The organism is Streptomyces sp. NPDC059743 (genome assembly GCF_042732975.1).
Classification (GTDB): domain Bacteria; phylum Actinomycetota; class Actinomycetes; order Streptomycetales; family Streptomycetaceae; genus Streptomyces.
Genome location: NZ_JBHWGS010000017.1, coordinates 170,689 through 215,207, shown reverse-complemented (window position 1 = coordinate 215,207; position 44,519 = coordinate 170,689). Strand labels below are relative to the sequence as shown.

Annotated in this window: 37 protein-coding genes and 8 pseudogenes (1 of these 45 running past the window's edge); 20 read left to right on the top strand and 25 right to left on the bottom strand. The window is 68.5% G+C overall.

What is annotated here, in order from left to right; translation table 11 throughout:
- Positions 1-92: 92 nt before the first annotated feature.
- Positions 93-917 carry an IS21-like element helper ATPase IstB gene (gene istB, locus ACFV6H_RS28775; protein WP_385547708.1) on the bottom strand — a complete coding sequence of 275 codons (825 nt, stop codon included), beginning with the start codon at positions 915-917 and terminating at the stop codon, positions 93-95.
- A pseudogene (istA, locus tag ACFV6H_RS28770) lies at positions 914-2,531 on the bottom strand (IS21 family transposase). Before istA ends, istB begins: the two are co-directional and overlap by 4 nt.
- Positions 2,532-2,571: 40 nt before the next feature.
- Between istA and ACFV6H_RS28765 the strand changes: the two are divergent.
- Both ACFV6H_RS28765 and ACFV6H_RS28760 read left to right on the top strand, forming a co-directional pair.
- Positions 2,572-2,724, top strand: coding sequence for a hypothetical protein (locus ACFV6H_RS28765; protein WP_385547744.1), 153 nt, complete (start codon positions 2,572-2,574; stop codon positions 2,722-2,724).
- A gap of 425 nt (positions 2,725-3,149) precedes the next feature.
- Positions 3,150-3,407, top strand: a pseudogene (locus tag ACFV6H_RS28760) (PIG-L family deacetylase); the annotation flags it as partial.
- A 99-nt stretch (positions 3,408-3,506) separates the two neighbouring features.
- On the opposite strand, the gene ACFV6H_RS28755 reads toward ACFV6H_RS28760, so the two are convergent.
- Positions 3,507-4,724, bottom strand: coding sequence for an MFS transporter (locus tag ACFV6H_RS28755; protein WP_385547705.1), 1,218 nt, complete (start codon positions 4,722-4,724; stop codon positions 3,507-3,509).
- 225 nt (positions 4,725-4,949) lie between these two features.
- A complete protein-coding gene (locus tag ACFV6H_RS28750) occupies positions 4,950-5,546 on the bottom strand; it encodes a TetR/AcrR family transcriptional regulator (RefSeq protein WP_385547702.1) in 597 nt (198 codons plus the stop codon).
- A 325-nt stretch (positions 5,547-5,871) separates the two neighbouring features.
- Between ACFV6H_RS28750 and ACFV6H_RS28745 the strand changes: the two genes are divergently transcribed.
- Complete coding sequence (locus tag ACFV6H_RS28745) at positions 5,872-6,807, top strand: hypothetical protein (protein ID WP_385547699.1); 936 nt, start codon at positions 5,872-5,874, stop codon at positions 6,805-6,807.
- Between the two features lie 126 nt (positions 6,808-6,933).
- A pseudogene (locus tag ACFV6H_RS28740) lies at positions 6,934-7,211 on the top strand (transposase); the annotation flags it as partial.
- Between the two features lie 562 nt (positions 7,212-7,773).
- Here ACFV6H_RS28740 and ACFV6H_RS28735 read toward each other — a convergent pair.
- From ACFV6H_RS28735 to ACFV6H_RS28710, 6 genes are all read right to left on the bottom strand, one after another.
- Positions 7,774-8,073: a hypothetical protein gene (locus tag ACFV6H_RS28735; protein WP_385547697.1), complete on the bottom strand. Its 300-nt coding sequence runs from the start codon at positions 8,071-8,073 to the stop codon at positions 7,774-7,776.
- Positions 8,070-8,261, bottom strand: a complete 192-nt coding sequence (locus ACFV6H_RS28730) for a toxin-antitoxin system HicB family antitoxin (RefSeq protein ID WP_093593190.1) — start codon at positions 8,259-8,261, stop codon at positions 8,070-8,072. Before ACFV6H_RS28730 ends, ACFV6H_RS28735 begins: the two co-directional genes overlap by 4 nt.
- 239 nt (positions 8,262-8,500) lie before the next feature.
- Positions 8,501-8,629 carry a hypothetical protein gene (locus tag ACFV6H_RS28725; protein ID WP_385547693.1) on the bottom strand — a complete coding sequence of 43 codons (129 nt, stop codon included), beginning with the start codon at positions 8,627-8,629 and terminating at the stop codon, positions 8,501-8,503.
- 195 nt (positions 8,630-8,824) lie between these two features.
- A complete protein-coding gene (locus ACFV6H_RS28720) occupies positions 8,825-9,502 on the bottom strand; it encodes a restriction endonuclease (protein WP_385547690.1) in 678 nt (225 codons plus the stop codon).
- 47 nt (positions 9,503-9,549) lie between these two features.
- On the bottom strand, positions 9,550-9,759 hold the full coding sequence (locus ACFV6H_RS28715; RefSeq protein ID WP_385547687.1) for a hypothetical protein: 210 nt from the start codon (positions 9,757-9,759) through the stop codon (positions 9,550-9,552).
- 355 nt (positions 9,760-10,114) lie between these two features.
- A complete protein-coding gene (locus tag ACFV6H_RS28710) occupies positions 10,115-10,639 on the bottom strand; it encodes a hypothetical protein (protein WP_385547684.1) in 525 nt (174 codons plus the stop codon).
- A 1,062-nt stretch (positions 10,640-11,701) separates the two neighbouring features.
- On the opposite strand from ACFV6H_RS28710, the pseudogene ACFV6H_RS28705 reads away from it, so the two are divergent.
- Positions 11,702-12,837, top strand: a pseudogene (locus tag ACFV6H_RS28705) (IS630 family transposase).
- Between the two features lie 23 nt (positions 12,838-12,860).
- Here the strand turns inward: ACFV6H_RS28705 and ACFV6H_RS28700 are convergent.
- A complete protein-coding gene (locus ACFV6H_RS28700; RefSeq protein ID WP_385547681.1) occupies positions 12,861-13,400 on the bottom strand; it encodes a GNAT family N-acetyltransferase in 540 nt (179 codons plus the stop codon).
- A 184-nt stretch (positions 13,401-13,584) separates the two neighbouring features.
- Between ACFV6H_RS28700 and ACFV6H_RS28695 the strand changes: the two genes are divergently transcribed.
- The 3 genes from ACFV6H_RS28695 to ACFV6H_RS28685 all read left to right on the top strand — a co-directional run bounded on the left by ACFV6H_RS28695 (position 13,585) and on the right by ACFV6H_RS28685 (position 15,002).
- Complete coding sequence (locus ACFV6H_RS28695; RefSeq protein ID WP_385547678.1) at positions 13,585-14,364, top strand: hypothetical protein; 780 nt, start codon at positions 13,585-13,587, stop codon at positions 14,362-14,364.
- Positions 14,365-14,514: 150 nt separating this feature from the next.
- Positions 14,515-14,709 (top strand): hypothetical protein, encoded by a 195-nt coding sequence (locus ACFV6H_RS28690; protein WP_385547675.1) that lies wholly within the window; start codon positions 14,515-14,517, stop codon positions 14,707-14,709.
- Positions 14,706-15,002 (top strand): hypothetical protein, encoded by a 297-nt coding sequence (locus tag ACFV6H_RS28685; protein ID WP_385547672.1) that lies wholly within the window; start codon positions 14,706-14,708, stop codon positions 15,000-15,002. Before ACFV6H_RS28690 ends, ACFV6H_RS28685 begins: the two co-directional genes overlap by 4 nt.
- Positions 15,003-15,097: 95 nt before the next feature.
- Here ACFV6H_RS28685 and ACFV6H_RS28680 read toward each other — a convergent pair whose 3' ends face one another.
- The gene (locus tag ACFV6H_RS28680; protein WP_385547669.1) at positions 15,098-15,628 is read right to left on the bottom strand and encodes a hypothetical protein; all 531 of its coding nucleotides are present in this window, start codon (positions 15,626-15,628) and stop codon (positions 15,098-15,100) included.
- A 379-nt stretch (positions 15,629-16,007) separates the two neighbouring features.
- Positions 16,008-16,637: a sigma-70 family RNA polymerase sigma factor gene (locus ACFV6H_RS28675; RefSeq protein WP_385547666.1), complete on the bottom strand. Its 630-nt coding sequence runs from the start codon at positions 16,635-16,637 to the stop codon at positions 16,008-16,010.
- Here ACFV6H_RS28675 and ACFV6H_RS28670 point away from each other — a divergent pair.
- A pseudogene (locus ACFV6H_RS28670) lies at positions 16,528-17,241 on the top strand (alpha/beta fold hydrolase); the annotation flags it as partial. The gene ACFV6H_RS28675 and the pseudogene ACFV6H_RS28670 overlap by 110 nt on opposite strands.
- Before the next feature lie 61 nt (positions 17,242-17,302).
- Positions 17,303-17,509 (top strand): annotated as a pseudogene (locus tag ACFV6H_RS28665) (alpha/beta fold hydrolase); the annotation flags it as partial.
- 216 nt (positions 17,510-17,725) lie between these two features.
- On the opposite strand, the gene ACFV6H_RS28660 reads toward ACFV6H_RS28665, so the two are convergent.
- Both ACFV6H_RS28660 and ACFV6H_RS28655 read right to left on the bottom strand, forming a co-directional pair.
- Positions 17,726-18,631 carry a universal stress protein gene (locus ACFV6H_RS28660; RefSeq protein WP_385547664.1) on the bottom strand — a complete coding sequence of 302 codons (906 nt, stop codon included), beginning with the start codon at positions 18,629-18,631 and terminating at the stop codon, positions 17,726-17,728.
- Positions 18,632-19,497: 866 nt separating this feature from the next.
- Positions 19,498-20,181 (bottom strand): haloacid dehalogenase type II, encoded by a 684-nt coding sequence (locus tag ACFV6H_RS28655; protein ID WP_385547661.1) that lies wholly within the window; start codon positions 20,179-20,181, stop codon positions 19,498-19,500.
- A 400-nt stretch (positions 20,182-20,581) separates the two neighbouring features.
- Between ACFV6H_RS28655 and ACFV6H_RS28650 the strand changes: the two genes are divergently transcribed.
- On the top strand, positions 20,582-21,343 hold the full coding sequence (locus tag ACFV6H_RS28650; protein WP_385547658.1) for a PIG-L family deacetylase: 762 nt from the start codon (positions 20,582-20,584) through the stop codon (positions 21,341-21,343).
- A 582-nt stretch (positions 21,344-21,925) separates the two neighbouring features.
- Here the strand turns inward: ACFV6H_RS28650 and ACFV6H_RS28645 are convergent.
- A complete protein-coding gene (locus ACFV6H_RS28645; RefSeq protein WP_385547655.1) occupies positions 21,926-22,855 on the bottom strand; it encodes a hypothetical protein in 930 nt (309 codons plus the stop codon).
- 233 nt (positions 22,856-23,088) lie between these two features.
- On the opposite strand from ACFV6H_RS28645, the pseudogene ACFV6H_RS28640 reads away from it, so the two are divergent.
- From ACFV6H_RS28640 to ACFV6H_RS28625, 4 genes and pseudogenes are all read left to right on the top strand, one after another.
- Positions 23,089-24,242: pseudogene (locus ACFV6H_RS28640) on the top strand (winged helix DNA-binding domain-containing protein).
- Between the two features lie 254 nt (positions 24,243-24,496).
- Positions 24,497-25,084 (top strand): GNAT family N-acetyltransferase, encoded by a 588-nt coding sequence (locus ACFV6H_RS28635; RefSeq protein WP_385547652.1) that lies wholly within the window; start codon positions 24,497-24,499, stop codon positions 25,082-25,084.
- 171 nt (positions 25,085-25,255) lie between these two features.
- Positions 25,256-25,904: pseudogene (locus tag ACFV6H_RS28630) on the top strand (transposase); the annotation flags it as partial.
- 114 nt (positions 25,905-26,018) lie between these two features.
- A complete protein-coding gene (locus ACFV6H_RS28625; RefSeq protein ID WP_385547741.1) occupies positions 26,019-26,828 on the top strand; it encodes an IS5 family transposase in 810 nt (269 codons plus the stop codon).
- Between the two features lie 75 nt (positions 26,829-26,903).
- Here the strand turns inward: ACFV6H_RS28625 and ACFV6H_RS28620 are convergent, their stop codons facing one another.
- Positions 26,904-27,650: a phosphotransferase family protein gene (locus ACFV6H_RS28620; protein ID WP_385547649.1), complete on the bottom strand. Its 747-nt coding sequence runs from the start codon at positions 27,648-27,650 to the stop codon at positions 26,904-26,906.
- 306 nt (positions 27,651-27,956) lie between these two features.
- Between ACFV6H_RS28620 and ACFV6H_RS28615 the strand changes: the two genes are divergently transcribed.
- Together ACFV6H_RS28615 and ACFV6H_RS28610 are read left to right on the top strand one after the other, a co-directional pair.
- Positions 27,957-28,244, top strand: a complete 288-nt coding sequence (locus ACFV6H_RS28615; RefSeq protein WP_385547647.1) for a hypothetical protein — start codon at positions 27,957-27,959, stop codon at positions 28,242-28,244.
- Between the two features lie 166 nt (positions 28,245-28,410).
- Entirely contained in the window at positions 28,411-28,587 is a 177-nt protein-coding gene (locus tag ACFV6H_RS28610) for a hypothetical protein (protein WP_385547644.1), read from the top strand.
- 420 nt (positions 28,588-29,007) lie between these two features.
- Here ACFV6H_RS28610 and ACFV6H_RS28605 read toward each other — a convergent pair whose 3' ends face one another.
- The 5 genes from ACFV6H_RS28605 to ACFV6H_RS28585 form a co-directional block, all read right to left on the bottom strand.
- Entirely contained in the window at positions 29,008-29,583 is a 576-nt protein-coding gene (locus ACFV6H_RS28605) for a hypothetical protein (RefSeq protein WP_385547641.1), read from the bottom strand.
- Between the two features lie 83 nt (positions 29,584-29,666).
- A complete protein-coding gene (locus ACFV6H_RS28600) occupies positions 29,667-31,373 on the bottom strand; it encodes a discoidin domain-containing protein (protein WP_385547638.1) in 1,707 nt (568 codons plus the stop codon).
- 297 nt (positions 31,374-31,670) lie between these two features.
- A complete protein-coding gene (locus tag ACFV6H_RS28595) occupies positions 31,671-35,765 on the bottom strand; it encodes a discoidin domain-containing protein (protein WP_385547635.1) in 4,095 nt (1,364 codons plus the stop codon).
- Positions 35,766-35,955: 190 nt separating this feature from the next.
- Positions 35,956-36,591, bottom strand: a complete 636-nt coding sequence (locus ACFV6H_RS28590; protein WP_385547632.1) for a uracil-DNA glycosylase — start codon at positions 36,589-36,591, stop codon at positions 35,956-35,958.
- 70 nt (positions 36,592-36,661) lie between these two features.
- On the bottom strand, positions 36,662-36,859 hold the full coding sequence (locus tag ACFV6H_RS28585; RefSeq protein ID WP_385547629.1) for a hypothetical protein: 198 nt from the start codon (positions 36,857-36,859) through the stop codon (positions 36,662-36,664).
- Positions 36,860-37,583: 724 nt separating this feature from the next.
- Here ACFV6H_RS28585 and ACFV6H_RS28580 point away from each other — a divergent pair.
- Entirely contained in the window at positions 37,584-39,830 is a 2,247-nt protein-coding gene (locus ACFV6H_RS28580) for a pyridoxal-phosphate dependent enzyme (protein WP_385547626.1), read from the top strand.
- Positions 39,831-39,960: 130 nt separating this feature from the next.
- Here the strand turns inward: ACFV6H_RS28580 and ACFV6H_RS28575 are convergent, their stop codons facing one another.
- Positions 39,961-40,704 (bottom strand): class I SAM-dependent DNA methyltransferase, encoded by a 744-nt coding sequence (locus tag ACFV6H_RS28575; RefSeq protein ID WP_385547623.1) that lies wholly within the window; start codon positions 40,702-40,704, stop codon positions 39,961-39,963.
- A 197-nt stretch (positions 40,705-40,901) separates the two neighbouring features.
- Here ACFV6H_RS28575 and ACFV6H_RS28570 point away from each other — a divergent pair, with 197 nt between their 5' ends.
- Positions 40,902-42,299 (top strand): geranylgeranyl reductase family protein, encoded by a 1,398-nt coding sequence (locus ACFV6H_RS28570; RefSeq protein WP_385547620.1) that lies wholly within the window; start codon positions 40,902-40,904, stop codon positions 42,297-42,299.
- A gap of 158 nt (positions 42,300-42,457) precedes the next feature.
- On the top strand, positions 42,458-43,432 hold the full coding sequence (locus ACFV6H_RS28565) for a superoxide dismutase (RefSeq protein WP_385547617.1): 975 nt from the start codon (positions 42,458-42,460) through the stop codon (positions 43,430-43,432).
- A gap of 102 nt (positions 43,433-43,534) precedes the next feature.
- Here ACFV6H_RS28565 and ACFV6H_RS28560 read toward each other — a convergent pair whose 3' ends face one another.
- Positions 43,535-44,326 (bottom strand): ABC transporter permease, encoded by a 792-nt coding sequence (locus ACFV6H_RS28560; RefSeq protein ID WP_385547614.1) that lies wholly within the window; start codon positions 44,324-44,326, stop codon positions 43,535-43,537.
- Positions 44,323-44,519, bottom strand: partial view of an ATP-binding cassette domain-containing protein gene (locus ACFV6H_RS28555; RefSeq protein WP_385547611.1) — the end only. It continues 802 nt past the right edge of the window; only the last 197 of its 999 coding nucleotides appear in the window; its start codon lies off the right edge, out of view — the gene reads right to left on this strand; it ends in the stop codon at positions 44,323-44,325. Before ACFV6H_RS28555 ends, ACFV6H_RS28560 begins: the two co-directional genes overlap by 4 nt.

Below are 44,519 nucleotides of genomic sequence, written 5' to 3'. Positions count from 1 at the left end.
GGGGGGCCGGCGTCGAGGCGCTCCATGAACACCGCGTCGTTCCGCTCCTTGATCGCCTCCTCCTCGGACGTGTACTGTGAGGGCCGTGGGGGTCAGGACTTGCGGTGCTTCTCCTGGGTCTTCTTGAAGCGGAAGCTGTCGGTACCGGTCTCGATGATGTGCGCGTTGAAGGTGACCCGGTCCACGATCGCGGCGCAGAGCCGGGGGTCGGTGAACGTCTGCTTCCACTCCGAGAACGGGGCGTTCGAGGCGATCGCGATCGCGCGTCGTTCCTCGCGTTCGGTGAACACCTGGAACAGCAGCTTCGCGCCGGGCTTGTCGAGATCGAGATGACCGAACTCGTCCAGACACAGCAGGTCAACGCGTCCGTAGCGGGCGAGGGTGCGGCCAAGTTTCTTTTCGTCGGCTGCCTCGGCCAGCTCGTTCACCAGGTTCGCCGTGGTCGTGTAGCGAACCTTCATGCCCGCCTCGGCGATTGCCGTTCCGATCCCGATCAGCAGGTGCGACTTGCCGGTGCCGGAGTCACCGATCAGACACAGCGGCAGGCCCGCCTTCACCCAGGCCGGGTCGGCCAGGGTGCTGACCTGCTCTGGGGTGACGTTCGGGTTCTTCTCGAACTCGAAGTCCTCCAGCCGCTTAGGGCGGGGGAAGTTCGCCTCCCTGACCAGCCGGGTCTTCTTCCGCTCCTCGCGCTGGTGGCACTCGGCCTCCAGCAGATCGGCCAGGAAGTCCTTGTAGCTGGACCGCTCCTTCAGCGCGGTGGCCGCGATATCCTCGAAGCGGGAGCGGATCGTGGGCAAGTGCAGGGTCCGGCAGGCTTCGTCGATCACCGTTTCGACGGCGCCCTGGGCGGAGGAGTCCTCGCGTTGCCCCGGAACCCGCTGACCGACGTCGAAGAGGGCGGTGTTGTCGTTCATGCGGAACCTTTCGGAAGGCGGGTCAGCAGCTGGTCATAGACGTCCACCGACGGCGGGGGACGGTTGTCCTGGGGCAGTGCGGCCAGGCGGGCGGGAAGCGACAGCAACTGTCCGCCGCAAATGTCCCCCCAGGGCGGAGGATCGTTCTCGTCGTCCTCCGGCTCGGGAATCAGGGTGGTGGACTCGGCCTTGCGGGCCTCGATGGCCACCACGTCCGGGCTGATCGACCCCGCCTTGATCCCGGCCAGGACCGCATCGGCGGGCATCCGCCGGTGCAGCAGCAGAACCTCGATCAGAACCCGGGTGCCGGCCGCGTCCCCATGCGTTTTGAGGGCGGAAGCCCAGAACGCCTCATGGACGGCCGTGAAGGTGCCCTCGGCCCGCGCGGCGGCCAGCGCGGTCGACCCGGCCATGGCGCCGGGCTTGACCAGCAGGATCTCCAGGTAGTGATCCAGCACGTCGCGATATCCATAGCGTTTGGTCAGCCGCGGATGACGGGCGACGACGTTCCGCCGCTCGAAGACCAACAGTTCGTTGCCCCGCAGAAGAACGCGTACCCGTTCTCCGATGAAGCGGGCCGGCACCGAGTAGTGGCACTGGCGGACACTGATCCGGCTGGTCCGGTCGACCTTCGGCGTCAGCGTCAGCCCGCACTCGAAGTCCTCGGACGGCAGCGGAGCCAACTCCTCCGACTCAATACGGAAGTTGAAGCCGATCAAGGTCAGTTTCCCGCGCAGGATCCGTTCGTCCTCCGCCTCGTCGATGATGGCGAGCCGGCCGTTCAGCTCCTCCAGCGAGGGAACGTCGGGAACCGGGACCAGGTGGGCCCGGCGGAAACGACCGCCCTCCTGCTCGACCCCGCCCTTCTCGTGGGCGCCTTCCTAGCCGGGAATGCAGTAAAACGCGTCGAACCCGTAGTGCGAGCGGAAAGTGGTCCACCGCTCGGACTCGACCCGGTTGCGGCCGGTGCAAACCTGCCGGACGGCGGGCTTGAGGTTGTCGTAACGGATATGCCTGGTCGGGACACCGCCCAGCGCCCGGAAAGCCTCGACACGGCCCTCCATGAACGACTCCTGGGCCTGCGAGGCGAACACCCGGTGGACGGCCTTGCCCGAGTGCGACAGCCGCAGCGTGAACAGGTGACATTTGACCGCCTCGCCGGCTACCCGCACCCACACGTCCGCGAAATCGACCTCGGCCTCCTCGCCGGGCAGGTGGTCCTGGGGCACCATTCCCTCCAAATGCTGGCGGCCCTCACGGTCCTCCGCCACGATCTCGGGCCGCCGCTTGCGGACGTAGTTGCGCAGCGTCGAGTACGACGCCGCGTCGAAGTCGTGATCGTCGGCCAGGCGCTTGTGGATCCGCTCAACTGTGTTTCTGCTTCCGCGGCGCCTTCAGGTCGGCCCGCAGCATCGCGTCGATCCAGTGAATGGCCGGGTCCAGGATGCGGAACTGCCGCTGGCCGGACTTGCGCGGCGGCGGGATCGCCGATGCCATCGCCTGCCGCACGGTCCGGCGGTGGACGCCGTACGTCGTCGCCAACGTCCTCAGCAAGATCTGCGGATCGAGACGCACATCCCGACGGATGTTTTCGAACAACTCGACACGCGACAGAACCTTCCGCTGCCTGTACGGGACGGGGTAGATCCGCGACGTGGACGGACTGCGCCGGGCGCTGGATGCGGACCTGGGGCTGAGCCATCTGCGCGGGCGGGGACTGGGCGCCGACGGCCTGGAGCGGATCCATGACTCCATGCGCAGGCTGGAGCGGGTACGGCCCGAGCCCGGCTGGCGCTCCGCACGCTGATCTCGGGCGGCGCCTTCGGGATGCGGTGGGCCACGTCGTGCCTGGTGTCGATGTCGCGGGCCTCGGCTTCGGTGATCGCGCCGGACTCGACCTGCCTCTCGATAGCGCCCCGTCGAGACAGCCGGAGCGGACGACACCCTTCGCGAGGCCCCCTGCGCATGCCGTGTGCAACCTGCGGCCTGACCGGAGAGTTGAACAAGCATGATACGTCATACGAATCGCAGACAGGGCGGGAAGCCGTCCGACGCGCGCACGTCGTCGGTAGCGTGGCTGTACACCGAAGAGGGAGGCACCACCATGGGCGCGGATGCTGAGGAGGAGGCGGTCGTTCAGCGGATCAAGGCCCAGAACGACGCCTTCGCGGAGCTGGACCGCCAGCCCCGTACGTACGCGGTGCACGGGCCCGTCCGTGTCGAGGTGCACCCATGCCCGCGCCGAGCCTGCTCGCGATTTTCGCCCACCCGGACGACGAGTCCCTCTCGGCGGGAGGCGCGCTCGCCCGCCATGCGGCCGCAGGAGCTCGAACCGCGGTCATCACGACGACCTGGGCCAAGGACAGCCACCGCGCCGAGGAGCTGGCCGACGCACTCCGCATCCTCGGCGCCGGCAAGCCACGCATGCTCGGCTACGCCGATGCCCACGCACCGCAGTCAGCCCCAGGCAGCGTGCGGCTCTGCGACGCGCGGCCGGGGCCGCGCCGTGGCCGTGGCGTGACCGGCACCGATCCCCCGGTTGCCTCCGGTGATCAGGGCGGTCTTGCCTTCGAAGGTTGACATGAGCGGTCAGACCTCTTCCCTCTGCTTGTCGGTTACCGGCTGAGCGGCCGCAGCCGTCTGCGCGTGCACCTCCGGCGCGTCGGCCGGCGCGGAACGGCGGATCAGGTCGGGCAGGAGACTGGCGAGGCCGAGTACGGCCATGGCGGCTCCCAGCCAAAGCGGTGCGCGCAGGCCGTAGTTGTCGATGGCCAGCCCGCCGACCGAGGAGCCGATGATGATGCCCAGAGTGATGAAGGAGGAGTGGACGGTGTTCGCCAACGGCCCGGCGTTGCCGGCGCGCTGGACACGGGTGACCATCGCCGGGTTCATGGTGACGCCGACCAAGCCGATTCCCATCATGCAGACCAGCGCCGGGGCGGGCACATCGGCCAGCAGCGCGAAGCCGGTGAGGAAGACGACGTTGAGCAGCAGACCACTGAGGAGCACATGGAGGGTGTGGCGGTCCGCCAGCCGGCCGACGATGTTGTTGCCGACCACGGTGGCGGCACCGTAGGCGATGAGGAGCAGCGGGACGGTGCCGGTGCTGAAGCCGGTGACCTCGGTCAGGATCGGGTTGAAGTAGCTGAACGCGGAGAAGGTCGCCCCGATGATCAGGGTGCTGGTGGAAAGTACGAGCCAGAGCCTGGCATTCCTGAACACCGTCACTTCCTGCCGGAACCCGCCGCCGCCGTCGGCCCGCTCCAGCCGGGGCACACCGATGGCGGTACACACCGCCGCGATCACCGTCAGAACGGCGATCGCCCAGAAAGCCGCGCGCCAGCCCAGACGCTCCCCGATCAGGGTGGACAGCGGCAGGCCCAGCAGGGTGCCGAGCATGAGCCCGTTCATGACCACCGCGACGGCCCGGCCACGTACTTCCGGGCGGGTCAGCCGGACACACATCGAGATGGCGACACCGAAGAACGCCTGCGCCGCGATGCCCGTAATGATGCGCGCCGCCATCATGATGCCGTAGGAGGAAGCGGCGGCGGCCAGCATGTTGCCGACGAGGAAAATGGCGAACAGCACCATCAGGACCTGCTTCTGAGGGATCCTCAGCACAACCACCGTGAGTAACGGCCCACCGGCGGCCATGGCCACCGCGAAGGCGGTGATGAGATAGCCGATCTGGGGGATGGTGACATCCAGCCCGTCGGCCATCTGCGGCATCAGTCCGGCGACCACGAACTCGCTCGTCACCATGGCGAAGATGCCGACAGCCAGGAGATACACGGCACGAGGCATGCTCACTGCTCCTTCTTCCACGGCCGGCACAGGTGGCGGGCCGGTAACGCGGGTGGCCGGCGCAAGCCTCCTGCACTGGGTGCCCGAGCAATGGTGTGCGGTGCGTTCAAGGGCATACCGTGTTCCTTCGGACTCGATTTTGAATCATTCAGTACAAAATTCAGGCAGCCGTACGCCTGCTGAGCCTGCCGCGCAGGCCCGGCGAGGATGAGTGATATCGACGGGTCAGCAGGTCAACGCGTCCATCGCCGTCTCCGCGATGGCCTCCAGGGTGGCCCGGCCGGCGCCCCCTTGAGCAGACACCCGCATCCCGCCGATCACCGCGTTCAGATACCGGGAGAGCGCCTCCGGAGTCCGGTTCGACGAAATGCCGCCCGTACGCTGGCCGGCCTCCAGGGTGGCCCGCAGGACGGTCATCCGGCGGTCCGTGTCGCGCTCCAGCAGCCGGGCAATGTCGCCGTCGCGCCCCGAGAGTTCGACAGTGGTGTTGACGCCGAGACAGCCGATGCTCCGGCCGTTCAGCCGGTTCTCCACCTCTCCCTCGATGATCCTGTCCAGCAGAACGCGGATCCGCTCCACGGCGGGCAGGCCCGGATCCTCAAGGATCGCCAACTGGGCAGTGGTGGTCATGTCGATATAGCGGGCCAGCGCCCGTCTGAACAGGTCGGGCTTGCTCTTGAAGGTGTTGTAGATACTGCTGCGGCCCAGCCCCGTCGCCTCGCACAGATCCTGGGTCGAAGTGGCCTCATAACCGTTCGCCCAGAATGCACGCATCGCCGCGTCCAGGGCTCCCGCCTCGTCGAACGTCCTGGGCCGAGCCATGCGAGTACCGTAGCCGTTTTGGACCGACCAATGCAATACGAGCACGCCACCAACCCCGCATGCCTCCCCCGGCAAGCACACCGCTGGCGCGACGGACGGGCATCAGCGCGTGAAGGGCTCCTCGTACGTCTCGCATGCGCCCCGGCCTCCACCTGTAGCGTCTACAACTCCGCTGTACCGCAGGCGTTTGCCTGGCGCCGCGCGGCTGCCTCATCGGGTCCTCTTGCCGGAGCGCGCGGCCCGCTGCGCCAACCGCTGGTGAGCGCGGGCGTCCTACTGTACGAGGGGCACCGTCCTGTATCCGACCGGCAAGGAGCACCAGGCTGTGAACGTCGAGATTCCCTCACACGTACGCGATACCGCCTCCCAGTTAGGGGCTGGTGTCCCTTACGCCTTGAAGGTTCTGGCTGGCCAGCTGGCCGACGATCCGGACATGGGCCGGCCTTCGGGGTTGCCCGGCGTTCTCACCGTGATGGTCGACGGCGACGTGTTCGAGGACTGCCCCGCCCTGGCCATCGGCTACATCCGCGAGCCGGACCGGATCGAGGTCCGGTACGTGAACCCGGTTCCCTCCGCCGAGCCCGTCGCGGACGCCCGGGACCAGGACCAGGACCAGCTTGCCGGCCCTGCCGCCGACGCGGTCACCGAACGGGAGATCGCCGATGCCTGGCAGCGCATCATCCGCTGGCTCCAGCACAACGCCCCCGATTCCCACGCTGCGCTCCGCGCCGGCGTGAGCCCCGCCGCCATCACCGCCCTGGAACACGACCTCGGTATCCAGATACCCGCCGGCCTGCGCGCCCTGTGGTTCCTGACCGCAGGCGACGACGGGGTCAACGGCGCCGGATGCATGCCCGGCAACCAGGCCCTGATGACTCTGGACGCCGTAGCGGCCTTCCACCGGCAGCAGATGGACTCCCAGGCCCACGAGGACACCCTCAACGCCCGCCGCCCCGAATACGACCGGTTCACCGTGTGGAAGGCAGCCTGGATTCCGGTTGTCTCCTACGGCGCGGCTGACCGCACCTCGGGCCTGTACGTGGACGCCGCGACCGGCTACCTGGGCCGCTGGTCCCGCTACAACGAAGGCCCCGGCGACGAGCTCGACACCCTGGTCACCTACCTGGAAGAGGCCGCCGACATGCTCGAAGCCCCGGCCCTGGCCACGCGGGACAAACCCGGCCTGGTCGGTGGGGCGCTGGTGTGGGGCAGCAGGCTCGACCCCGCGCAGGAAGAACGGTGGCAGCCCCTGACCGGCTGACCACCCGAAAAGGGGGCCAACCCCGTGGACACTGTTGGTAAATGGTGTGGTCCCTGTGCGTGACGTCGGTCTTCACCACCTGGTTGTGGGTGGTGAAAACCGACGGTGCGTTTGGGGAGGGTGTCAGTGTCGCTGCGGGAGTTCGGGTTGGGTGAGATTCCGGCGGAGACGGAGCGGGTGGCTCGGGCGGTATGTCCGGACGGCACGCTGGCGATGCGGCTGCGCGATGAGTTCGCGGACGTCTTCTCCGGTGAGGCGTTCGTCTCCTATTTCCGCGCCGGGGCCGTCCTGCGGTGCCTCCGGGCGCGTTGGCGCTGGTCACGGTGTTGCAGTTCGCTGAAGGACCATCCGATCGGCAAGCTGCTACCGCGGTCCGGATGAGGCTCGACTGGAAGTACGCGCTCGTGCGCCACGAGGCGCCACCACTCCGAGCGGGGTGAAAGGACCGCGCCGCGGGCCTGTCGCAGCAGGTCAGTGCAGCTGAGGGCAGCCTGAACGCGGAGACGCGTGGGAGGGCGGCAAGCAGCCCCGACAAAGCCGGGGCGTGCCGACACTGCCAGACAGTACGGGTCCGGCAAGCGAGACGAGAAGCCGTACGAGAGGAACCAGTGCTTGCGCGTTGCGCTCGCCGTGCCGTCCCCTCCACGTCGGATCCGGACGCCCGTCGGGCAGTTCGCCCCGCAGCCCGACATGCTGGTGGCGTGGGTTCGGGTGCGGGGCAACAAGGGAGCCCGCACGGCCCGCCGGCCGCGGGCTGCCCGCGCTGCCGCTGGAGATGGCGCACCTGCGTCCGGACGTGCCTGTGGTCGACGGCACCGTCCAGCCCCCGAACGTGACGTTCATCGGGTGACGCCCGCCCGAATCCCCACTACTGCGCGCCTGGCCGCCGGCATCAACAGCCACGTGCTGAAACCATGGCGCGCGTCCTCGTCGCCGCAGCTCTGGCCCGGCCGCAGCTCTGGCCCGTCAGTACAGGTCGAGAACCGCGCGGAGCGCCTGGCTGACACGGTCCATGACGTCCGTGGCCACAGCGCCCCGGAGTTTCGCGCCATCGAAACGGGCCGTCCTCATCTGCTGAAGGTTGACGGCCACGGCTGTGCACGGCAGAGGGTCGGTGATCACGACAGACATCGCCGTGTCCGGATAGACCCCGGGGCGGTGCAGCACGATGGCCAGGACCGCGCCGTATGCCTCTTCCATGCCGTCAAGGGACACGACCAGGACGCTGCGCCCGTCGCCGAGGGTCCAGATTTCCCCACGGTTCACAGAGTGTCGCCCGCGCAGTCGAGGTCGTCGCCGAGGCCCAGCGCGGCGAGCCGCCGTGCGGAGTCGAGAGTGGCCTGTCGTGATGCCGCGCGGACGATGTAGGCGTTGAGGGAAAGACCGGCGGCTTCGGCGCCAGCCCTAATCGACGCGTCAGCCGCGTCGGGAATCCGAAGAGTCATCTGCGTCATGACACCAAAATAGCAACCACAAAGCAGTGGCACTACACCGTCCGCAGCATGGACCTTCGCACTTCGAGGGTTCCGAACGGCAGACCGACGGTTCCGGTGGCCGGCCGGAACGGAAGCACCTCCCGCCACGCTCCCGAACAGCGCAAGGTCCGCCCTTCTCGGGTGACGGCTCCGTCCGCAGGCAGTTGCAATGCCGGGGACGGAGTCTTCGCTTCGCGGGTGGCCGGCAGAGCCGGGTGTCAGCCCTCCGGTTCGTACCAGCGGTGGTGGCCGCCACGGGCGGCGGTGAAGCCTGAGCCGGCGGGGGCCTGGCCGTCGTGGTTGTCGGCCGGAGGGCCGTGCTGCGCCGTGCCGGGGATGCCGTACACGGCGACGGCGCCGATGTGTGACGTATAGTGTTCTGAGTCACGGACGGCCTCCAGTTCGACCCTCGACCGGGAGGGCAGCTGCCGCCTCCGCGGAGCCCCGCCGCTGACGATGTCACCGGCGGGGCTCACGAAGTGCCACACCCGTCTCCACTGCGGCGAGCGCCACCACAACGGCGCCGGCCGAGCACGCTCGCTCTAGGACGGGGCGGTCGGTCCGCGAGGCGGCGGGACGGCCCGGAGCAGCTCCCACAAGGGGCGTGAGCCGGACGCCCACGCCCCGAGGATGCCGCGGTCGACCACATGCAGCCGTTGCTGCTCGGCGAAAGCCACGGCCGGTGCGGTCACCCGGGCGTTCGTTACGATCACCGCGATGTCGGCGCCGTGGACCTGGCGGGCGGTGCCGTTGAGGACCTGGAGGTCCGGCGTGCCCACCGCGGCGCCGGCCAGGCCGTTACGGCGATGTTTGCACTGGATCACCCAGCGCCGCCCGTAGGGATCGGTGGCCTTCACGTCGGCCCCGAGGTCACCGCCGCCCCCGACACGGACCGCGTTGCGGCAGCCGTCACGGTTCATCAGCTCTCGAACCGCGTCCTCGAAGCGGGAATGGTGCAGGGCGTCCAGCTGGGACAGCCCGTAACGCAGCCCCTGCGCGCGCACCGCCTCCCACCGCGCGCTCCGCCGTTTCCGGCAGAGCCAGCCGCCGCCCGCAAGCACCGCGAGCGCACCGACGGCGACCAGGACCCACCAGTAGGCCAGCAGCCAGTTGACGACGGCCACCGCCAGGACAGCGGCCAGTGCTCCGGCCACGAGGAGAGCGGTCAGCCGGTCATCCGTGCGCTGCCGCCCGCCGCGCCGACGGGAGCGCCGTCGCACCGGCGCACGCTTGGCCGTCGCCGTCCGGCGCCTGCGCGTGCAGGGACTCACCGGCTGGCCTGCGTGACACTGCCCGCGACCTGCCCCAGGACGTCCGTTATTCCCTCACCGACCGGTGTCGGGGCGAGCAGGACACCCAGGGCCAGCACAATCACCACGGTCATCCGCTCGTCACGCCTGCTCCTGGACTCCGTCCTGCGGCGCAGCCGCAGGACCACGATGACAGCGAGCAGTACGGCCACGTTGACCGTCAGCACGTGCCCGGACCTCCAGTCGGCACCAGCCGTCCCCGCCCGACCGCGAAGACGGATATCCCAGCACCCCTGTGTAGCCCGAACGCCTCAGCCGCACCCCCTCAGTCATCGATGGTTGACGCAAAGTGATCTCCTGGCCGGATCCAGGCACGGAGCCAGCGTGTGTGCACGGCGCACCTCCCCGGCGAAGAAGACGGCCGAGCTGCCGGTGGGCAGGAACTGCGGCGCCCCGGCTTTCCCTTTTCCCTTGCCTTCCATTTCTTCCGTTTCTTCGGTTCTCCCCTTGATGAACGGCGTGGCCGGCTGCGGTCGATTCCTGAGCCGGGCAAACGCACACCGGGTCTCCGCAAACAATTACTCAGACGCGCTCCGCAGCAATGGCCAACGGGCCGTCGTGATTGCCGAACACCAGGGTCAGCTTCTTGCCGTCCCAGGTAATGGGGACCTGGCTCCGGTCCGTTTCGTCGTAGCTCCACTGAAGGGTCACCGACTCCGAGTCCGACACCTGCGAGGGCACCGGTGTCCCGACACCGCGTTTGGCTCCGGAGTTGTTCTCACGCTCCTGTGCCAAGATCTCCAGGACACCGCCGGTCAAAGCGTAGGTTCCGTACAGTTCCCGCGTGAGCGGCCCATGCTTTTCGCCCGGCGGTGGTGTTGCTTCCGACAAGTCCCACTTGCCATCGGACACGGTGAGAGTGCACTCGCTCCCCCGCGCGGCAAGCTTCCATTTGCCCTTGGCGAAGGCTTCTACCGTGTTCTCGGCGACACCTGAACCGCCCTCGTCGCCCCCACATGCGCTGAGCACTGTGGCGAGCAAACCTACGTACTTGACGGCCGATCGGCGTCCCACTACGGACGCCAACTGCCGCACTTCTCGGATCACGACCGACTCCCTGTGATGTCTGGCAGAGGAGACGCAGAGGCCCAACAGCGTGGCACGCCGGCAAGCCGTCACGCTACGGCGAAGCACCCATCGGCTACCGCCCCGGTCGGCAGTAGCCCTGACACATGTCCGGGATGACGTGTCCGGGATGACGTGTCCGGGATGACGTGTCCGGGATGACGTGTCCGGGATGACGTGTCCGGATCAGGAACAGGCCCCTACCGCTTGCATGGCATCAGGCCTCCCGGGTGACGGGCCGACCGCAGCGGCCGACCCGCCGGGCCGGCAAGCTCTCTGCCGACTTCGACGCTGACGAGCCGCCGGTGTTCCCGCGCTCACTCGGAGACCGCCTTCCGTCCTCCGAAAGGGCACTCGTGACGGACGCGATCCGAACGCCGTGACCGCACGTGCTCGAACGTGGTGCAGCCGGCCCGCTTGCTCCCGTTACCCAGTTGAGTGCCGACCGGGCAGTCCGGTCAGTGGCCGATCGTGGGGACCGATGGGCCTGAGACGGCGCTGCTGCGCGAAAAGGGACGCTTCCTCTCCATGAGGAAGGGTCCCTTTTCGTGTCGAGCGCCCGGCAGGCCTTGCACCTACATTTCCCGCCGGCAGGCGGACGTCTTTCCTTGGACCACAGACGCGTGACTCCGCGCGGTGAACCGGAGCTACACCATGATCATACCGGGTTCTCGGGGCTCGAACGCACACCCGCCCGGGCACAGTCCAGCCGAGACGGCGAAGCCGACGGAAGTGCCGTTGCCCAAAGGGCCGGTGTCCCAGACACCGAGACGCGGCGCGGCAGCGGCCCTGCGAGGGCCCGGGACCATCTCCGGGCGCGGCAAGCGATCTTGCACCACCCTTAAATGTTGAAGGGTGGTAGGACCCCGCATACGGAAGACGGGGCCTTCGGGGCACCACCCCCGAAGGTCTCCCGTCCGATGCTGTCCGGACCTTCCAAAGCCGAGGCAGCTACGTCCAGTGCTCTGACCGGGAAGGTTCGCCGGGTCGGTGGTTCCAGCGGCGGGATGTCCGGAGACGTCCTATCCGACCGTTGGAGGTGTGGTGGCTGAGCCAGTCCCTGTACGCAGGTTGACCGGCCAAGAGGGTCAGAAGCTGCAGCAGATCGTGCGTCGTGGCAGCACCGGTTCTGTGCGGTACCGGCGCGCGATGATGACGCTGGCCTCAGCCGGCGGGAATCGGGTCCCGGTGATCGCGAAGCTGATCCAGGCCGACGAGAACACCGTTCACGACGTGATCCACCGGTTCAACGAGATCGGTCTGGCCTGCTTGGACCCTCGGCGGGCGGGAGGCCGTCCCCGCCTGCTCAGTCCTGACGACGAGGACTTCGTCGTCCAGAGGGCCACCACCCGCCCGGCCAGGCTCAGCCGGCCCTTCACCCGCTGGTCCATCCGTAAACTCGCCGCCTACCCGCGGAAAGTGCACGGCCGTGTGATCCGGATCGGCGTGATCCGGATCGGCCGCGAGGCATTACGGTGCCCGCTCGCCCGTCGCGGCATCACCTTCCAACGCGCCAAGACGTGGAAGGAGTCGCCCGACCCCGAGCGCGACGCCAAGCTGGACCGCATCGAGGAGGTGCTGGAACGCTTCTCGGACCGCGTGTTCACATTCGACGAGTTCGGGCCGCTCGGCATCCGCCCCACCGCCGGAGCCGGCTGTACTCCCGCCGGTCACCCCGAGCGCCATCCCGCGACCTACCACCGCACTCACGGGGCGCGGTACTTCCACAGCTGCTACTCCGTCGGCGACGACCGGCTGTGAGGCGTCAACCGCCGCAAGAAAGGTGCTGTGAACACCCTGACCGCGCCGAGGTCGGCCCGGGCCGCGCGCCCGGACGGCGCCCCGATCTACGTCATCCCGGACAATCTGTCCGCCCACAAGGGCGACAAGACCCGTCGCTGGGCGAAGAAGAACCGCGTCGAGCTGTACTTCACCCCGACCTACGCCTCCTGGGCCAACCCGATCGAAGCCCATCTTGGGCCACTGCGGCTGTTCACGATCGCCAACTCCCACCACCGCAACCACAGCGCGCAGACCCGGGCCCTGCACGCCTACCTGCGCCGGCGCAACGCCAACGCCCGCCCCCCGACGTCCTCCCGGCGCAGCGTCGCGAACGCGCCCGCATCCGCAGCGAGAAGGGCATCCGCTGGGGCGGACGCCCGCTCCCCGCCGCGGCCTGACCAAGCCGACCGAGCCGAGAGCGTCAGCCCCTCACATCACGCGCGATCCGGTACAGCACGTTCGGACGCAGTGGCCCTTCGGGCGCGGTGGCGTCGTCGAAATCGTCAGCCGGGTCCCGGGTCATGCCGATCCGGCGCATCACAGCTTGGGAACGGAGGTTGGTGGCAGTCGTCACTGCAAGGATCTCGGCGAGTTCAAGCGTTTCGAAGCCGAAGGCCACGCCAGCCAAGGCGGCCTCGGTGGCGTAACCCTGGCCCCAGGCCGAACGAGCGAGCCTCCAACCGATCTCCACCCCCGTGAACGGCATGCCATCATCCACCTGGTCCAAGCCCGCAAAGCCGATGAACTCACCCGTGGCCTGCAATTGAACTGCCCACCATCCATAGCCTCGCCGATCGAACTCGGCCTGGAACTGCGCCACGGAGGCATCACTCTGTTCACGGGTGAGCAGATCACCCAAGTACTCCCGGACCTCGGGATCAGCATTCATCGCCGCCCACGGTTCAAGGTCGGAATCCTGCCATCGGCGGAGCACGAGGCGATCGGTATGCAGTTCAGCCATGCTGCCCAGCCAACGTGAGCACCGTCCCCAAGGCAATCCATTTTCTTCGGGACTGCTACCGCCACTCAAAAGGAGAATGCACGGCTGGCTCCAAGACTGACGAAGCTGCCCCGGCGCCTATGCGGTCACAGCACTAGCGGGAGGTCTGATCGGCAGCGTCCTCGGGTCCGCGTTCGGGCTTGGCATGCGCTCCGTGCTCGGGATCGGCAGCCCGGCGGGGTATCTCGTCAGCGGGCTCGCGCTGGGCCTGGTGCCCGGGTTCCTCGGCGGTTTCCGGGCCGGGCCGGCGGGCGGTGTCGCGGCGTCTTTCGTCGGGGCGTTCGTCGGCGAGCCCGAGATGGGAGACTCGGCGCCGCTGGTCAACAGCGTCGGTTTCGCCGTCGCCGCTGCCTGTGTGGTCACCCTGGGCCACAGCCGCCTTCCGGCGCCAGGACTCCGCTGGTCACCGCTCGGCATCCTCACCGGCCCGGGCGGCGGCCTCGCCCTCGGAATCGCGGTCACCGCGCAGGACGGCCTGCTCAGCGGACTGCTGTCGGGAGTGGTCGCTGCCGTCGGCGGTTCCTTCGGCGCAGGACTGGAGGCCAAGCCGGCCGAGGCGACGGTCGCGGCGGACCCGAGACCGTACCGGACCAGGACCGTGTCACGTTCTGGACCACCACCCTGGCGGGCGGCCTCGCCGTCAACCTCGCCGCCTCCCTTGTCATCGGATCGGCCCTGGGGCCGTGGCGGGGCCCTGACCGTGGTGGCCGACGGGCCGGCGACCGGCCCGGCCTGGGGCTTCCTCCAGGCCAGGTACGGATCGTTCACGCTCGCCCGATGGTGGCTCGCCCCGCGCGGCCAGGTGCGACGGCAGTTGATGCCATTCCTCGCGGACGCACATCGACGGGGAGTGCTGCGGCAGGCCGGCGCCACGTACCAGCTCCGCCACACCGAACTGCAGCGTCGCCTCGCTGGGAGGGCGTGAGCCGATCACCGCCGGCGCCGGTTCATCCCCCTCACGGGCCAACCGTCTTACGGGCCAACCATGCCGGAAGGCATCGCGCCATCTGTGCCAGGGCGCGTCACTCCATGCGTGTCCGCGGGCGTCGCACGGGGCTCGGCCGAAACGTGCGCCGTGATGGTGAGACCGGAGATCAAGAACAAGTCCGCCGGATCGAAGGTCTTCGGGGCTGCCCTGAGCAACAACATGCGGGCCGGCCTGCGCCGGTGGGTCGACAGCAACTTCCTTGTTCACACCTCCCCTGCCCGCACCACGAACCGAGGCATGATGGTCGAACCCACCACGACGGGACCGTCACCGTCAACGTGAGCCTCTCCCACGGTCTGGGACCGGGCGAGGGCGGCGGCACTCCCGTCGACACCGAGATGCTGCACACCGTGGTGATGGAAGCCGTCGTCCTGGCCGACACGTTCCGCCGCAGCCTCACCCCCGACAGCCCGCTCAACACCACGGCCACCGCCGCCAAGTCGCACCCGACCGACACCTGGTGCCTCACAGCGGAGACTCCGGGGCCTTCGCACCGACCTCCAACGCCCGGCACCCCAAACGGCTCCTGCCTGCCTCCACCAAACTGGCCCCCAACGCCAACAACCAAGCACTGACCCGCCGCCCGGGTGATCAATCCACCGCGGGCCGGTCCAGTGGCAGCCGGGATCAGACGTAAACGACGCGGACGAGGGTGGACACACATCGCATATCAGTCTGCCCTGGAGAGGGCTTCGGTGATCATGCGGGTGGCGAAGTCGGGATCGTCGGTGATGCGGTTGATGTGCTCCGCGAGGAGGAAGGCGGTGACTTCCAGGGGGGTCATCTCGTCCTGGGTCCAGGATCCGTACTGCTTGCGCCACAGGCTGGGGCTCAGGCCGGTGCCCGCGGCGATGACCATGCCGGCCATGGTGGGGATGACCTCGGGGCGGACGCTCCTGGGCATCATGCGCATCGTGGCCACGAGGCTGGGCACCACGTACTCGATGACGTCCCTGTCGTGGTCCTCGTAGGCCATCCGCAGCCACTTCGTGAACATGAAGATGAGCGTGCACGCGCCGTCCAGCACGTCATTGGCTCCTTTGGGGCCCAGTGACGCGGTGAACTGGTCGATCAGCGCCTTCTGTTCGGGATCGGTCTCGGTCCCGCCGGCGTGCACGGTTTTGAGCCGGGAGTCGATCATCATGAGCGCCGCGCCCACATCGCCGGCAGGAGCGTACTTGGGGTCGCAGGGCGATGACACAGAATTCCTCCTCAGCTGACCGCGGTGAGCAACGCGGCGTATCCGTACAGTAAACGGCCGGCGAGACAGATAGCCGACGACTCCATGTAACGGAGCCCTCTGTTGGGAACACCGCGCCATCAAACAGACCGCCGACTGCGGGAAGCCGCTCGGGTGCGGGCCGGACGGGTATGGCCCAAACCCGAGCGAGCGAGGGAGTACTGCGGGCTCACTGGCGCGCCTGTACGCCTTCTGACGGCAGGCGTTCGAGCAGTACCGCCGTGGACGCCCTGTCCGAAACAGCCCGCCGGGCCGCGGAACGGGCCCTGCCCCAGGCAGGTGTGTAGCGCGGGCGCCAAGATCCTGCCAGGCCGGTTCCTGACGAGAACGGCTTAACGCGTCACCCCCTGAGTAGATCGCGCTGGATCTGGTGAGCGATGGAGCGGCGTACCGATGCTGATGTGGTGGTGGTGACCTTCGAGGGAAGGTCGAGGCCGCGGCTGATCTCGTCGTACGCGGCCCGGTAGCCGCCGGGCAGCTCCGCCCGGTGCAGCCTCAGGTCCTCCTCGACGAGACGCCTCAGCTCGTCGATGTTCTGGGGCGTGAAGCGCTTCTTCCCCCGGGTGAGTGCGTTGACGCAACGGGTACAGCGGGCGGCTTCATCGAAGGTCTCAGAGATCTGCTCAGCGAGGCCCCAGAGCCGCCCTTCGAGCCAGGGGACGTCGTGCTGGTCGAGGGAGACCCTCATCGGGGGCCGTAGCTCATCGGTCTTGTGCTTCGCCATCTGTTTGGACACGGCGGGCTGGCTCATGTCCGTGAGCTGCGCGATGCGTTCCTGCGTCCAGCCGAAGCCTGCAAACACCTTGATCATTTCGGCGCGCAGCTTTCGCATCTCCTCGCCCGCACGGATGACCTCGTTCATGCCAGCGAGTATCTGCTCGGCCTGCGCCTCGGTCAGCGTCTCGGGGATCTGGTGCGTGCTCTCTTTACCTGCCACAACCTGGTTATACACCAGGACCCCCTCGCTCATAACCTGGTTGTACAACCAGGTTATGACTGACAGGATCCGCGTCATGCCTACCTTCTCCGCGCCTGACGGAACCCAGCTCTCATACCGCGTGATCGGTGATGGCGACCCGGTCGTCTGCCTCCCGGGAGGCCCTACGGACTCCGTCTACCTCGGCGACCTCGGCGGCCTGTCCACGTACCGCCAGCTGATCGTCCTGGACCTTCGCGGCACCGGCCGGTCTGCGATTCCCCAGGACACCTCCTCCTACCGCTGCGATCGCCTGGTCGACGATGTCGAGGCACTGCGCGAGCACCTCGGTCCTCCGCGTTTAGACCTGCTCGGCCACTCCGCCGGCACGAACATTGCGACGCAGTACGCGGCCCGGCACCCGGAGAAAGTCAGCAAGCTCGCCCTCATCAGCCCCAGCCCCCGAGCTGTCGACCTAGCGATCACGGGAGAGACGCGGCGCGAGCTCGCGCAGCTCCGGAAGAACGAACCGTGGTTCCCGGCGGCGTCCGCCGCCCTGCAGGCGATCACCGAGGGCACGGGCAGCGACTGGGAAACCGTCGCCCCCTTCTTCTGGGGCCGGTGGGACGCCACGGCACAGAGGCACCACGCAGCCAGCCAGCCGAGAACCAGCAAGCTGTCGCTCTCTTCGCGGCCGAGGGCGCCTTCAGCCCGAAGAGCACTCGTGGGCGCTCGCCTCCTGCGAGGCCCCCGTTCTGCTGCTCACCGGCGAGTTCGATTTGAACAGCCCGCCTGTGGCCGCGGCCGAGTTCGCGGAAGCGTTCCCTGACGCCACGCTCGTGGTGCAGCCGGGAGCAGGCCACTATCCGTGGCTCGACGACGCCGGCTGGTTCGTGGCGACCACGGCGGCATTCCTCCGCAGATGACCTGGCTCACGCCACTGAAGTCTGACGTGGACGCGAATGGCTCCAGAGCCGTGTGTCTGGGACGGCCTTTTTTGGCCCCGGGGTAACGGGGTGAGTTCCAGATCTCGTCGCAACACAACACCCCAAAGGTGTTGCAATGACGAGGAAGCGTCGACGAGGGCCTTACCGAAGGCTCGTACGACCGCCGCCCTCGTGGTCCGTCTCTCCTCGGAGTGGTCAGTTGTGCGGGACAACGGCGACGGGGGCAGCGGCGTGGTGGAGCAGGGAGTGGGTGACGGGTCCGATACGGGCGCCGATCGGGGAGCGCCGGATCCGGCGGCCGACAACGACCAGGGAGGCCTCGTGGGAGGCGTCGACCAGGTAGTCGGCTGCCCTGCCGGAGCCGGATTCCGCCATTACCTCGACGTCGGGGAACTTCTTCCGCCACGGGCGCAGGACCTCGGTCAGGGCAGTGGCCTGTTGCCGGTCCAGATCCGTGTGGAGTTCGAAGTCGACGGCGACGCCGTACGCGTAGTAGGGCGGGAGGTTCCAGCCGTGGACGACCCGCAGGGAGGTGGATCGGTGGACGGCCGCGTCGAAGGCGAACTCGATGACCGAAGCGTCCGGGCTGTCGATGTCGAGGCCCAGGACCACGGGCCGGTACGGGGCCGCGGCGGACGGGATGCCGGCCGGATCCGTCGTGTGCTCGTCCGCGGCCTGTCCTTTGGCACGGACCAGGACCACGGGCTGTTCGGCGTGCGCCACGACGGCAAGGCCGACGGAGCCTACGACGAAGCCGCTCATCCGGCCCAGACCGCGGGATCCCAGGACGGACAGTTCGGCGTCCTTCGCCAGGCCCGACAGGACCTCACTGGGGCGGCCGGAGAACTGCTCCACAGTGACTTCGATACCGGGGTGCCGCAGCCGGATGCCCTCGGCGGCTTCCCGGGGAATCCGTTCGCTCCAGTGCTGCTGGGTCTCGGCCCCGAGGAGCGGAGCCTGTGCCAGGGGTTCCGGTACGGGCTCCCAGACGTGGACCAGCTTCAGCGGCAGGCCGCGCAGTTCTGCTTCACGGGCCGCCCATTCGGCGGCGGCCCGGCTCTCGGGCGAGCCGTCAAGGCCGACGATGACGGTACGGTGCATGGTTTCCACCTTCTGAGTCGGGGTGTGCGATTCCAGCGTCGTGTCGAGTGGGTCGGTGGTGCAGGGGCCACAGGTCCTCGGCGGGACCGATCGGCCCGGGGGACCGGCGGGTCCGAGGCGGCCCCGCCGTACCTCCTGCGCTCAGCGCGGCCAGCCGCGGTCCAGCGGCCACGCCGCTGAGGCGGCTCTTGGCCGGCGAGCCGCCGTCGATGCAGCCCTTGCCGGGCAGAGCGGCGTGGCCGGGCCCGAAGGTCTTGCCGGGCAAGGCCCGCAGGAAGACGAATCCGGCGAGCAGGCGCAGGAATGCGAAGGCGCTGGCCGGCGCGGTGTGCGTGCCGGTCCGTGCCGACACCGACGACCGGAACGCAGAGGCGGTCCCGCTCCTGCGGAACAACGGCGAATGGAACCCCGGCTCCGGTGAGGATGCTCCTGCAGAACCACGGTGCTGACTCCCTTCGTGGACCGCCCCGTCGGACCTGGCACCGCTCACTCTTGTCGCTCGGGAAGGGATTCACGGGATGCCGAAGGCCCGTCGCCATGGGGCTGAACGGCCCTTTCGACAGGACCTGTTGGGGTGTCGAGCCGGGCCTGGACCAGGCGGCGACAAGGAGGTCCATGTCCCAGAGCCTGAGCGAGCACGTTCCGGGGCGACGCCTGACACGCGGGCTCGGCCACCGGCGCCCATGGCTGAAGAGCGGCCTGCCCGGGGTGACCAAGGCCGTGGGAACGCTCCTGCCTGCCCTGGAGCGATGCGGACGCCGTGGCGGGCCGGTGCCCGGCGTACGGGACGGGCTTCGGCCGGCTTCAATGGACCGGCTTGGCGCCTCGTTGCCCGGCGGCAACTCAGTTGATTGCGTTGGCCGTTGTCACAGCCAATCCGGGCCGGGAGCGGCGTAGCGTTCGATGAGCTGGTCGGCGATCGCGTCTAGGTTCTGGCCGATGTAGTTCGGCTGCGGGCCGACGTCGAGTGGCGCGTTGCCCTCGCGGAGGATGAGCGCGGCCTGCCAGCCGGCGGCCAGGGCGCCGATCGTGTCCCAGACGTGGCACGCGATCAGGCAGATGTCGCCGGGCTCAGTGTCAAGTGCGGCGGCCACCGACTGGTAGGCCTCTGGTGCCGGCTTGTGGCGCCGTACGGTCTCGTCGACACTGAAGCGGCGCTCGAACAGGTCGATCACACCCGCCCGCTCCAGCTGCCGCCCGGAGATCTCCAGCGTGTTGTCGGTGAGCGTGAACAGCCTGAAGCCACGGCCGCGCAGCCGGCGTAGGGCCGCCGGCACTTCGGGATGGGGCGGCATGGCAGCAAACCGGTCGGTGAGCTCGGCACCGTCGACGTCACTGACGGTGATCCCGCGTGTGGCAGCGAGCATCCGGAGCACGGCACCGCCGATGTCGGTGAACGGAACGTACACCCCGCTGAGCGTCAGCGCCTCCGAGTAGGTGATCAGGTTGGCGAACCACAGGCGCAGGGCGGCAGGATCGTCGAAAATCCTGTCAAAGGTCGGGCGGAGCGCATCCAGGTTCAGCAGCGTCTCGTTGACATCAAAAACCACGACCGGTCGCTGAGGCATAACGGGCCTTTCGCTGCAACCACACAGATGTACAACGGGCAGACGGACAAGAGGGGCCCACCTATCCCTCGCAAGGAAGATGTCCCGGCCGGGCGACAATCGCATCGGATCCGACCGCCCCATCCGCCTGACGGCGGCACATGAGGGCCCGTACGGCTCACCGGCGGACGCCGGGACAGACAACCCGAAGACGCTCACCCGGACGGGAGCCGCCGTGACAGGGCTCGCTCGCTGAAATTCCCCGCTCCCCGGTCGGCGGATTCCCCGGACCTGCTCATCCTGATTCCCCGCCCACGGTTAGCTGAGCTCGGGACGGCACAACACACGGCACACCACACGTTGGCCTACGACCCGGACGTCCCGTACTGGAAGGTGATCGCCCATGCCCGCGCCGAGCCTGCTCGCGGTTTTCGCCCACCCGGACGACGAGTCCCTCTCGGCGGGAGGCGTACTCGCCCGCCATGCGGCCGCAGGAGCTCGAACCGCGGTCGTCACAGCGACCTGGGCCGAGAACAGCCACCGCGCCAAGGAGTTGGCCGACGCACTCCGCATCCTCGGCGCCGGCAAGCCACGCATGCTCGGCTACGCCGATGCCCACGCACCGCAGTCAGCCCCAGGCAGCGTACGGCTCTGTGACGCGCCGCTCGATGAACCGGTATGGCGATTGGTCAGGCACATCAGGGAGTTCCGCCCGGATATCGTCGTCACACATGACGCCTACGGCGGGCTGACCGGCCACCCGGACCATGTGCACACCCATCGGGTGACCGTACTCGCCGTCCAGGCGGCCGGACTGGACCAGTTCTACCCGGATGCCGGCGCGCCCTGGCAGCCGAGCGCCCTCTACCTGGCCACGCACCCGCACTCCGCCGCGCGGGCGCTCGGGGGACAACTGGTCCGAGAAGGCCGGACGATGTACAGCGTCCCGGACGAATGGATCACCGCAACCATCGATGCGAGCCCATGGCTTGAGCAGAAGCTCGGCGCTGTGCTGGCCCACCGCTCCGAGGTGGAGAGAGGAGCCCTGCCGGGCCGGATCGCCGGACTCCCGTCGGCCGTCCGGGAAAGGCTGCTGTCCACCGAGTGGTACATCCGCCACAACCCCGCCTCCACGGCGGCAGCGCAAACGGAGCTCACCGCCTGAACATGCGGGCCGGAAGGCCGGAGGGCCGGCGGAGACAGACCGTCGGCGGGCGAGCTGTCTCGGCCCCCCGTTCACCGCACAACGGAGTCGGGAACGAAGAGCAAGGCCCGGGGGATGCACGAACGCCCCCTGATACGGGGGCGTGTGACTGTTTGGCTTCGCCGGTCCGGGCCCGGCGGCGGGATTCGTACCCGTATCCGGTGACCACCGTAGCCGCCGCGACCGGGCAGAGGCAGGATTTCCCGCGGACCGGCGGCGCGTCGCCGGTCTCGCGGCTCAGCCGCCGTGCGCGCCCGTACCGGTCGGCACTGCCGTAACGGTCCCGGAGCTTCACTGTCCGCGCGAGGGTGCTGTCGCGGTCCGTCCGGGAGACCGTCTCTTCACCAGCAGACAGGACGTACGGTACGGCGAAGGCGCCGGAGCCGGTCCGAGTGGACACTGCCGGCGAACTCGGGGGCTCGCTTGCTGCTCCGCCCCGCCGATCGTATGACCGGCGGGCGAAACACTGCGAGGTGCTGCGAAGTTGCTGGTTCGGGTGCGGGCTGGTGGTGTTCGGGGCCGAGTTGCGTACGGCGGCCGGGGTCAGGCTCCGCAGAACGGCATGGTCCGCACGTATCCGCCGAGATTCTCGTCGTCGGTGCCCAAGAAGGCATCGGCGGACCCGGGCAGACACTCCACCCCCTCGATCTTGTACCGCGGGAACGTCCCGAGAAGGACCGGAGACGCCGCGAGCGTGACCCGTACCCGGCCCGCAGCCGACACGGCCACCCGGCCCGCGTCGCTCACCGCGGAATCGAACGGACCGTCATCACCGGCGTCCGCCGCCGAACTCACGATGATCCGGCCGGAGCCGGTCACCGAGATGTCGGAGATGTGCCGCGTGCCGTCGCCGACCGGGTACGCCGCCCGGTAGACCCGGCGCGTCACAGCGCCGAACTGCGGCTGACCCCACGCGGCGAACGAAAGAGACGCCGCGTACAGCGTGGCGGGATGATCCGCGCCGGCTCCCCGGTCCGCCCACAGCGCCGCGAGTCTCCCGTTCCGCGCGACGAGCGCGAAGCTCTCGAAGTCGTCGCCCTCACCGATCGACGGCAGCGGCGAGTAGTCGGCGACCGTCGCCGTGGAACCGGTGACCCTCAGACGGTAGACAATGCCGCGGCCGGTGAGAGCCACGTACTCCCCCGGCATCCCCGGGACGGCTTCGATGGCCTCCAGGTCGACAGGCTCCGGCCCGTCCCAGGTAATCGGAGAGATTTCGCCGGCACCCTCCCCGTGAGTGATCCGGGACAGACGCCGCTGCCCCGGCCGCTTGTTGTCGTGCACCACCAGCACACGCGCCCCCGCTCCCTCTCCGGTACGGCCCTCGAACGCCACGCCGCTGACACCACTGCGGGCATCGCCGCCCACCTTCCGCCATTCACCGTCCGCACCGGCCGGGACAGTGCCGACCACCGTCAGCAGCACAGTCACCGCAGTGAGCCAGGCCATACGCTGCAACACTGGAAGTTTCATGGGAGCCGCCCGCCTTCTGTATCCGAACAGACGCGAGATCACGCGCCGGACGCCAGGCTATTGATCATGATCCGTGCGTCCCAGCGACGGTTACGCCATCCGACGGAGCGCGAAGTCGCACTCGGCAGGCACACACAAGGGCCGTGCGATCTGGCCGGGCGCGCCCGGAGTACGGCGGCGCCGGTCGGAGGCGGCCTTCGTCCGGCCCACCGGTGACGTTCTACTCTGACGGGATGCCGGAAGCGGCCGGTGGGCGACGAGGTGATCACGTGAAGGTGTCCTGGGAGCAGGCACTGGCCTGGCGGACAGAGCGGCAGCAACTGGTACGGCGGGCGGACGCATCACAGACCGCGTCACAGGCCGTGGCGGTCGCGGTGGCAGTGGCGGGACGGCTGGGCGGGATACAGGCACAGGTGATGTCGTCGGCCGAACTGGCACTCTGGGCACGCGTCGACGAACTGGAGCGGGAGACGGTCGCGGCAGCGTTATGGTCGCAACGGGCCCTGGTCAAACTGTGGGCCATGCGCGGCACCCTGCATCTGCTGCCCGCCGACGAACTGGCCTGTGGCTCGCAGGACTGGGAACCTACCGGCACTACGGAGTCACCGACCCCGCCACCGTCGAACTGCTCGAAGCAGCCGGCCAGGCACTCGACGGCACGCCACCGACACGCAACGAACTGGCCGCCGTAGTGGCACGGCGCACCAGCTCGGCGACGGCAGGTGACATGGTCAGCGGCAGCTGGGGCTTCTACCTCAAACCGGTCTCCTTCAGCGGACAGCTCTGCTTCGCACCCAACGAGGGCCGCAACGTACGGTTCGCGCACCCGCAGAGCTGGGTACCCGGCGGCATCCCGCAAGTTCCTGCGGAACATGCGCTGACGGAGATCACCCGCCGCTTCCTCAGCGCCTTCGGACCCGCCCAGACAGAGGATCTGGCACGCTGATGGGGAGTGGGACCGGCCCAGGCACGACGGATGCTCAACCGGCTCGGCGACGAAACCGTAGCGATCGACGCCGACGGCGACCCGTACTGGATCCTGGCCGACCATCTCTCCGAACTCGACTCCGCCGTCCCGGAAAACACCGTCCGACTGCTGCCCACGTTCGACCCATGGGTGATCGGCGCCTCCCGCACAGCGCCGGCCCAACTCGCCCAGAAATACCGCGCACAGGTATACCGGCCCCAGGGCTGGATGTCCCCGGTACTGCTGGTGAGCGGACGGATGCGCGGCATATGGTCGAGCCGGCGGACCGGTCGGCAGCTACGGGTACGGATCACCCCCTTCGGACGCCTGCCCGCCTGGGCCCACCACCAGACCGAAACCGAAGCAGAACGGCTCACCGGCTTCCTCGGCGAAACACTGGCACTCGACTGGGACAGCTGAGACACCCCCATCGGACCGCGCGTACCCGTTCCGGGACACCGGCAGCCCGCATCCGGCCATCCCCTCAAAGGCCCGCACACCGGCAGCGGCAGCGGCCCGCCCGCGTCGAAGGTCAGCTTGTCGTTTAACATCCGGCACTCAACGCGCGCCATCCTTGGCACGTTCGGCACAACATTGAAGTGCCAGGTCACAGGTGGTTTCAGGGGGGAAGCAAAGATTTGGACCTCGCGCACTACAACGTGATCAAATAGGGGATGACATCGTTCTGGACGGGCAAGCGGGTGCGTTTGCGGGGCATCGAGCCTGATGACTGGACCGCGTTTATGCGCTTCGCCGTGGACGAGGAACGGTTGGGAGACGTGCTGCAACCACCGCGCTCCGCCGAGGGCTTCCGTACCTGGGCGAAGGAGCAGGCCGCTGCCAGGTTCGATGGCGACTGCTTCGTGTTGGCCATCGAAGCGGTCGGCACGGGGGAAATAGTCGGCAGTGTCGGCTCGCACCACGCTGATCCGCGTGCGGGCTGGTTCGAGTACGGCGTCACGGTGGGCGCTGATCATCGGGGCAAAGGCTACGCTGCAGAAGCTGTGGTGATGCTGCTGCGCTTCATGTTCGCCGAGCGGCGCTTTCACAAGTGCCAAGCGCGGATCTTCGCACACAACCAGGCATCGCTGGCCCTTCATCGTCAGCTCGGCTTCGTCGAGGAGGGTCGCCTCCGCGATCATGTGTTCTTCGCCGGTGGGTACCACGATCTCGTCATGACGGGCATGCTCGCTGACGAGTTCGCACAGTTGCACTCAATGAGCGAGCATCTGGATTCCATGTTGAACGCACCTCGAACTTGATCTGTATTTTCGCAGTTCAGCGGACGTGAGGGCGGCCTTCGTCTGATCCTGTGCTCCGTCACAGAGGCAGGGGAACAGTGCGAAGGCCGTGGTCGTGAGTCTGAGCATCAGGGTGTCCTGCGGGATGCGTTCGCGGAAGTGTCACACTTCCGGACGGAGTTGTACGCGTACATGACCGCGCGAGGCGACGCGTTGTTCGAGTTATGCGATGCGTTGTTGTGCACGGACGGGCCGGTGCGGACGCTGGTCGATCTCGCGCTCGCGCCCGAGCACCATCGTGGTCACGGAGCTCTGTACGGCGGGGCGGATCGACGTCGGCCGACTGCGTCGAGCTCTGGCCGGGATGCCGCTGCCGAGGGCGGCGGACGGCCGGCTGGTGCTCGCCGTGGACGTCTCGCCGTGGCTCCGCCCCGACGCCAATACCTGTGCTGACCACTCCTTTTGCCACACATTCGGCCGGGGTGAAGGAAAACACCAGATGGTGCCTGGCTGGCCATACTCGGTCGTGGCCGCGCTGGAGACCGGCCGCACGTCCTGGACGGCGGTGCTGGACGCGGTCCGCCTGGAGCCCGACGCCGACGTCGCCGCGGTGACCGCAGTGCAGATCCACGAGGTCGTCGAGCGGCTCGTCACCACCGGTCAGTGGCAACCGGGTGATCCGGAGGTACTGGTTGTGCTGGACGCCGGATACGACGCCCCGCGCATCGCCCATCTGCTGGCGGGGCTGCCCGTCGAGATCCTCGGCCGGCTCCGCTCCGACCGCGTGATGCGCCAGCCAACACTCCTACGGGTCTATGACCCCAAGGGCGGCCGACCGCCTAACGACTCCTGACAAAAGAGCTCTGGGAGTGACGGTGTGTCAGTTCTCGTTGATGCTGGCCGAAGGGGGTGCGGGCCGGTCGAGACGAGGAAGACTGCTGCCGGACCGGGGGAGATCGACGACGAGTTGTGGGCGCGGATCGAGCCGCTGCTGCCGGTCGTTCCGTGTAATCCGCGGTGTCCGGGTCGTAAGCGTCTGGACAGTCGCAGGGTGGTGTGCGGGATCCTGTTCGTGCTGTACACCGGGATCCGCTGGATCCGCTGGGAGTTTCTGCCGCAGGAACTGGGCTTCGGCTCGGGGATGACCTGTCGGCGACGGCTGCGGGACTGGAACGAGGCCGGGGTCTGGCAGCACCTGCACGAGCTGCTGCTCTCCGAGCTGCGGGCCGCGGACCTGCTGGACTTCTCCCGCGCCGCGGTCGGCTCCAGCCACATCCGCGTGATGAAGGGCGGGCCGGCCACCGGTCCGTCCCCGGTGGACCGGGGCAAGGCCGGCAGCAAGCACCACCTGATCGTCGAGGCGCACGGCATCCCGCTCGCGGCAGTCACCACCGACGGCAACCGCAACGACGTCACCCCACTGATGCCGCTGATCCAGGCTGTCCCGCCGATCCGCGGCAACCGCGGCCGGCCACTGCGCCGCCCCAAGTATCTGTATGCCGACCGCGGCTATGACCACGAGGTCCACCGGGACAAGGTCCGCCGGTTCCAGATCACCCCGCACCTTGCCCGGCGCGGCACCGGGCACGGCTCCGGCCCGGGCATGTACCGCTGGGTCGTGGAAGGAGCAATCGCGCTGCTGCACTGGCTCCGCCGCCTACGCATCCGATGGGAGATCCACCACGACATCCACCACGCGTTCGTCACCCTCGGCTGCGCCGTCATCTGCCGGCGACGACTGCGCACCGCACTTTGTCGGGAGTAAGGGCGGGCGATCGCCCCAGGGGATGGCCTGCTCGACGCGTCAGAACGCATACGTAGCAGTCGGGCTCGCGCAGCCTCACATCCGGGATCTCAGCACGTCGACCTCACAGCCCGGCGCGGACGGGTCGAAGCCGTGCCCGACCAGCCAGCGAACCCCCAGCAGGCTTCGCAGCGACCACCACGCGCGGATCACGTCGAGGTCGACGTCGGTGCCATAACCGGCGATGACGTCGTCGAGGTGCTCCTCGTGTCCGAGCGTCAAGGTGGCGAGATCGAACAGGGCATCACCCCGGCCCGCCTCGGACCAGTCGATGATGCCGGTGACCTCGTCGCCGTCGACAAAGACATGCTCGATCTGCAGGTCGCCGTGCGTGAACACCGGAGTCCACGGCCGGATCGCGGCCTCGGCGACCTGGCGGTTGCGGGTGACCAGGTCGGCGGGCAGGATGCCTTTCGTCACGAGCAACTCGCACTCGCCGTCGAGTTCCGCTGCCAACTCGTCGGGACCCCGACGGCGCCGGCCGGGCCAGGGCGGCAACGGCGCCTCGTGCAACTGCCGGATGGTGGCACCCGCCGCGGCCCACGCCGCCGACGACCCGGTCGACGGCCCGCCGAGACGCCCAAGCGTCGTCCCCGGGACGGCGGCGATCACGAGCACGGGCGGCTTGCGCCACAGGACCTCCGGAGTCGGGACCGGCACCAAGGCCATCGCCTCGACCTCGACGTCGATGCGCGCCTGATCGGCATCCACCTTCAAGAACACGTCACCGACACGCAGAGTCGCGCGCTCGGAATGGGCGACAACGACTTTGACCTCATCCATGGGCGACCAGTATCCCGGGGACGACCGCCGACCTCGCCAGGTTTATCGCGTGCAATTACGCGGCTGACCACGTCCCGCCACCCGGCGACCTCGTGCACGACACCAACCTCTGACCAGGTCAAACCCACCACTTTTGTCAGGAGTCCTATAGACCCCGATGAGCTCCGCGGTTTCCGGTTGCTGGTTGCGGCGTTTGCAGTGTCGTTTCGGTGATGAAATTAGTGGGCCATACGGGTGAGTTCGTGGCTGCGGGGCTGTCTCGGGCATCTGAGGACTGCCTAAATCCGGGTTGTGATCAAAAACCTCGTGCGGCGTGGTCTTCCCGCGCTCGCCCTCGCAGCCCTGCCCGTCCTGGCCGCCGTTCCCGCCGCTGACGCCGCCGATGCCGTGGAGAGCGGCCGTACGGTCCAGAGCGCGCAGCCCCGAGTGGCTCTGCGGAGCGACTCCCGGTTCTACGCGCCCGCCACCCTCGGCAAGAACCAGGCGTGGACCTCCGGCAACGGACGCGCCATCCTGCGTGTCCAGAGCGACGGCAACGTCGTCCTCTACAACAACGCCAACAGGCCCGTCTGGGCCACCAACACCGGCGACTGACCGACAACCCCACCCAAAGCAAGGGCCCGGGCCCGCCGTCCGGGCCCTGCCTCCGGTACGACCGAGCCGACCGCTGGACGGGGGCAAGGCACTCGACGGCGCGACGCTGACACGGAATGAACTGGCCGCCGAAGTGGCACGGCGAATGGGCTCGGCGGCGGGTGAAATGGTCAGCGCCAGCGAGCAGCTCTGCTTCGTACCGAACGAGGGCCGCAGCGTACGGTTCACGCACCCGCAGAACTGGGTGCCCGGCGGTGTCCCACAGGTTCCCGGGGAGCATGCGCGGGCGGAGGATCTGGCGCGCTGGTGGGGAGTGGGCCCGGCCGGGCACGGCGGATGCTGAACGGGCTCGGCGACGAGGCCGTAGTGATCGACGTCGACGGCGACCCGTGCTGGATCCTGGCCAGGCATCTTTCCGGCCGGGCCGGTCGGCGGCTGTGTGCACGGATCGCCCCGTTCGGACGGTGCCCACCGGGGCCCGCCGTCAGGCCGAGGGCGAGGCGGAACGGCTCGTCGGCTTCCTGGGCGGAGCGCTGGTGCGCGACTGGAACAGCTGAGACGCCGACACCGGCATCCGCGCCGCGCACGCGCTGGAGCAGTCCGACGGTAGTGTCCATGGTGGCCTCCACCGCGATCGTGGCATCGCCCCCGGCCCGGGGTCAGCAGCAGTCGTCGCCCGGCCACCAGTCCCTGGACCCTGGACCTCGGTAGCTTCAGCGCCTTGCGCCGCTGCCCGTACACGGCGTCCTGCTCGCGCCCCGCGTCACCGCCGCCATCTCGTCCGCGCTCCGGGGCACCAGGACCTTTGGCCAGGCGTACGCGGAGGTGTCGGCCGATAGGCGGCGAACGCCTCGGTCTGCCGGTGCAGCGCGTCCGGCGCTGTTTCCCGGGCGCCGGGATGCCAGCGTAGTGCGTACTCGATCTCGCCGAGTTCGATCCGGTATCCGCTGATCTTGACCTGGTGGTCGAGACGGCCGAGGAATACCAGTTCGCCGTCGTGCCATCGCACCCGGTCGCCGGTGCGGTAGCAGTCCTGCGGCGCCGGACCGGTGGCGGACACCGTGTGGTCTTCTGCGGACATGTGGTCGTCCGTGGCGGCGTGCTCTTCTGCGGCGGTGTGGTTCAGGAACCGGCTGTCGTTGTCACGCGGGTCGAGGTATCCGTCGAAGCACTGTGAGCCGCATACGCACAACTCGCCCTCGTCACACGCGCGGCCGTTCTCCGCGAGCACCATGGCCCGCAGATGGGGATACGGGCGCCCGATGGGCACCGTGCCGTTGGGGGGTGCGGCCATGCGGAGCAGCCGCCCGGGAGCGTCTCCGGTACTGATATCGCTCATGGCGTTTCCCCATGACTGGCGTGACTACGGGGTGGACGGCCCCTGCCCGAATCCGCCCACCCCGCATCTTCGCCGCGCGCTGGTCAGTCCGCGTAGACGCTCAGTCCTGAGAGCTGGCCCGCCGGCCAGCCTGTGTTCGCGGTGAACTGCACTCGTATGTAACGGGCCGACAGGCCGGAGGCGACAGGGAGGGTGACGGTGTTGCCGGTTGCCGGGTCGAAGGTGTGGGCGGCTTGGGAGGTCAGCGGGGAGAAGGGTGTGTTGTCCGTCGCGCCCAGGACGGAGAGGGTCTGGGCGCGGGCGGTCCAGGCGGGGTTCGGAGGGAGGGACAGGACAATCCGTTTCACCGGTTGCGTGGAACCGAGGTCGACCTGGATCCACTGCGGGAAGGCGTGGTTGGCACTCTCCCAGTAGGTGTTGCTGTCACCGTCGACGGCGTTGCCCGCGCCGTAGTTCTGCGTCTGGCTGCTCGCGCTCGCCGGCTTGCGCAGCGCGAGGTCGCCGGTGGGCGGCGGATTCGTACCGCCGCCTGTCGGTGTGGGACGGACGGCGGTCAGTGCGAGCTGGCCCTTCAGCATCCGGCCGCCGTCACCGGTGAGCCGCAGATAATAGTCCGAGGAGCACGCCGTGCCGTCCTCGTCCAGGGCCCGGATGCCCGAACCCGCCGGGATCTGGGAGGCGTTCTCGGCCGTCTTCGCGATCTGGTTGCCCTCGTTGAACTCGTCGAACATCGAGATATAGATCCCCGCCACACCGATGCGGCACATATTGTAGAACTGCCGCCACATGAAGTCGCCGTGCGCGCGGTGCCCCGACTGGAGATCACCGGGCAGCACACAGGGCTGGTAGTCGATCCCGTAGGTGTCGCAGTGTGCTTGGTCAGGTGTGTTGACGTTGGCGTAGAAGTTGTCGGCGCCCGCGATGTTCCCGATCCGGCCGACCATCCACGGCGAGAGCATGTCGAAGGCGTGGTACACATCGAGGTATCCGGCCCGTGAGTCCTCGTTGCCGCTGCGCCAGTGTGTGGGCACTCCGCCCATCACATAACAGCCCTGCGCCTTGAACCAGTTGACGACATCCAGACAGACCGCGGCCGACCATGTCTTGTTCGGCTCGTTGAAGCCGAAGCCCCAGATACCGACCACCGGTTTGCCGTTCTGCCGGGCGTAGGCCGGAGATTCGGTGTGTGCCCTCATCTTCTCCAGCCAGTCCGCCTTCATCTCCGGCTGCATATTCGTCCAGCCGGTGGCGTCGTACATGATGTAGAATTTCCGCCCGTACTTCTCGGCGGCGCTCCGCACCTTCCCCGCCATGGCGTCCCGCGTCGCGCCCTCGCCGCCGTTGGGGTTGAAGCGCTGAAGAGCGGCGGTGTCCATGCCGTACTGCTGCATCCACGAGAAGTGCGTGTCGACGGTCTGCTGGTCGTACGAGGAGAACAGCGCGGCCGGCTGCCCGCTGCCGAGCGCCGGATAGGCGGTCCGGTAGGTGCGGGTGTAGTCGCGTACGTCGGGCCAGCTGACGATGGCGGTGTTGCTCGGGGACGGTGACTGGCCCCAGTTCTGCGACCAGTGCCACCAGCCGTTTATCGGCGCACCGTCACCGGAGCAGGCGAACCAGCCCTGGTAGCCGACGGTGATTTTGCCGACGACGTCTCCGGGCGGAGAGGCTGCCTGAGCGCCCTGGGCCCGGGCCTCCAGGGCCTGCGCGCTCTGGGCCTGGGCGCCCAGGCCCGCCGCCGCTCCGGCGCCGGCCAGTGCGGACGCGATGACGGTCCGTCGGGAAACGGCCATGGGGGGTTCCTCGCAATCGGCTCTGCGTATGGACGTGCGCGGAAGATCGCTGCTCGAAGAACGTGGTGGGGGTGCGAGTGCCTGTGTGGGGTGGCAGTGTGCGCGTCCCGGCGCACGCTGCCACCCCACACAACGTAGAGACCTGTCTGTCCATGGGCAAGACAAAGAGCTGAAAATTATTGACTGATCGACGTCAGATCCGAAGGACCAAGCGAAATTCCCCTTCGGTCAGGAGCCAGGGACGCCGGTCAGGAGTCAAATTCGACGGAGGGACAACCGTTATGCCGTGGCCCTGCCTCAGGCGTTCACCGAGACGGCAGGCACGTTGTATCCGTCCAGCGACAGACGAGGCCGGCCCGACGGAAGCGCCTCGGCGGGCCAGGACACGGTGATCGTCCGGGCCTCGTCGGGCAGCAGCCACAGATAGTTGTCGCCGTACAGAGTCGGCAGAACCCGCTCGCCGGTCCGCGCGTCCCGCAGCGAAAGCCTGACCATCGCCGCGACCGACGAACCCCGGTTGTGCACCCGCGCGGTGAGCTCCCTGCGCTCCCCCGCCCTGGTCACCCGGCCCGGATCCACGGACACCTTGGCCTTGCGGACCGTGTTGAGGGCCTGCATGTCCTTCGGCTCGCGGTAGCGCCAGTAGGTGTTCTCCGACAGCACACGTCCCCGCGCGTCCGTGAGGCTCAGCCGCAGCAGATGGAAGGCCGGCAGGTCCTCCGTCGGAGCGGCCGTGAACAGCCGGGTCGTCGCCGAGCCCTTGAGGTCCACCTGCTGGCGCTTCTCGCCGCCGAGCCGACGACCGTCGAGGCCGTAGCAGCGCGCGGTGACCACCGCGCCGGAGATCTCCCGCGGTGTGTGGTTGACCGCCATGACATGCCAGTCGTTCGGGTCGGCCTGCACATGGAGGGTCTCGCACGAGGTCCGGGCACCGTAGTAGGTGCCGTTGACATCGAAGTCGTAGTCATAGGTCTGCCACACCGTGCTGTACCACGCCGGGTGCGACATCCACAGCAGCAGACCGCTGGCGTCCTCCCACAGCCGGGCGTTCCAGGCCTCGAACATGGCCCTGGTGTTCTCGTAGTTGACGAACTGCGCCTTGCGGCAGAAGTCCTCAAGGCCCTTCGCGGTGCCGAGCCGCTCCTCGATCGCCGCCTGGTAGTTCTGCGGCGCCTGATTCCCCCGGGTGCTCCAGTCGTGGTAGAGCCACGCACCGCCGATCGGCCACTCGGGCCCGTCGCCGACGAGATTGCGCATCGTCTCGGCCGTGGACACCGTGGGCATACCGATCTCGGTGTGGAAGCCGTACACCTCGCCGCCGTAGGTCGAGGACGAGAAGTAACGCGCGGGCTCGACCCAGCCGTACGGGCCGCCGCCGGAGACGATGCCGCCGGCCGAGTTGTTCTGGTACAGCAGACCAGGTGCCTCGGCCGTGACCGCCTCCCGCATCCCGGTGTCGATCGCCTCCGGCGGATTGCCCTCGTTGGCGCCGCACCACACCACGATGCTCGGGTGGATACGGTAGCGCCGCACGGTGTCCCGGGCGAGGCTGTTGAACGCGTCGTGGTCCGGCGGGTCCATGGCCCAGGCGTTCGGGAAGTCGTTCCAGACCAGGATGCCGTGCTCGTCGCAACTGGCGTAGAACTCCTCGCGGTTGCTGCTCCCGACCCAGTTGCGGATCATGGTGAAGTTCATGTCCCGGTGCATCCGGACGGCCGCGTCCATCCGCTCGGCCGGCATACGCCGCAGCAGCTCGTCCCAGCCCCAGTTACCGCCCCGGCAGAACACCCGCACTCCGTTGACACTGATCTTCAGCGGTACGGTCGCGTTGTCGACGGATGTCACATCGCGCCACGACTCGCCGTCGTCGGAGACCTGGATGGTGTACGACCTGGCGTACGCGGACTCCCAGACGATGGCGACCCGGTCGAAGGAGACCGACTCGCCCAGGTCGACCTGGATCCACTCACCGTCCTGATAGGCCGAGGACCAGCGTGTCGCGCCGTTCCCGTCCACCGCGTTGCCCGGTCCGCTCCCGCTCTCGGAGGAGGAAGCGGTCGCGTCCTTGCGCAGCGCCAGATCCGTACCGGGACGGCTGCTGTCCACCACGGACAGGCTCCACATCGAACAGCCCCAGCTCGTCGCCCTCTTGGTGCACAGCACCCGCAGATGGCGGGCCTTCTGGGCGGCGAACTCGGTGCTCTGGAGACTCGCGCTGCCGCCGGTGAACGGCAGTGGCACGGCGGAGTTGTCGACCGCCTTCACCTCGGTCCACAAGTCGCCGTCGGCCGACACCTCGATCACATACGTCTTCGCGTAGGCCCGCTCCCAGGTGATGACGGCCCGGTCGAACCGGACGGCGGAGCCGAGGTCCACCCGTACCCACTGGTCGTCCTCGAACGCCGAGGACCACCGCGTCCGTGGATTCCCGTCCGTCACATTGCCCGCCGCGTTGCCCGGATCGTCCACCGAGGACGCGGTGGCGTCCCGGCCGAGAGCCAGATCGGTGTCGGCCCGGGAGCTGTCCACGACCGCGAGGCCCCATATCGACGAGCCCCAGTCGGTGGCGCGCGTCCGGCACAGGACCCGCAGATAGCGGGCCGTCTGCGGAGCGAAGTCCACCGTCTCCGCATACGAGTCGGTCGCGGACTGGAACGTCAGCGGGATGTCGTACTCGTAGCCGAACTGCCGTATGCCGAAACGGGAGGTGCGCCGGTCGCTCTCCCGCCCGTCGGCCGACGCGACCAGCGTGAGCTCGTGGAGGTTCGGCTCGCCGTAGCCGTTGGGCCACCACAGCTCCGGATCGCGCAGCCGGAGCTGCGGGTGGGTGGCGGGAGAGAAGGTGACATCGGCCGAGCCGCCGCCGGGCACCGTGACCGACTGCGAGACTTTGACGCGGCCGAAGGCCGCCGACACCGTGACGCGCCGGCTGCCCGTGGCGGCGTTACGGACCGGGACGACGACGGTGAGCTCCGCGGTGCGGATGTCGGGCAGATCCGGCAGTACGGTGTCCACGCGCGGGTCGCCGAGGACCGCGTCGCCGGTGGACCGCAGCCGTACGTGGTTCCAGATCCCGGCGGCCCGGTCGCGTACGGCCGGCATCCAGTCCCAGCCGGAAGAGGCCAGATACGTCGGCGAATTGCGGTTCATCGTCGTGGCGCCGGCGTCCACCCATGCCAGACCCTCGGGTCCCTTGTCGGCGGGGCTGCCCGGGAACGGCATCGGGCTGATCCGTACCGCGAGCGCGTGCTCGTCGGAGGCGCGCTCGTCGGACCCGGCCAGCAGCTCGGTCACGTCGTAGGCGCCACGGGCGAAGGGGAACGACTGGGTCTCCACCTTCGTGCCGTTGAGCCAGATCTCGGCCTCGTGGTTGATGCCGTCGAACTCCAGCCAGAGCCGTCGGCCGCGACCCGCGTCGAAGCCGCGCGGGAGCCGGAAGCGGCGCCGGTACCACCACGCGTGGCGGGAGAGAGCCTCGGGCACCTGGAGGTTGTTCAGCCCGGCGACGGGATCGGGAAGGTGTCCCTGGTCGACGAGGGAGGTCAGTACGGTGCCCGGTACGGTCGCGGGCAGCCAGCGGCTCGTGTCCACCTCCGTCCCGGACAGCGCGGCACCTTCGCCGCCCGCCCAGTCGTCCATGGTGAGGTCCCAGCCGGACTCCAGCGGTACGGTCCCGTCCCCGGCGACCTTCAGCGGCTCGACGTCACGCCGGCGGGTCCCCCAGTCCGTCCAACCGGTGGCCTCCGGCCGGGCGCCGCGGCTGACGCCGTACACCTGGAACCCGTTGAGGCCGAGCGGATTGTCGTTGGACCGCTTGTGCACCGTCATACGGACCCACCGGGCGGTGACCGGCTTCGGCAGCGCGATCTCCACGATCCCGCCCTGTCCGGAGTCGGTGCGGTGGACCTGCGTCCAGGACTTTCCGTCCCGGGAGACCTCGATCACGAAGGCGACGGCGCAACTGGACAGGATCTCCTGGCCGGTGGTCCTGTCGCGCGGATTGCCGCCCGGGGCGTCGGCGTAGGGCGGATCGTCCACCGTCGCCTCGAAGGTCAGGCGCAGCGACTCGACCTCGCAGAGCGCCTGGAGGTCGACGGAGATCCACTGCGGGTCCCCGTCGCCCGCACGCCATCCCGAGCCGCGCACACCGACGGAGTCGAGCCTGTCCACCACGAACCGGCCGGGCGTGGGCGCGTAGTCGGTGGAGGACACCGACACGGGACGGTAGGCGGCAAGCTCGCCCTTGGACAGGGCCCGGGCCGTGGCGGGAGTGTCCCCGGTCGCCGCGTGGCCGGAGGCCGGAAGCACCATGCCGAGACCGAATCCGGCCAGCAGGGTGGAGCCTGTGCTGAGAACCGTGCGACGCGACGGTTGTGCGGGTGGGACAGACATCAACAGAAGCTCCGATCAGGCTTGCTGCCACAGAAAGGTGAACCAGCAACCGAATGACAACGATGTCAGATCGTGGTTCGGCATGAAGTGGTCTGTCAAGGGATGTGCACGGACTTACTTTGGCGGGAGGAGCGCAGCACGGGAGTCCCGCCGCCGGACGACCGGCGACCGGTGCGTGGGGCGGGCGACGCTAGCCGCGGTTGAGGGCGGCGAGTTGGGTGGCGAAGATGCGGGCGCCGCCTTGGGCTGGGTGGCGTACGGCTGCGGCGGTGACGCCGTTGCGGGCGAGGGCGTACTGGGATTTGCGGCCGACGGCGATGATCGTGGTGATGGAGAAGGCTTCCGCCAGTGCGAGGACAATCGGTACGCCATCGGCGATTTCGGCGGCCCGAGGCGTGCGGTTGGACTCGGGGCGGCCGGGCTCGTGCGGGTGATTGGGGTAGACCGGCCAGGAGATCGGCAGCGGGCCCTGCCAGTCGGCCAGCGCGCTCCATACGGCGGCCGAGGACGCCTCCCAGGTGTACGCCGGCGCCACGGGCAGTTCAAAACCGTCGCCCTCCGGAGCGCCGGTGATCAGCCCTGGGCGGGCGGTGAGCTGACGCATGCTCATGAACGGAACGCCGGAGATGGTGTGACCACGGTATCCGGGAGCTTCACCGACCAGGAGTACGGTGGGTCGGATGTCTGCCATCAGCTCAAGGTAGTGGCGCAGATTGCGGTCACGCAGCCGACCGTACTCGTCCGGTCCGTGGAGGGACTCCGCGTCGTCCGGGACGGGAAGGGCGTGCAGCAGCTCCCAGAACCGGTCGGTGTCGATCGCCTTCATCGTCGGCGCCCTTTCCAGCGCCCGCCGTGCCGTCGGGACGGGCGGGCTTCATTTACGTACGACCGCGAGTCTACGACCGGTCCGCTGGTGCCGATGGGCTGACGGCCGCGCGGTGCCAGCGTGCGGGTGCCGCCGGCGATGGGCCCAAGGCGCCGAGGGCGGGATCGGTCAGCTGCCGCAGACCGCCCATCCCGATCAGCGCGGTCGGTCCATCGACCAGCCGTACCGTGACGGCAGCCTTCGCGGTGGCATACGGTCGTGCGCCCACCACCGGCACCGCGCCAACGCCGGTTACCGCCGCGCGCCCGTTACACCTGGGATTCGGCCGGCAAACGCAGTGCCAGTTCCTTGAGTTCGGGATCGGCGTCCGCAGCGTTGCCGGAGTCGAACAGCGGCTGCGAATCATATTCGATGGCCAGTTGGATCGCCTTCGCCGTAGTGTCCCCCGGCGATCACGGCGGGCAAACACAGGACCATGTACGCTCCCGCCGAGACACCCGCCGCCGTGATGATCACGCCCGAGCATACATAACGCTCCGGCAGGTAGGTCGCTTGGCCGCTCGACGTCCGCCGCCCCGGTCTGGGTCACGCCTGCGGCGGCCAGCGCGGCAGTGGCCACCGTGCCACGGAGCAAGGTCCTCCGTGTCGTTGTGGCGTGTGTCTTCGCGTGTGTCGGTGCGTGTGCCTTCGCGTTGTGTCAGGCCCCGCGCCGGTCTCGGCAACAAACCAGTCGGAGCGGCCGGCGCCCGGCGGCTACGGCGACCGCCGTCGCTGCCCTATCGTGGAGCCTGGCATCGCCTTCTGCGACGGTCTTCCGCGACCGCCTCCGGCCGGGACCCGTACTGTCGCTTCTCGGGTGGCCGCTTTCCGGTTTCCAGCGCGATGTCCATCGGCGCCCTTCGCGCAACTCCCCCAGCAACCTTCTTCGCACACCGCGAGCAGGTCCATCAGTGCTGCTCGAAACCCGGAACCGTCTGTCCCCAAGAGGTCTCATGCGAACACGTTTTCCCATGGTCGGCACTCAACGACCGGTCGCGAAACCGGCCTTGGCCGTGCTGGCGCTGGGCGCTCTCGTCCTGGGCACGAGCGAGCTCGGTGTCGCGGGACTACTCCCCCGCATCGGCGCCGACTTGGAGATTTCCGCCGGTGCCGCCGGCGGTCTTGTCTCCGTATACGCCGTGGCCGTCGCGCTGTTGGGCCCGCCGCTCGCGGCGGTGACTGGTCGTCTGTCCCGTCGGCGGGTCCTCCTGGGAGCATTGGGCGCACTTGCCGTCGGGAACGGTGTTACCGCTCTCGCCGCCTCCTTTCCCGCTCTGTTGGCGGCCAGGGCACTCACCGGCGCCGCGGCGGCGACGTACGCGGTGACGGCACTGGCCATGGCCACGACGCTGACCGGCCCCGAACGGCGAGGACGTGCGGTCGCGACCGTCTTCGGTGGCATTACCGTCTCCGCCGTCATCGGTGTGCCCGTGAGTACGCTGCTGGGCGATGTGTTCGGCTGGCGTGCCGTCTACGGTGCGTTGGGTGCCCTGACCATGGGTGTTCTGGTGGCCGCTGTCCGCCTGGTGCCCGAGCCCGCGCCGGAGCCGCCGTCAAACATGTCGAGCCGGATCAGGGCGCTGGCCGACGCGCGCCTGCTGGTCACCTTCGCCGGCAACGTCGTTGTCACCGCAGGCCACTACATGGCGTCCACCTACTTCGTCGTGCTCCTGACCCGGCAGACCGGCCTCAGCACCACCACGGTCGGCGTTCTTCTCCTGACCAGCGGAGTTTCCGGTACGGTCGGCAACATCGCCGGCGGCGTGGCGGCCGACCGCCATCCCCGACGCGGTCTGTCGACCGCCACGGCTCTGCTGGCCATCAGCCTGGCCGCCATTCCTCTGGTCATCACGAGTCCGGTCCTGATCTGGCTCCTCGCCCTGCTCTGGGCGGCGGCCTTCAACGCCTTCAGCACCGCGGCACAGGTGAATGTGTCCCTTCAGGCCCATCCGGCCGCCGACATCGCCGCGGCGGTCAATATCTCCGTGTTCAACGTCGGCATCGCCATCGGCTCCGCCTTCGGTGGACTCGTCCTTCAGCTCGCCGGCTTCACGGGCATCGCCCTGACCGGCGCCGCGCTCGCTCTCGCAGGACTTACCGCCACGCTCCTTGTGCCCATACGGGCGACTGCGCCGGCGTCCCGACCGTGCCAGGCTGATCTTCGTACAGCTCGACGGGATGGAAGGTGGGCGGAGATGAATTCGGTCGCGGCCGAGAACGGTGGAAGCGCGCGGCGCGTGATGCTCGGAACCTGGCCCACACCTCTTGAGCCCATGCCGCGGCTGGCCCGTGCCCTGGGCCTCGGCGCCGACGATCTGTGGATCAAGCGTGATGACCTCATGGGGCTCGGTGGCGGCGGGAACAAGGTACGGAAGCTGGAGTGGACGTGCGGCGCGGCGGTGGAACAGGGCGCCACCGTCCTGGTCACCACCGGCGCGCCGCAGAGCAACCACGCCCGGCTGACGGCCGCCGCCGGCGCACGGCTGGGACTGGACGTCGTACTCGTCCTGGCCGGATCACCGGATACGTCCACGTCGGGCAACCTCGCGCTGGACGGGCTCCTCGGTGCCACGGTCGTCTGGGCGGGCGATGTCGGCGGCCAGGAACTGCGGTCGCGCGCCGAGGAGGAGGTCGAGCGGCTCCGCGGTCAGGGCGCTGTCCCGGCGCTGATTCCGTTCGGCGGTTCGAGCGTGCTCGGAGCCCGGGGCTATGTCGAGTGCGGCCGGGAACTTCTCGCCCAGGCCCCGGATCTGCATACCGTCGTGGTGGCGCTCGGTTCCGGAGGGACCATGGCGGGTCTCGTCGGCGCGCTGGGTCCGGCGCGGGTGCTCGGCGTCCACTGCGGAGCCGTACGGGAACCGGCTGCCACGGTGTCCGCGCTGGTCACCGGCCTGACCGGGACACACTGCGAGCCGGGCGGCCTCCGTATCGTGCTCGATCAGGTCGGCGCCGGATACAGCGCCCTGACCGAACCTGTCATGCGGGCTCTGATCCGTACGGCCCGTACGGAGGGCACCGTTCTGGATCCGGTCTATACGGGCCGTGCGATGGCGGGCCTCATGGCGGCAGTTGAGGCGGGCGACATCGCTCCCGGTAGGCGTACCGTCTTTCTGCACACCGGAGGGCTGCCCGGACTCTTCGGTCATCGGGCGACGCTCACCCGCGCCGAGGCGGAGGTGAGTCCGCACGCATCTCTCTGAGCGGCGTCGGCGTCGGGGTCTGAGGTACGGCGAGGTACGGCGGCGGCCCGGGTCCCGGCGTCCCGGCGTCCCGGGGAGAACGGCCGATGTCTGCCGGTGGTCGCCGGTCTCACCCCCCGTCAGCTCGCGCTCATTCGGCAAGCTTCTCCCAGATCGAGACATGCTGGCGGCTCTCGCTCGTCAACGCGTCCCGCGTCCATCCCTCCCACCGCTCGCGCAGCCGTAGCCCGGCAAGCTGGGCCATCAGATCGAGTTCGGCCGGCCAGACATACCGGAAGGGAATGGATCGGTACTCGCCACGGCCGTCGACAACATCAATGTAGTTCGAACTCATGGTCTGGGTGGCGAGGTCGTCATAGATGTCGAACGCCCACTGCGTAGGGCTCACATGGAACGGTACGGCGTTCTGCCCGGGCGGCAGCCTTCGCAGTTCGGGGATCATGACCTCGATCACGAAACACCCTCCGGGTTCGAGATGGGCCGCGACATTGCGGAAGCACGCCACCTGCGCCTCCTGTGTCGTCAGATTCATGATCGTGTTGAAGACCAGATACGCGACGGAGAACGTCCCGTCCACCTTCGTCGTCGCGAAGTCACCGATGGTCACACCGATCGCGTCGCCGCCCGGCTTGGCGCGCAGCCGGGCGACCATCGCCTGTGACATGTCGATGCCGTGGACCGGGACACCGCGGAGTGACAGAGGCAGCGCGATACGTCCCGTACCGATACCCAGCTCAAGTGCCCTGCCCTGACCGGCGAATTCCGCCAGAACGTCGACCGTCGCCTCCACGGCGCTCGGCTCGAACGGGCCTCCTGACGAATCGTCGTACGTCGCCGCAACACGCTCATCGAAGTAGCCGTCGTGATCGTCCATAGCCGGGACCGTACTGCAGAGGACATCCACAGCACTCGGCATTTTTCCGGTGATTCCACGGCGGTGGCGGATGACGCTCTCCTCGGTCTTCAAGGACGCGGACGCCTGCGCAGCGAGGTGCCATGGCCGATGATGATGTACAGGGCTGCGTCTGTGTATTCGGTGCGGCATCGGCTGTCCCAGGAAGGGAGTTCCCGATGAGGGAAACGACATCGGACCGGTCCTCACCGGATGAACAGCCCGGCCGTACCTCGGGGGAAGTTCCCTCCGGGGAAATTGCCTCCGGGGAAGTCGCCTCGAAGGAAGAGGCCGAGGTGATCGTGGTGGGAGCGGGACCTGCGGGCTCGTCCGCCGCCTTTCATCTCGCGAAGGCGGGCGTCGATGTGTTGCTGCTGGAGAAGTCCCACTTCCCTCGGGAGAAAGTGTGCGGAGACGGTCTGACCCCGCGGGCGGTGTACCAACTCATTCGGATGGGCATCGATATCAACTCCCCGGGCTGGATGCGTTCACGCGGAATGCGCTGGGTGGCCGGAGACCATCGGGTGCATATCGACTGGCCCGGTCTGGGGAGTTATCCGGATTTCGGTCTCTCGCGCAGTCGGCATGATTTCGACGACATCCTGGCGCAGAACGCGGTAGCCGCTGGGGCACGGCTGCGCAGCGGGGTGAAGGTGACGCATCCCGTGACCGATCGCGCCGGTCGCATCATCGGCGTGACCGGCGTGGCTGGCGTGACCGGCGCCTCCGCGGTGGCCGGAGAGCAGGAACCGGCGGTCTACCGTGCGCCGATCGTCATCGCCGCCGACGGCGCATCCGCCCGGCTCGCCCTCGCCATGGGCTTGGAGCGGGACAAAAGCAGGCAGATAGCGACGGCCGCTCGCCGTTATTACCACAGTGCCGAGCGTTCTCAGGAGGAGTATCTGGAGCTCTGGGCCGATCTCCGTTTTCCCGGGAGCGACCGCTATCTGCCCGGATACGGCTGGATCTTTCCGATGGGTGACGGCCGGGTCAATGTAGGGCTCGGCGCGCTGCCTCATCGACGGTACGGAAAAGCGGATCTGCGGGCCGCGTTGGCGCAATGGCTGGCCCGTACGCCTCGTGCGTGGGGACTACGTGACGAGAACGCCGGCGGCCCTGTCAGAAGCGCGGCTCTGCCTCTCGGTTTCAACCGTCATCCGCTGTACACCCGCGGGCTGATTCTGGTCGGCGACTCGGGCGGGATGATCAGCCCGTGGAACGGTGAGGGCATCGGCCAGGCCATGGAAGCCGGTGAGGTCGCGGCGGAGAGCGCCGCGCTGGCGCTGGCTCTTCCTCAGGGACCGAGGCGGGAGCGCGCGCTGCACCACTACCCGGTCGAGATGAACCGCCGCTGGGGACGCTACTACCGTCTCGGCAACGCCGCCGCCGACCTCGTCTTCAGCCGCTCGGGCTTCCAGCCGGTCCTCAACCGCTACGTCATGGGCTCGCCCTTCCTGCTCAAGACGCTGGCCCGCCTGCTCGCCAACCTCACCGACAAGCCCTCGCAGGACATGATCGACCATGTACTCAACACGATCGTCCGCCTGGTCCCGTCACCACGGACGGTCCGCCGCTGAGAAACTCGCCCGCGGCGCTGCTCCGTCGATCGGTTGCGGGTACGGGTGTCCGGTATTGAGCCGTGCTGTTGTGTGTGATCCGGCCAATCCCGGTATGTGGCCAGGGCGTGTGATGGGGTGTGAGGGACGCACCTCATTTCCTTGGAAGGACGCCTGTCATGCAACGTTCCTTCGCACGCCGGAGCTTGTTGGGAGCAGCCGCCGCCGTCGGTGGCGCGGCGCTTCTGGGTCCGCTGGGCGGTACGGCAGCCGCCACGGGGGCCACCGGGAACCGATGGCCCGCCGGTTTTCCTCTGCCGAACGGCTTCCGGCCCGAGGGCATCACCATCGGCTCGGAGCCGTACGCCTACTTCGGCTCGATCGCGCGCGGCGACGTGTACCGCGCGAGCCTCGCGACCGGTCGCGGTCGGGTGATCATTCAGGGGCTCGGTCCCGAACACCCCGTGACCGGGCTCAAAATCGATGCCTGGGGCAGGCTGTTCCTGTGCGGCGGGGCGAGCGGCGAGATCCGGGTCGCCGACCTGCGTACGGGCAGGATCACAAAGACCTTCACCGTGGGCACGGACGTCACGCTGGTCAACGATGTGTTCCTGACGCCCGATGCCGCCTGGTTCACCGACTCGTTCGAACCGCAGTTGTACAAACTGCCGCTGGGCCGACGCGGGGAGCCGGGAGACCAAGTCATCACCGTGCCGCTGACCGGTGACTGGGTTCAGGGGACGGTCATCACCGCCAACGGCATCACCACGACACCGGACGGCCGGGCGCTGCTCGTGGTGAATGACTTCGCGGGCGGCGGCAGTCTGATGCGGGTCGATCCGCGCACCGGCGTGGCGCGCACCGTGGACATCGGCCCGACCTTGCTGCCGAACGGTGACGGCCTGCTCCTCCTCGGCCGCACGCTCTATGTCGTACAGCAACGGCAGAACGCCATCGATGTGCTGCGGCTCAACGACGCCGGTACGAAGGGCACGGCCATCACCCGGATCACCGACCCCGAGCACTTCCGGGTCCCCACGACGGCCGCCGTCTGGAAGGACCGTATCTATCTGCCCAACGCCCGTTTCGATGTGACAGAACCGACGCCGGAGACGGACTACGACGTCGTGTCCGTGAAGCGCGTCCACCCCTGACGCACCTGAGCAGCGCCCGATGGCCGGACGGGCCGCGATCCGATCAGCCCGTCCGGCGTCCGGCGCCCGGCCGTCAGAAGGCAGAGGGCAGAAGGCCTGAAGCTAGCGCCTGGCATCGCGGTGGAAGGCCGTTCGCGCCCACAGGTAGCCGGTCAGGGTGAGGCCGGCGCACCAGGCGAGGGCGATCGGGCCGCTGTTGCCGATCTCCGTGCCCATCAGCAGGCCGCGCAGTGTCTCGATGATCGGTGTGAAGGGCTGGTACTCGGCGAACCAGCGCAGCCCCGTGGGCATGGACTCCGGCGGGACGATGGCGCTGCCGACGAACGGAAGGAACTGCAGCGGCATGGGCATATTGCTGGCGGTCTCCGGAGTCTTGGCCACCAGGCCGATCGCGGCCGAGAGCCAGGTCAGCGCCAGCGTGAGCAGGGCGAGAAGGCCGGAGGCCGCGATCCATTCGGCGGGAGTGGCATTGGGCCGGAAGCCCATGAGCAGCGCCACTCCGATGACGAGCGCGATGCTGACCAGTGTCTGTATCACACTGCCGACGACATGGCCGGTCAGGAAGGACGCGCGTGAGATCGCCATCGTACGGAACCGGTTGACGATGCCTTCGGTCATGTCGACGCACACACCGACGGCCGTGACCAGGGCTCCGGAGGTCGCGGCCATCAGAATGATGCCGGGCGCCACATAGTCGATGTACTCGGTGCCGCCGCCCGCCGTACCGCCGATGCCGACGCCGAGGGCGCCGCCGAAGACGTAGTTGAAGAGCAGGAGCATCATGACGGGCAGCGCGACGACCGAGACCGTCATGGACGGGTAGCGCTGTGCGTGCTTCAGATTGCGCCGAAGCATCGTCATCGAATCGCTGACGGCGTAGGACAGGCTGCTCATCGGGCGTACTCCTTCAGGGAGTTGGCCGTGTCGCCCTGCTGGGGCCGGCCGGTCAGGGTCAGAAAGACATCGTCGAGATCGGGCGTGTGTACGGTGAGCGCCTCTGCCTCCACCGACGCGTGGTCCAGGACATCGAGGACGGCCCGCAGCGTGGGAACGCTGCCGTCACCGGGGATCTGGAGGGTGAGCGCCT

Coding starts and splice junctions, on each gene's coding strand:
- ACFV6H_RS28645 (WP_385547655.1), bottom strand. CDS start 22,855: ATGAAACTTCCAGTGTTGCAGCGTATGGCCTGGCTCACTGCGGTGACT.
- ACFV6H_RS28755 (WP_385547705.1), bottom strand. CDS start 4,724: ATGCCTCGTGCCGTGTATCTCCTGGCTGTCGGCATCTTCGCCATGGTG.
- ACFV6H_RS28700 (WP_385547681.1), bottom strand. CDS start 13,400: ATGGCTGAACTGCATACCGATCGCCTCGTGCTCCGCCGATGGCAGGAT.
- ACFV6H_RS28580 (WP_385547626.1), top strand. CDS start 37,584: ATGCGAACACGTTTTCCCATGGTCGGCACTCAACGACCGGTCGCGAAA.
- ACFV6H_RS28730 (WP_093593190.1), bottom strand. CDS start 8,261: ATGACGCAGATGACTCTTCGGATTCCCGACGCGGCTGACGCGTCGATT.
- ACFV6H_RS28595 (WP_385547635.1), bottom strand. CDS start 35,765: ATGTCTGTCCCACCCGCACAACCGTCGCGTCGCACGGTTCTCAGCACA.
- ACFV6H_RS28610 (WP_385547644.1), top strand. CDS start 28,411: ATGGTCAGCGCCAGCGAGCAGCTCTGCTTCGTACCGAACGAGGGCCGC.
- ACFV6H_RS28605 (WP_385547641.1), bottom strand. CDS start 29,583: ATGAGCGATATCAGTACCGGAGACGCTCCCGGGCGGCTGCTCCGCATG.
- ACFV6H_RS28650 (WP_385547658.1), top strand. CDS start 20,582: ATGCCCGCGCCGAGCCTGCTCGCGGTTTTCGCCCACCCGGACGACGAG.
- ACFV6H_RS28620 (WP_385547649.1), bottom strand. CDS start 27,650: ATGGATGAGGTCAAAGTCGTTGTCGCCCATTCCGAGCGCGCGACTCTG.
- ACFV6H_RS28695 (WP_385547678.1), top strand. CDS start 13,585: ATGCGCTCCGTGCTCGGGATCGGCAGCCCGGCGGGGTATCTCGTCAGC.
- ACFV6H_RS28600 (WP_385547638.1), bottom strand. CDS start 31,373: ATGGCCGTTTCCCGACGGACCGTCATCGCGTCCGCACTGGCCGGCGCC.
- ACFV6H_RS28635 (WP_385547652.1), top strand. CDS start 24,497: ATGACATCGTTCTGGACGGGCAAGCGGGTGCGTTTGCGGGGCATCGAG.
- istB (WP_385547708.1), bottom strand. CDS start 917: ATGAACGACAACACCGCCCTCTTCGACGTCGGTCAGCGGGTTCCGGGG.
- ACFV6H_RS28570 (WP_385547620.1), top strand. CDS start 40,902: ATGAGGGAAACGACATCGGACCGGTCCTCACCGGATGAACAGCCCGGC.
- ACFV6H_RS28590 (WP_385547632.1), bottom strand. CDS start 36,591: ATGAAGGCGATCGACACCGACCGGTTCTGGGAGCTGCTGCACGCCCTT.
- ACFV6H_RS28560 (WP_385547614.1), bottom strand. CDS start 44,326: ATGAGCAGCCTGTCCTACGCCGTCAGCGATTCGATGACGATGCTTCGG.
- ACFV6H_RS28750 (WP_385547702.1), bottom strand. CDS start 5,546: ATGGCTCGGCCCAGGACGTTCGACGAGGCGGGAGCCCTGGACGCGGCG.
- ACFV6H_RS28565 (WP_385547617.1), top strand. CDS start 42,458: ATGCAACGTTCCTTCGCACGCCGGAGCTTGTTGGGAGCAGCCGCCGCC.
- ACFV6H_RS28675 (WP_385547666.1), bottom strand. CDS start 16,637: ATGAGCGAGGGGGTCCTGGTGTATAACCAGGTTGTGGCAGGTAAAGAG.
- ACFV6H_RS28660 (WP_385547664.1), bottom strand. CDS start 18,631: ATGCACCGTACCGTCATCGTCGGCCTTGACGGCTCGCCCGAGAGCCGG.
- ACFV6H_RS28575 (WP_385547623.1), bottom strand. CDS start 40,704: ATGGACGATCACGACGGCTACTTCGATGAGCGTGTTGCGGCGACGTAC.